This window comes from Citrobacter sp. Cm046 (genome assembly GCF_030333065.1).
GTDB classification, from domain to species: Bacteria; Pseudomonadota; Gammaproteobacteria; order Enterobacterales; family Enterobacteriaceae; genus Citrobacter; species Citrobacter murliniae.
In genome coordinates, this window is the sequence record NZ_JAOWGP010000027.1 from 1 (window position 1) to 57,671 (window position 57,671).

51 protein-coding genes, 5 tRNA genes and 1 pseudogene (1 of these 57 running past the window's edge) are annotated in these 57,671 nt (G+C 52.2%); 27 read left to right on the plus strand and 30 right to left on the minus strand.

Going from position 1 to position 57,671, the window contains the following annotated elements:
* Nucleotide 1: 1 nt before the first annotated feature.
* The 10 genes from OGX98_RS01070 to nagB all read right to left on the minus strand — a co-directional run bounded on the left by OGX98_RS01070 (nucleotide 2) and on the right by nagB (nucleotide 6,669).
* A tRNA-Met gene (locus OGX98_RS01070) sits at nucleotides 2-78 on the minus strand.
* Nucleotides 79-99: 21 nt separating this feature from the next.
* A tRNA-Gln gene (locus OGX98_RS01075) sits at nucleotides 100-174 on the minus strand.
* A 37-nt stretch (nucleotides 175-211) separates the two neighbouring features.
* A tRNA-Gln gene (locus tag OGX98_RS01080) sits at nucleotides 212-286 on the minus strand.
* Between the two features lie 23 nt (nucleotides 287-309).
* Nucleotides 310-394 (minus strand) — tRNA-Leu (locus OGX98_RS01085).
* 8 nt (nucleotides 395-402) lie between these two features.
* A tRNA-Met gene (locus OGX98_RS01090) sits at nucleotides 403-479 on the minus strand.
* A gap of 223 nt (nucleotides 480-702) precedes the next feature.
* Entirely contained in the window at nucleotides 703-2,367 is a 1,665-nt protein-coding gene (gene asnB / locus OGX98_RS01095; RefSeq protein ID WP_045441057.1) for an asparagine synthase B, read from the minus strand.
* Between the two features lie 253 nt (nucleotides 2,368-2,620).
* A complete protein-coding gene (nagD, locus tag OGX98_RS01100; protein ID WP_038638796.1) occupies nucleotides 2,621-3,373 on the minus strand; it encodes a ribonucleotide monophosphatase NagD in 753 nt (250 codons plus the stop codon).
* A gap of 57 nt (nucleotides 3,374-3,430) precedes the next feature.
* Nucleotides 3,431-4,651 carry a DNA-binding transcriptional regulator NagC gene (nagC, locus tag OGX98_RS01105; RefSeq protein ID WP_048221855.1) on the minus strand — a complete coding sequence of 407 codons (1,221 nt, stop codon included), beginning with the start codon at nucleotides 4,649-4,651 and terminating at the stop codon, nucleotides 3,431-3,433.
* Nucleotides 4,652-4,659: 8 nt separating this feature from the next.
* Nucleotides 4,660-5,808 carry an N-acetylglucosamine-6-phosphate deacetylase gene (nagA, locus tag OGX98_RS01110; RefSeq protein WP_286594713.1) on the minus strand — a complete coding sequence of 383 codons (1,149 nt, stop codon included), beginning with the start codon at nucleotides 5,806-5,808 and terminating at the stop codon, nucleotides 4,660-4,662.
* A 60-nt stretch (nucleotides 5,809-5,868) separates the two neighbouring features.
* Nucleotides 5,869-6,669 (minus strand): glucosamine-6-phosphate deaminase, encoded by an 801-nt coding sequence (gene nagB / locus OGX98_RS01115; RefSeq protein ID WP_003022803.1) that lies wholly within the window; start codon nucleotides 6,667-6,669, stop codon nucleotides 5,869-5,871.
* A 344-nt stretch (nucleotides 6,670-7,013) separates the two neighbouring features.
* Here nagB and nagE point away from each other — a divergent pair, with 344 nt between their 5' ends.
* The 4 genes from nagE to OGX98_RS01135 all read left to right on the plus strand — a co-directional run bounded on the left by nagE (nucleotide 7,014) and on the right by OGX98_RS01135 (nucleotide 13,069).
* Nucleotides 7,014-8,963, plus strand: a complete 1,950-nt coding sequence (nagE, locus tag OGX98_RS01120; protein WP_045441060.1) for a PTS N-acetyl glucosamine transporter subunit IIABC — start codon at nucleotides 7,014-7,016, stop codon at nucleotides 8,961-8,963.
* A gap of 213 nt (nucleotides 8,964-9,176) precedes the next feature.
* Complete coding sequence (gene glnS, locus OGX98_RS01125; protein WP_045441061.1) at nucleotides 9,177-10,844, plus strand: glutamine--tRNA ligase; 1,668 nt, start codon at nucleotides 9,177-9,179, stop codon at nucleotides 10,842-10,844.
* A 436-nt stretch (nucleotides 10,845-11,280) separates the two neighbouring features.
* Nucleotides 11,281-12,687 (plus strand): chitoporin ChiP, encoded by a 1,407-nt coding sequence (gene chiP / locus OGX98_RS01130; protein WP_286594714.1) that lies wholly within the window; start codon nucleotides 11,281-11,283, stop codon nucleotides 12,685-12,687.
* Between the two features lie 49 nt (nucleotides 12,688-12,736).
* A complete protein-coding gene (locus tag OGX98_RS01135) occupies nucleotides 12,737-13,069 on the plus strand; it encodes a ChiQ/YbfN family lipoprotein (protein WP_045441063.1) in 333 nt (110 codons plus the stop codon).
* A gap of 50 nt (nucleotides 13,070-13,119) precedes the next feature.
* Here OGX98_RS01135 and OGX98_RS01140 read toward each other — a convergent pair whose 3' ends face one another.
* The 9 genes from OGX98_RS01140 to ybfF form a co-directional block, all read right to left on the minus strand.
* Nucleotides 13,120-14,415, minus strand: a complete 1,296-nt coding sequence (locus tag OGX98_RS01140; protein ID WP_045441064.1) for an MFS transporter — start codon at nucleotides 14,413-14,415, stop codon at nucleotides 13,120-13,122.
* A 55-nt stretch (nucleotides 14,416-14,470) separates the two neighbouring features.
* Nucleotides 14,471-15,610 carry a tricarballylate utilization 4Fe-4S protein TcuB gene (gene tcuB, locus OGX98_RS01145; protein ID WP_286493548.1) on the minus strand — a complete coding sequence of 380 codons (1,140 nt, stop codon included), beginning with the start codon at nucleotides 15,608-15,610 and terminating at the stop codon, nucleotides 14,471-14,473.
* Nucleotides 15,597-17,000: an FAD-dependent tricarballylate dehydrogenase TcuA gene (tcuA, locus tag OGX98_RS01150; RefSeq protein WP_286594715.1), complete on the minus strand. Its 1,404-nt coding sequence runs from the start codon at nucleotides 16,998-17,000 to the stop codon at nucleotides 15,597-15,599. The genes tcuB and tcuA overlap by 14 nt, the downstream gene beginning before the upstream one ends.
* Before the next feature lie 97 nt (nucleotides 17,001-17,097).
* Entirely contained in the window at nucleotides 17,098-18,024 is a 927-nt protein-coding gene (tcuR, locus tag OGX98_RS01155) for a tricarballylate utilization LysR family transcriptional regulator TcuR (protein WP_048221850.1), read from the minus strand.
* A 129-nt stretch (nucleotides 18,025-18,153) separates the two neighbouring features.
* Nucleotides 18,154-18,600: a ferric iron uptake transcriptional regulator gene (gene fur / locus OGX98_RS01160; RefSeq protein ID WP_045441068.1), complete on the minus strand. Its 447-nt coding sequence runs from the start codon at nucleotides 18,598-18,600 to the stop codon at nucleotides 18,154-18,156.
* Nucleotides 18,593-18,679, minus strand: coding sequence for a ryhB-regulated fur leader peptide (locus OGX98_RS01165; RefSeq protein ID WP_100247215.1), 87 nt, complete (start codon nucleotides 18,677-18,679; stop codon nucleotides 18,593-18,595). The genes fur and OGX98_RS01165 overlap by 8 nt, the downstream gene beginning before the upstream one ends.
* Before the next feature lie 210 nt (nucleotides 18,680-18,889).
* Nucleotides 18,890-19,420, minus strand: a complete 531-nt coding sequence (fldA, locus tag OGX98_RS01170; protein WP_045441069.1) for a flavodoxin FldA — start codon at nucleotides 19,418-19,420, stop codon at nucleotides 18,890-18,892.
* A 155-nt stretch (nucleotides 19,421-19,575) separates the two neighbouring features.
* Complete coding sequence (gene ybfE / locus OGX98_RS01175) at nucleotides 19,576-19,863, minus strand: LexA regulated protein (protein ID WP_045441070.1); 288 nt, start codon at nucleotides 19,861-19,863, stop codon at nucleotides 19,576-19,578.
* A gap of 128 nt (nucleotides 19,864-19,991) precedes the next feature.
* The gene (gene ybfF / locus OGX98_RS01180; protein ID WP_045441071.1) at nucleotides 19,992-20,765 is read right to left on the minus strand and encodes an esterase; all 774 of its coding nucleotides are present in this window, start codon (nucleotides 20,763-20,765) and stop codon (nucleotides 19,992-19,994) included.
* Nucleotides 20,766-20,960: 195 nt separating this feature from the next.
* Between ybfF and seqA the strand changes: the two genes are divergently transcribed.
* Complete coding sequence (gene seqA, locus OGX98_RS01185; RefSeq protein WP_045441072.1) at nucleotides 20,961-21,503, plus strand: replication initiation negative regulator SeqA; 543 nt, start codon at nucleotides 20,961-20,963, stop codon at nucleotides 21,501-21,503.
* Nucleotides 21,504-21,527: 24 nt separating this feature from the next.
* Complete coding sequence (gene pgm / locus OGX98_RS01190; RefSeq protein ID WP_045441073.1) at nucleotides 21,528-23,168, plus strand: phosphoglucomutase (alpha-D-glucose-1,6-bisphosphate-dependent); 1,641 nt, start codon at nucleotides 21,528-21,530, stop codon at nucleotides 23,166-23,168.
* A gap of 52 nt (nucleotides 23,169-23,220) precedes the next feature.
* On the opposite strand, the gene kdpE is transcribed toward pgm, so the two are convergent.
* The 6 genes from kdpE to kdpF are packed head-to-tail and all read right to left on the minus strand — an operon-like array spanning nucleotide 23,221 to nucleotide 31,002.
* Nucleotides 23,221-23,898, minus strand: coding sequence for a two-component system response regulator KdpE (gene kdpE / locus OGX98_RS01195; protein ID WP_045441074.1), 678 nt, complete (start codon nucleotides 23,896-23,898; stop codon nucleotides 23,221-23,223).
* The gene (kdpD, locus tag OGX98_RS01200; RefSeq protein ID WP_286594716.1) at nucleotides 23,895-26,579 is read right to left on the minus strand and encodes a two-component system sensor histidine kinase KdpD; all 2,685 of its coding nucleotides are present in this window, start codon (nucleotides 26,577-26,579) and stop codon (nucleotides 23,895-23,897) included. The genes kdpE and kdpD overlap by 4 nt, the downstream gene beginning before the upstream one ends.
* Before the next feature lie 10 nt (nucleotides 26,580-26,589).
* Complete coding sequence (gene kdpC / locus OGX98_RS01205) at nucleotides 26,590-27,156, minus strand: potassium-transporting ATPase subunit KdpC (RefSeq protein WP_045441076.1); 567 nt, start codon at nucleotides 27,154-27,156, stop codon at nucleotides 26,590-26,592.
* An 8-nt stretch (nucleotides 27,157-27,164) separates the two neighbouring features.
* Entirely contained in the window at nucleotides 27,165-29,213 is a 2,049-nt protein-coding gene (kdpB, locus tag OGX98_RS01210) for a potassium-transporting ATPase subunit KdpB (protein WP_200010586.1), read from the minus strand.
* Nucleotides 29,214-29,233: 20 nt separating this feature from the next.
* Nucleotides 29,234-30,913, minus strand: a complete 1,680-nt coding sequence (gene kdpA / locus OGX98_RS01215; protein ID WP_286594717.1) for a potassium-transporting ATPase subunit KdpA — start codon at nucleotides 30,911-30,913, stop codon at nucleotides 29,234-29,236.
* Nucleotides 30,913-31,002 carry a K(+)-transporting ATPase subunit F gene (kdpF, locus tag OGX98_RS01220; protein ID WP_042392117.1) on the minus strand — a complete coding sequence of 30 codons (90 nt, stop codon included), beginning with the start codon at nucleotides 31,000-31,002 and terminating at the stop codon, nucleotides 30,913-30,915. The genes kdpA and kdpF overlap by 1 nt, the downstream gene beginning before the upstream one ends.
* A gap of 308 nt (nucleotides 31,003-31,310) precedes the next feature.
* Here kdpF and OGX98_RS01225 point away from each other — a divergent pair, with 308 nt between their 5' ends.
* The 4 genes from OGX98_RS01225 (at nucleotide 31,311) to OGX98_RS01240 (ending at nucleotide 35,079) form a co-directional block, all read left to right on the plus strand.
* The gene (locus OGX98_RS01225) at nucleotides 31,311-31,517 is read left to right on the plus strand and encodes a YbfA family protein (RefSeq protein ID WP_045441079.1); all 207 of its coding nucleotides are present in this window, start codon (nucleotides 31,311-31,313) and stop codon (nucleotides 31,515-31,517) included.
* 98 nt (nucleotides 31,518-31,615) lie between these two features.
* Entirely contained in the window at nucleotides 31,616-32,572 is a 957-nt protein-coding gene (locus OGX98_RS01230) for a YbgA family protein (RefSeq protein ID WP_284096565.1), read from the plus strand.
* Nucleotides 32,573-32,596: 24 nt separating this feature from the next.
* Entirely contained in the window at nucleotides 32,597-34,015 is a 1,419-nt protein-coding gene (gene phrB / locus OGX98_RS01235) for a deoxyribodipyrimidine photo-lyase (protein ID WP_286594718.1), read from the plus strand.
* Between the two features lie 161 nt (nucleotides 34,016-34,176).
* Complete coding sequence (locus OGX98_RS01240; RefSeq protein WP_286594719.1) at nucleotides 34,177-35,079, plus strand: Rpn family recombination-promoting nuclease/putative transposase; 903 nt, start codon at nucleotides 34,177-34,179, stop codon at nucleotides 35,077-35,079.
* Nucleotides 35,080-35,131: 52 nt separating this feature from the next.
* Here the strand turns inward: OGX98_RS01240 and OGX98_RS01245 are convergent, their stop codons facing one another.
* On the minus strand, nucleotides 35,132-36,613 hold the full coding sequence (locus tag OGX98_RS01245; RefSeq protein WP_286493554.1) for an MFS transporter: 1,482 nt from the start codon (nucleotides 36,611-36,613) through the stop codon (nucleotides 35,132-35,134).
* 289 nt (nucleotides 36,614-36,902) lie between these two features.
* Here OGX98_RS01245 and ybgI point away from each other — a divergent pair, with 289 nt between their 5' ends.
* Genes ybgI through nei form a run of 8 tightly spaced genes read left to right on the plus strand, consistent with a single transcriptional unit; the run spans nucleotide 36,903 to nucleotide 43,199 of the window.
* On the plus strand, nucleotides 36,903-37,646 hold the full coding sequence (gene ybgI, locus OGX98_RS01250) for a radiation resistance protein YbgI (protein WP_045449503.1): 744 nt from the start codon (nucleotides 36,903-36,905) through the stop codon (nucleotides 37,644-37,646).
* 16 nt (nucleotides 37,647-37,662) lie between these two features.
* On the plus strand, nucleotides 37,663-38,319 hold the full coding sequence (pxpB, locus tag OGX98_RS01255) for a 5-oxoprolinase subunit PxpB (RefSeq protein ID WP_286594720.1): 657 nt from the start codon (nucleotides 37,663-37,665) through the stop codon (nucleotides 38,317-38,319).
* Complete coding sequence (pxpC, locus tag OGX98_RS01260; RefSeq protein ID WP_045441085.1) at nucleotides 38,313-39,245, plus strand: 5-oxoprolinase subunit PxpC; 933 nt, start codon at nucleotides 38,313-38,315, stop codon at nucleotides 39,243-39,245. The genes pxpB and pxpC overlap by 7 nt, the downstream gene beginning before the upstream one ends.
* On the plus strand, nucleotides 39,235-39,969 hold the full coding sequence (gene pxpA / locus OGX98_RS01265) for a 5-oxoprolinase subunit PxpA (protein WP_048221842.1): 735 nt from the start codon (nucleotides 39,235-39,237) through the stop codon (nucleotides 39,967-39,969). The genes pxpC and pxpA overlap by 11 nt, the downstream gene beginning before the upstream one ends.
* Nucleotides 39,970-40,024: 55 nt before the next feature.
* Complete coding sequence (locus OGX98_RS01270) at nucleotides 40,025-40,747, plus strand: DUF969 domain-containing protein (RefSeq protein WP_045441087.1); 723 nt, start codon at nucleotides 40,025-40,027, stop codon at nucleotides 40,745-40,747.
* Nucleotides 40,744-41,739 (plus strand): DUF979 domain-containing protein, encoded by a 996-nt coding sequence (locus OGX98_RS01275; RefSeq protein WP_200010599.1) that lies wholly within the window; start codon nucleotides 40,744-40,746, stop codon nucleotides 41,737-41,739. The genes OGX98_RS01270 and OGX98_RS01275 overlap by 4 nt, the downstream gene beginning before the upstream one ends.
* Nucleotides 41,740-41,748: 9 nt before the next feature.
* The gene (gene pcp / locus OGX98_RS01280) at nucleotides 41,749-42,393 is read left to right on the plus strand and encodes a pyroglutamyl-peptidase I (RefSeq protein ID WP_048221840.1); all 645 of its coding nucleotides are present in this window, start codon (nucleotides 41,749-41,751) and stop codon (nucleotides 42,391-42,393) included.
* Nucleotides 42,394-42,407: 14 nt separating this feature from the next.
* Entirely contained in the window at nucleotides 42,408-43,199 is a 792-nt protein-coding gene (gene nei / locus OGX98_RS01285) for an endonuclease VIII (protein WP_045441090.1), read from the plus strand.
* Here the strand turns inward: nei and OGX98_RS01290 are convergent.
* From OGX98_RS01290 to OGX98_RS01300, 3 genes and pseudogenes are all read right to left on the minus strand, one after another.
* On the minus strand, nucleotides 43,196-44,242 hold the full coding sequence (locus OGX98_RS01290) for an AbrB family transcriptional regulator (protein ID WP_048221839.1): 1,047 nt from the start codon (nucleotides 44,240-44,242) through the stop codon (nucleotides 43,196-43,198). The genes nei and OGX98_RS01290 overlap by 4 nt on opposite strands.
* A 129-nt stretch (nucleotides 44,243-44,371) precedes the next feature.
* Nucleotides 44,372-45,655: a citrate synthase gene (locus OGX98_RS01295; protein WP_045441092.1), complete on the minus strand. Its 1,284-nt coding sequence runs from the start codon at nucleotides 45,653-45,655 to the stop codon at nucleotides 44,372-44,374.
* Nucleotides 45,656-45,861: 206 nt separating this feature from the next.
* Nucleotides 45,862-45,969, minus strand: a pseudogene (locus OGX98_RS01300) (hypothetical protein).
* A gap of 383 nt (nucleotides 45,970-46,352) precedes the next feature.
* Here OGX98_RS01300 and sdhC point away from each other — a divergent pair.
* The 9 genes from sdhC (at nucleotide 46,353) to OGX98_RS01345 (ending at nucleotide 57,376) form a co-directional block, all read left to right on the plus strand.
* Nucleotides 46,353-46,757 (plus strand): succinate dehydrogenase cytochrome b556 subunit, encoded by a 405-nt coding sequence (gene sdhC / locus OGX98_RS01305; RefSeq protein ID WP_045441093.1) that lies wholly within the window; start codon nucleotides 46,353-46,355, stop codon nucleotides 46,755-46,757.
* Complete coding sequence (sdhD, locus tag OGX98_RS01310; protein ID WP_045441094.1) at nucleotides 46,751-47,098, plus strand: succinate dehydrogenase membrane anchor subunit; 348 nt, start codon at nucleotides 46,751-46,753, stop codon at nucleotides 47,096-47,098. The genes sdhC and sdhD overlap by 7 nt, the downstream gene beginning before the upstream one ends.
* A complete protein-coding gene (gene sdhA / locus OGX98_RS01315) occupies nucleotides 47,098-48,864 on the plus strand; it encodes a succinate dehydrogenase flavoprotein subunit (protein ID WP_045441095.1) in 1,767 nt (588 codons plus the stop codon). Before sdhD ends, sdhA begins: the two co-directional genes overlap by 1 nt.
* Before the next feature lie 15 nt (nucleotides 48,865-48,879).
* Nucleotides 48,880-49,596 carry a succinate dehydrogenase iron-sulfur subunit SdhB gene (gene sdhB / locus OGX98_RS01320; RefSeq protein ID WP_045441096.1) on the plus strand — a complete coding sequence of 239 codons (717 nt, stop codon included), beginning with the start codon at nucleotides 48,880-48,882 and terminating at the stop codon, nucleotides 49,594-49,596.
* Between the two features lie 315 nt (nucleotides 49,597-49,911).
* Entirely contained in the window at nucleotides 49,912-52,713 is a 2,802-nt protein-coding gene (gene sucA / locus OGX98_RS01325) for a 2-oxoglutarate dehydrogenase E1 component (RefSeq protein ID WP_286594721.1), read from the plus strand.
* Nucleotides 52,714-52,727: 14 nt separating this feature from the next.
* On the plus strand, nucleotides 52,728-53,951 hold the full coding sequence (odhB, locus tag OGX98_RS01330; protein WP_225760662.1) for a 2-oxoglutarate dehydrogenase complex dihydrolipoyllysine-residue succinyltransferase: 1,224 nt from the start codon (nucleotides 52,728-52,730) through the stop codon (nucleotides 53,949-53,951).
* A 114-nt stretch (nucleotides 53,952-54,065) separates the two neighbouring features.
* Nucleotides 54,066-55,232 carry an ADP-forming succinate--CoA ligase subunit beta gene (gene sucC / locus OGX98_RS01335; RefSeq protein WP_045441099.1) on the plus strand — a complete coding sequence of 389 codons (1,167 nt, stop codon included), beginning with the start codon at nucleotides 54,066-54,068 and terminating at the stop codon, nucleotides 55,230-55,232.
* Nucleotides 55,232-56,101 (plus strand): succinate--CoA ligase subunit alpha, encoded by an 870-nt coding sequence (gene sucD, locus OGX98_RS01340; protein WP_045441100.1) that lies wholly within the window; start codon nucleotides 55,232-55,234, stop codon nucleotides 56,099-56,101. Before sucC ends, sucD begins: the two co-directional genes overlap by 1 nt.
* A 381-nt stretch (nucleotides 56,102-56,482) precedes the next feature.
* Nucleotides 56,483-57,376: a PocR ligand-binding domain-containing protein gene (locus OGX98_RS01345; protein ID WP_353622272.1), complete on the plus strand. Its 894-nt coding sequence runs from the start codon at nucleotides 56,483-56,485 to the stop codon at nucleotides 57,374-57,376.
* Here the strand turns inward: OGX98_RS01345 and cobA are convergent.
* Nucleotides 57,355-57,671 carry the 3' portion of a uroporphyrinogen-III C-methyltransferase gene (gene cobA, locus OGX98_RS01350; RefSeq protein WP_048221835.1) on the minus strand. Its footprint extends 472 nt past the window's final position, so 317 of the gene's 789 nt are visible here — the last part of the coding sequence; the start codon falls outside the window, past its right edge; it ends in the stop codon at nucleotides 57,355-57,357. The two genes, OGX98_RS01345 and cobA, sit on opposite strands and share 22 nt — an antisense overlap.

Genomic DNA, 57,671 nt, shown 5'->3' on the forward strand with positions numbered 1-57,671 from the left:
ATGGTGGCTACGACGGGATTCGAACCTGTGACCCCATCATTATGAGTGATGTGCTCTAACCAGCTGAGCTACGTAGCCATATATTATCATATTCTTCGATGGCTGGGGTACCTGGATTCGAACCAGGGAATGCCGGTATCAAAAACCGGTGCCTTACCGCTTGGCGATACCCCAATGACCGTCGCGGTGAACCGCTATATCGAAGAAAAAATGGCTGGGGTACCTGGATTCGAACCAGGGAATGCCGGTATCAAAAACCGGTGCCTTACCGCTTGGCGATACCCCATCCGTGCAACGCTTACGGGTGAATGGTGCGGGAGGCGAGACTTGAACTCGCACACCTTGCGGCGCCAGAACCTAAATCTGGTGCGTCTACCAATTTCGCCACTCCCGCAAAAAAGATGGTGGCTACGACGGGATTCGAACCTGTGACCCCATCATTATGAGTGATGTGCTCTAACCAGCTGAGCTACGTAGCCATCTTTTTTTCGCGTTACCTTATCGGCGTTGCGGGGCGCATTATGCGTATTGAGCTTTGAAGCGTCAACCCCTTTTTCATGGAAAATAGCTGGAATGTGACTGTTTGGTTAGGTTGCGAACAGCATGACGCAATATTCGGCAATTATTAGTTATTAATTGTTTTTCCGCACGTTAAATCGACATAAAAAAAGAGCCCCGCAGGGCTCTTTTCTGATGATTTGCTTACTTATAAGCTGACTGATGCACACCAACTGCACGGCCTGATGGATCGTTCATGGTTTTGAACGCTTCATCCCATTCAATTGCTTTTGCTGAAGAACAGGCGACAGACGGGCCGCCAGGCACGCATTCAGCAGCGCTTGCTACCGGGAACAGTTCTTCGAAAATCTCACGGTACAAGTACGCCTCTTTCGATGATGGCGTGTTATACGGGAAGCGGAAGCTGGCGGTTTCCAGTTGCTGGTCGGAAACTTGCTCTGCTGCCACTTCTTTCAGCGTGTCAATCCAGCTGTAACCGACGCCGTCAGAGAACTGCTCTTTCTGACGCCACGCCACGCTGGCTGGCAGGTAAGATTCAAAGCATTCGCGCAGGACATGTTTTTCCATTTTCCCGTTGCCACACATTTTATCCTGCGGGTTGATGCGCATCGCCACATCGAGGAATTTTTTATCCAGGAAGGGAACGCGGGCTTCGACACCCCAGGCAGACATCGCTTTGTTGGCACGAGCACAGTCAAACATATGCAGCGCTTGTAGTTTACGCACGGTTTCTTCATGTAGCTCTTTCGCGTCTGGCGCTTTATGGAAGTAGAGATAGCCGCCAAAGACTTCGTCTGAACCTTCACCCGACAGCACCATTTTAATGCCCATCGCTTTAATTTTACGAGACATCAGGTACATCGGCGTTGAGGCGCGAATTGTTGTTACATCGTAGGTTTCGATGTGATAGATGACGTCGCGGATCGCATCCAAACCTTCCTGCACGGTGAAGTGGATCTCGTGATGCACGGTGCCTAAATGGTTCGCCACTTCTTGCGCGGCTTTCAAATCTGGTGCGCCTTCCAGACCCACAGCGAAGGAGTGCAACTGAGGCCACCAGGCTTCGCTGCGTTCCTGATCTTCAACACGACGCGCCGCGTATTTTTTGGTGATGGCAGAAATAACGGAGGAGTCCAGGCCGCCGGACAGCAGTACACCGTAAGGGACATCTGACATCAGATGGCTTTTGACGGCGTCTTCCAGCGCCTGACGCAGTTCGTTTTTATCCGTCACATTGTCTTTTACCGCATCGTATTCAAACCAGTCGCGCTGGTAGTATTGACGAATTTCGCCATCTTTGCTCCACAGATAGCTACCGGCTGGGAATTCTTTAATCGTGCGGCACACCGGAACCAGCGCTTTCATTTCTGAGGCGACATAGAAGTTACCGTGTTCGTCATAGCCCATATACAACGGGATGATCCCGAGATGATCGCGGCCAATCAGGTAGGCGTCTTGTTCGCTGTCGTACAGCGCAAAGGCAAACATACCCTGCAGGGAGTCGAGGAATTCTGGCCCTTTTTCCTGATACAGCGCGAGGATAACTTCACAGTCAGAACCGGTCTGGAACTGGTAGCGGTCGCCGTATTCAGCGCGTAACGCCTGGTGGTTATAGATTTCACCGTTCACCGCCAGAATATGTGTTTTTTTCATGTTGTACAGCGGCTGAGCACCTGCGTTGACGTCGACAATCGACAAACGCTCATGTGCCAGAATGGCGTTATCACTGGCGTAAATACCCGACCAGTCCGGGCCACGATGACGCATCAGACGGGACAATTCCAGGGCTTTTTTACGCAGCTCAACTGCGTCTGTTTTAATATCGAATACGCCAAAAATAGAACACATAACCTTCTCCGTTAACCTGTTGCGTGATGCTTTTTGTGTTTGCTTGATTAAGAAAATGCCGCAAAGGCGGTGGAGGCGCAAGGAGTTTGGCGTGCTGAAAGTAAAAAACTCAATGATGATTATTGAATGGTGAAAAAAGATTACGTAATAAGCGTATTTATTGATGAATTATCAGTAAATCGGCAGTTTTATTGAATGGAGTGATTTTGTGTGCCGGATGGCGCGTTCACGCTGATCTCCGGCACAGAAGTGCTTAGATAACATCTATCTCGGCAACGGAAGGGTAGATCCAGCTTGGTCGGAACGGCATGCTGTCGATATCGTCAAGCGTGGATACGCCAGACAACACCAGGATGGTTTCAAGGCCAGCCTGGAAGCCTGCCAGAATATCTGTACGCAGGTTGTCACCGACAATAACGGTCTCTTCGGAGTGCGCCTGCATTTTGTTGAGTGCCGCGCGAATAATCCATGGGCTGGGTTTGCCGACATAAAATGGTTTACGCCCGGAGATCTTTTCGATACCGGCGCAGAGCGCACCACAGGCGGGATAAAAACCGCGGCCATGGGTATCCGGGTTGGTTGCGATAAAGCGTGCGCCATTGGCAACAAAATATGCTGCTTTATGCATCATGTCCCAGTTGTAGGAGCGCGTCTCGCCGACAATCACGAAGTCGGGGTTAACATCGGTAATGGTAAAGCCGGCTTTATACAGTTCGTGGATCAGTGCACCTTCACCCACGACGTAGGCTTTTTTCCCTTCCTGGCGACGCAGAAAATCGGCAGTGGCCATGGCGGAAGTATAAAAGACGCTATCGGGGACATTCACACCCGCCGTGGCGAAGCGGTTCGCCAGATCCTGCCCGGTCTGAGAAGGGTAGTTAGTCAGCAGGACTAACGGCAAACCTTTTTCTAGGATGCCGGTCAGAAACTCTGCCGCACCCGGTACGGCAACATTGTCGTGCATCAGCACGCCGTCGATATCACAAATTACATTCTTGATGGTCATGAACTACCCAGGGAATTTGTCAGGAGTCTGATAGTAACCCAATATTCTATGAGAGCATTAATTTTCCAGCAAACGTTGCAGCAACGAACCGTTGAGCATAGCGCGTTTCACCAGCGCAAATGCGCCAATGGCTGAGCGGTGGTCCAGCGTGGAGCGAACCACGGGCAGATTGTGGCGAAACGCCTTCAACGCCTGGGTATTAATGCAGCTTTCTATTGCCGGGAGCAGCACTTTATCTGCCTCAGTAATCTCACCGGCAATGACGATTTTTTGCGGGTTAAACAGGTTAATGGCGATAGCGATGGTTTTGCCAAGATGGCGACCAACGTGCTCAATGACTTCCGACGCCAGGTTATCGCCTTTATTCGCAGCCTTACAGATGGTTTTAATGTTGCAATCATCCAGCGTCAGTCGACTCGGATAGCCTTGCTTGAGTAAGTTTTGTACGCGATGCTCAATGGATGCGTTAGCTGCAATAGTTTCCAGACAGCCAAAATTCCCGCAGTGGCAGCGTTCACCCAGCGGCTCAACCTGAATATGACCAATTTCACCGACGTTGCCGTTGCGACCAATGAAAATTCGGCCATTTGAGATGATCCCAGCCCCGGTCCCGCGATGGACGCGCACCAGAATGGAGTCTTCGCAATCCTGACTTGCCCCAAAATAGTGCTCGGCAAGTGCCAGACTGCGGATGTCGTGGCCGACAAAGCAGGTTACCTGAAAACGTTTCTCCAGCGCTTCGACCAACCCCCAGTTTTCAACCTGAATATGCGGCATGTAGCGGATAACGCCGCTTTCGGGATCAACCAGCCCTGGCAGAATGACAGAGATAGCAATCAGTTCACGGATTTTCCGCTGGCAGCTATCAATAAAGGTGGAAATCGTATTGAGCAGCGCATACTCCAGCGTTTCCTGTGTGCGCTCGGGAAGAGGATAATGCTCTTCTGCGACCACTTTGCTGCTCATATCATAGAGTGTGAGCGTGGTGTCGTGGCGGCCCAGGCGTACGCCGATAGCGTGGAAATTGCGGGTTTCGGTGACGATAGAAATAGCGCGGCGGCCTCCAGTGGAGGCCTGCTGATCAACCTCTTTGATCAGCCCGCGTTCAATCAGTTGACGCGTAATTTTTGTTACGCTGGCGGGGGCAAGTTGGCTCTGCTCGGCAATCTGAATTCGCGAGATTGGCCCATGCTGGTCAATCAGGCGATAAACTGCCGCGCTGTTAAGCTGTTTTACGAGATCAACATTACCTATTTGAGCTTGTCCGCCTGGTGTCATTCTTTCTCTTACTCAGTAACGACCTCGTTGCCATTAACGATGGTCTTGATAATTTTAAAGTCGTGCGTGAACGCGGTCAGGTTGGCTACTTTGCCTGGCGCGATGCTGCCGAGTTGTTTGTCGACGCCGATTGCGCGAGCAGGGTAGAGAGTCGCCATGCGCAGGACTTCATCCAGTGCAATACCGCAATGTTCAACCAGATTACGTACGCCTTCGATCATGGTTAACGAAGAGCCGCTCAGCGTGCCGTTCTCATCCACACACAGTCCATTGCGGTAGTATATTGTTTTACCAGCGAAAATGAACTGTTCAATATTTGCACCTGCCGGGGCGGTTGCGTCGGTCACCAGGCACAGTTTGTCACCTTTCAGGCGCTTGGCGTTACGAATATTAACGTAGTCAACATGCAGACCGTCGGCGATGATACCGCAATAAATATCGGCCTCATCAAGTATTGCGCCTGCCAGACCTGGTTCGCGGCCAGTAATATAAGGCATCGCGTTGAACAGGTGCGTTGCAAAGGTGATACCCGCACGGAATCCAATTTTGGCTTCTTTTACCGTTGCGTTAGAGTGGCCTGCTGAAACGACAATACCTGCATTTACCAGCTTTGTTATCACTTCGGTTGGGACCATTTCTGGTGCCAGCGTCACTTTGGTGATGACGTCCGCATTATCGCACAGGAAATCGACCAGCGCAGCGTCAGGCTGACGGACAAAACCCGGATTATGGGTACCTTTTTTCACCAGGTTCAGCCACGGACCTTCAAGGTGAAGTCCTAATGCCTGGTTGGGCTGTTTCGCCAGGTATTCGCGCATTACGCGAACGCCTTGTTTCATCAGGTCATCGCTGGTGGTAATTAGCGTGGGCAGGTAGTTAGTGCAGCCTGATTTTTCATTGGCTTTCTGCATGATTTCCAGCGTCTCAACGGTGACGGCTTCTGCCGTATCGTTAAACTGTACGCCGCCGCAGCCGTTTAACTGCACATCAATAAAACCGGGGGAAATAATGGCCCCATTCAGTGAGCGTTGTTCAATCCCGGACGGTAATTCCGCCAGTGGGCAGACGCTGGCTATCAGGCCATCAGCGACAACAATCGCATGGTCATCAAGAATTTCGTGACCGGTAAAAATCCGGCCCTGGGTTAAAGCATACATTCCGACCCCCGATTTCAAAAAATGCCGCCCTGCAACTTTTTCGGCAGGGCGGAGATACCATTACAGACCTTTAATATTTTCCGCTTCTAACTCGTTGAAGTATTTCAGCGTTTTCACTTTCAGTTCCATTGTTGAAGGCTCATCGCAGACAACGACGGCTTTCGGATGCAACTGCAGGCAACTGATGGTCCACATATGGTTGACGTTACCTTCAACGGCTGCTTGCAGCGCCTGTGCTTTTTGATGGCCCAGCACCAGGATCATCACTTCTTCAGCATCCAACAGGGTGCCAACACCTACGGTCAGCGCATATTTAGGCACCTGGCTTACGTCGCCATCAAAGAAGCGTGAGTTAGCTACGCGAGTGTCATGAGTCAGCGTTTTGATACGTGTGCGGGAAGCCAAAGAAGAGGCAGGTTCGTTGAACGCGATATGTCCGTCGTTGCCTACGCCACCCATAAACAGATGGATTTTACCGTAAGAACGGATTTTTTCTTCATACTGACGGCATTCTGCATCAATATCCGGCGCGTTACCATTGAGGAGGTTAATATTTTCTGCTGGAATATCAACATGATCAAAGAAGTTACGGTGCATGAAGCTGTGGTAGCTTTCCGGATGCTCTTTCGGCAAACCTACATATTCGTCCATGTTGAAAGTGACAACATGTTTGAAGCTCACCTGGCCCGCTTTGTGCATTTCGACTAATGCTTTATAGGCTGTCAGCGGTGTACCACCAGTTGGCAGGCCCAGAACAAACGGACGATCTGCCGTTGGTTTAAACGCGTTAATACGGTTAACGATATGGCGAGCAGCCCATTTGCCGACTTGTTCAGCGGTATTCAGGGGGATCAGTCTCATTCTTCACCTCAAAAGTAAATGTAAGCAATTGGCGGATTGAGTCGCTGTGCTGTATTAAGCGTAACCTGGTTTTGCATCGGTAAGGATCAATCCGTTTCGATTTTTTGAATGATAAAATAAGTTTTCGTAGTTAGCCAGTGAAAGGGAGGGTTTATAACGATATTTGGTGACTGGAATCACAAAAAACATGCTTTTAATTTGCGATACGAATTAATTTTTCACACACTCTGAATGTAGATGAATGGTTAATATCGTTGTTCCAGAAAATCTTGTTGTTGGTAATGGTCGCACAATAAAAATATGGCTTCAAAGGAGCCTAATCGGGGTCTCGTAGGGGGAATAAAATGAATATTTTAGGTTTTTTCCAGCGGCTGGGTAGGGCGTTACAGCTCCCCATCGCTGTGCTGCCTGTCGCGGCACTGTTGCTGCGATTTGGCCAACCAGATTTGCTTAACGTACCCTTCATCGCGCAAGCGGGTGGGGCCATCTTTGATAACCTCGCATTAATATTTGCCATCGGTGTGGCATCCAGCTGGTCTAAAGACAGCGCAGGTGCTGCAGCGTTGGCAGGTGCGGTCGGTTATTTCATATTGACCAAAGCAATGGTTACCATCAACCCGGCGATCAACATGGGCGTGCTGGCAGGTATTATTACCGGTCTGGTCGGTGGTGCGGTGTATAACCGCTGGTCTGGTATCAAACTGCCTGACTTCCTGAGCTTCTTCGGCGGTAAACGCTTTGTGCCAATCGCCACCGGTTTCTTTTGCCTGGTGCTGGCTGCTATCTTCGGCTACGTGTGGCCGCCGGTGCAGAACGCTATCCATGCAGGTGGTGAGTGGATCGTGGGCGCTGGCGCGCTGGGTTCCGGTATCTTTGGTTTCATCAACCGTCTGCTGATCCCAACCGGTCTGCATCAGGTTCTGAACACCATTGCCTGGTTCCAGATTGGTGAATTCACCAATGCGGCAGGCGCAGTATTCCACGGTGACATCAACCGCTTCTATGCGGGCGACGGCACTGCGGGTATGTTCATGTCAGGCTTCTTCCCGATCATGATGTTTGGTCTGCCGGGTGCGGCGCTGGCGATGTACTTTGCAGCACCGAAAGCACGTCGTCCGATGGTTGGCGGTATGCTGCTGTCTGTGGCGATCACTGCGTTCCTGACCGGTGTTACCGAGCCGCTGGAATTCCTGTTCATGTTCCTGGCACCATTGCTGTACCTCCTGCACGCACTGTTAACGGGTATCAGCCTGTTCGTCGCAACGCTGCTGGGGATCCACGCGGGCTTCTCCTTCTCCGCAGGTGCTATCGACTACGTGTTGATGTACAACTTGCCGGCAGCAAGCCAGAACGTCTGGATGCTGGTAGCGATGGGGCTGGTGTTCTTCGTCATCTACTTTGTGTTGTTCAGCGCGGTTATTCGCATGTTTAACCTGAAAACGCCGGGCCGCGAAGATAAAGAAGACGAAATTGTTACTGACGAAGCAAACAGCAATACCGAAGAAGGTTTAGCGCAACTGGCCACCAACTACATTGCTGCGGTTGGCGGTACGGATAACCTGAAAGCGATTGACGCCTGTATCACTCGTCTGCGTCTGACCGTTGTCGACTCTGGTCGCGTCAACGATGCGATGTGTAAACGTTTAGGCGCATCCGGTGTGGTGAAACTGAACAAGCAAACTATCCAGGTCATCGTGGGTGCGAAAGCAGAATCCATCGGCGACGAGATGAAGAAAGTTGTGGCCCGTGGTCCGGTTGCAGCAGCGTCTGGTGAAAGTGCACCAGCAGCAGCGGCTCCGGTTGTCAAACCGCAGGCGGTCGCGAATGCGGTAACTGTCGAAGCACTGGTTTCTCCGATTACCGGTGATGTGGTTGCCCTGGAGCAAGTTCCTGATGAAGCTTTCGCCAGCAAAGCGGTAGGTGACGGCGTGGCAGTGAAACCGACGGATAAAATCGTTGTTTCCCCGGCAGCAGGCACCATCGTGAAGATCTTTAACACCAACCATGCGTTCTGTCTGGAAACAGAAAAAGGCGCGGAAATCGTTGTCCATATGGGTATCGATACCGTCGCGCTGGAAGGCAAGGGCTTTAAACGTCTGGTTGAAGAAGGTGCGGAAGTTACTGCAGGTCAACCTATTCTGGAAATGGATCTGGAGTATCTGAACGCCAATGCACGTTCAATGATTAGCCCGGTTGTTTGCAGCAACAGCGATGATTTCGGTGGTCTGGTGATCAAAGCCGAAGGTCATGTGGTTGCAGGTCAAACGCCACTGTACGAAATTAAAAGTAAATAATCGCTGTAGCCGGATAAGGCGCAAAGCGCCGCGATCCGACAACTAACACGCGATATTTAAGCGGCGGGGGATTATCCTCCGCCGCTTTTTTTTGCAGCAATTGCCCTCATAATGCCTGTCTGATACGTATTTTGCGTAACTAAGGGTTGTCAGTCTGTCCGGGTTATAAGATCATACGCCGTTATACGTTGTTTACGCTTTGAGGAATCCACGATGAGTGAGGCTGAAGCCCGCCCGAGTAACTTTATTCGTCAGATCATCGATGAAGATCTGGCCAGTGGTAAGCACACCACTATCCATACCCGTTTTCCGCCGGAGCCAAATGGCTATCTGCACATTGGCCACGCGAAATCCATCTGTCTGAACTTTGGTATTGCGCAAGACTACCAGGGCCAGTGCAACCTGCGTTTTGATGATACGAACCCGGTTAAAGAAGACATCGAGTACGTTGAATCGATTAAAAATGACGTTGAATGGTTAGGTTTTCACTGGACTGGCGATATTCGCTACTCTTCGGATTACTTCGATCAACTGCACGCTTATGCGGTAGAGCTTATCAACAAAGGTTTGGCGTACGTCGACGAACTGTCTGCTGACGAAATCCGTGAATACCGCGGTACGCTGACCCAGCCGGGCAAAAACAGTCCGTTCCGCGATCGTAGCGTCGAAGAGAACCTTGAACTGTTCGAAAAAATGCGTACCGGTGGCTTTGAAGAAGGTAAAGCCTGCCTGCGTGCGAAAATCGACATGGCCTCACCGTTTATCGTTATGCGCGATCCGGTGCTGTACCGCATTAAGTTTGCCGAGCATCATCAGACCGGTAACAAGTGGTGCATCTATCCGATGTACGACTTTACCCACTGCATCAGCGATGCGCTGGAAGGTATCACGCATTCACTGTGTACGCTGGAATTCCAGGACAACCGTCGTCTGTATGACTGGGTGCTGGATAACATCACTATTCCGGTTCATCCGCGCCAGTACGAATTCTCGCGCCTGAATCTGGAATACACCGTGATGTCCAAGCGTAAGCTGAACCTGCTGGTTACCGACAAGCATGTTGAAGGCTGGGACGATCCGCGTATGCCGACTATCTCTGGTTTGCGTCGTCGTGGTTACACGGCCGCTGCTATCCGTGAGTTCTGCAAACGCATCGGCGTGACCAAGCAGGACAACACCATTGAGATAGCCTCTCTGGAATCCTGTATTCGTGAAGATCTGAACGAAAACGCTCCGCGCGCGATGGCAGTTATTGATCCAGTGAAACTGGTTATCGAAAACTATCCGCAGGGTGAAAGCGAACTGGTTACCATGCCGAACCATCCGAATAAACCGGAAATGGGCAGCCGTGAAGTGCCGTTCAGCGGTGAAATCTGGATCGATCGTGCTGACTTCCGCGAAGAAGCTAACAAGCAGTACAAGCGTCTGGTAATGGGCAAAGAAGTCCGTCTGCGTAATGCTTATGTTGTTAAAGCCGAGCGTGTAGAGAAAGATGCAGAAGGTAATATCACCACTATTTTCTGCACCTATGATGCTGATACGCTGAGCAAAGATCCGGCTGATGGGCGTAAAGTAAAAGGCGTTATTCATTGGGTTAGCGCTGCACATGCGCTGCCGATTGAAATCCGCCTGTATGACCGTTTGTTTAGCGTACCAAACCCAGGCGCCGCGGACGACTTCCTGTCCGTCATTAATCCTGAGTCACTGGTTATCAAACAGGGTTACGGCGAGCCGTCGCTGAAGTCTGCAGTTGCGAGCAAAGCGTTCCAGTTTGAACGTGAAGGTTACTTCTGCCTCGACAGCCGCTACGCAACAGCGGACAAGCTGGTATTTAACCGTACCGTTGGTCTGCGTGATACGTGGGCGAAAGCGGGCGAATAAACCGCAGCAATACATCCTTTCAAACGCCGCATTCTGCGGCGTTTTTTTTGCCAGAAAACACGTAACAACTCTGTTTGCGGAGCAAAATAATTATTATTCAGGAATGAGTTTTTCCATTTCTTATTTTTGAATCAAAACCTTGAGTGAAGAGCTTCTCTGGACTGAAACCGATTTCATCTTCATGGAAAACAAGCATTTTTTCATTTTTTCAACGCTTTTTTATTTCTCGATGAAAATGTAACAGAAAGCAATGAAATATGTGCGGTTGCTCATGTTCTTACATAATGGTTACAAAAAGAGATTGATAATTCGCGTCGCGAAAAATAGTCTATCCATTGTAGTCAATGAGGTTTTCTCAGCGCTACTTTTTTAATTTTTGTTTTTTCGCTGTTCGCTTTTAGTCGGCAGCATTTTATACGTCAAAGAGGATTAACATATGCGTACGTTTAGTGGCAAACGTAGTACGCTGGCGCTGGTTATCGCCGGTATTACAGCAATGTCGGGTTTGGTTGTCGTTCCCCAGGCGCAAGCCGAAGGTTTTTTTGATGATTCAACACTGACTGGCGGCATCTATTACTGGCAGCGTGAGCGTGACCGTAAAGATGTTACCGATGACGACAAATACAAAACCAACCTTTCTCACGCCACCTGGAACGCTAACCTCGATTTCCAGTCCGGTTATGTGGCCGATATGTTCGGCCTTGATGTGGCTGCTTTTACCGCAATTGAAATGGCGGAAAATGGCGACAGCGGGCATCCAAACGAAATTGCATTCTCGAAAAAAAATAAAGGCTATGACGAAGATTATTCCGGCGATAAGAGCGGAATAAGTCTGTATAAAGCGGCGGCGAAATTTAAGTTTGGCCCGACCTGGGCGCGCGCCGGTTATATTCAACCTACCGGGCAGACTCTGCTGGCTCCGCACTGGAGCTTTATGCCAGGGACCTATCAGGGTGCTGAAGCTGGTGCCAACTTTGACTACGGCGATGCTGGCGCGTTGAGCTTCTCCTATATGTGGGCAAACGAGTATAAAGCTCCGTGGCACACCGAAGTCGATAAATTCTATCAGGCCGATAAAAAGACTAAAGTTGATTACCTCCATTCCATCGGCGCTAAATATGATTTCAAAAATAACCTGTTGCTTGAAGCGGCATTTGGTCAGTCCGAAGGCTATGTTGATCAATACTTCGCGAAAGCCAGTTACAAATTTGATTTAGGCGGCAATCCGTTTACTACCAGCTATCAGTTCTATGGTGCGCGTGACAAGGTTGATGACCGCACCGCTAGCAACATTTATGACGGTACAGCCTGGCTGCAGGCGCTGACCTTCGGCTACAAAGTGGCGGAAGTGGTTGATCTGCGACTGGAAGGAACCTGGGTTAAAGCAGACGGGCAGCAAGGTTACTTCCTGCAGCGTATGACCCCGACGTATGCGTCTTCAAACGGTCGTCTGGATATCTGGTGGGATAACCGTTCTGACTTCAACGCCAACGGTGAAAAGGCCGTCTTCTTCGGTGCGATGTACGACCTGAAGAACTGGAACCTGCCTGGCTGGGCTGTGGGTGCATCATACGTTTACGCATGGGATGCCAAGCCATCTACCTGGCAGATCAACCCGGATGCGTACTACGACAAAAATCGTACCATCGAAGAATCATCTTACAGCCTGGATGCGGTCTACACCCTGCAGGACGGTCGTGCGAAGGGCACTATGTTTAAACTGCACTTCACCGAGTACGACAACCATTCAAACATTCCGAGCTGGGGTGGTGGTTACGGCAACATCTTCCAGGATGAGCGTGACGTGAAGTTCATCGTTATTGCTCCGTTCACCATCTTCTAATGCCAACAGCGGCGGGCCTGGTGCCTGCCGCATTGTTGAGGAGTGTGCTATGAAAAAATTGATACTCATCACCGTTATGGCATCGGGGCTGGTGGCCTGTGCACAATCACCGGCACCGAAAGAAGATAGCCGTCTTAAAGAAGCCTACAGCGCATGCATTAATACCGCGCAGGGCTCACCGGAGAAAATAGAGGCCTGCCAAAGCGTGTTAAACGTGCTGAAGAAAGAAAAGCAGCACCAGCAGTTTGCCAATGAAGAAAGTGTTCGCGTGCTGGATTACCAGCAGTGTATTCAGGCTACGCGCACGGGCAACGATCAGGCTGTCTCTGCCGATTGTGACAAGGTCTGGCAGGAAATTCGCAGCAAGAACTCGGCAAAATAAAACGCGGTTCGAACAAAACGGGCGGAGATATTTCTCCGCCCGTCTGCATTTCAGAGTTTATTGTCTGCCGGTTGATAATTTCGGCTTAAACGGACAAACAGCATTGCCGTGGCGGAGAGCCCGCAAAGTGCTGCACACATCAGCCACCATCCAGGTGAACTTTTATCTCCTGTTAACTGAACCAACGCCGTTGATATTACTGGCGTCAGACCGCCAAAAATAGCAGTGGCAAGACTGAAAGCCAGTGAAAAACCCACTGTACGTACATAAACAGGCATCACCTCAGTGAGCGCTGCAACCATTGCCCCGTTGTACATGCCAAAAAAGAACGAGAACCAAAGCAGTACCAACGTCATACGGGTGAAATCTGGCGCGGCAGTCAGCCAGTGCATTACAGGCCAGGTGGTGATCAATGCGAGCACGGTAATACCCATCAGCACCGGACGACGGCCAATTCGGTCTGAAATTGCACCTCCAATTGGCAGCCAGATAAAGTTAGAAATACCGACCAGCATGGTGACAATAAGGCTGTCGCGGGCGCTGAGGTGTAGCACGGCTCTGCCGTAGGTCGGGGTATAAACGGTGATAAAGTAAAATGTGGTAGTGGTCATTGCCACCAGCAGCGTACCCGCTGTGATGAGACGCCAATTTTTGATGATAGTGGTGAAAATTTCCCTGGTGTCGGGACGGTGCGTGCGTTGTAAAAATGCGTCAGTCTCCTGAAGCGAGCGGCGGAGAACGAAAATCAAAGGAATAATCATGCAACCAATAAAAAATGGAATGCGCCATCCCCATTCAGAGATCTCATCGTGCGCCAGCGTGGCGTTCAGACCGTAACCAATCAGAGCCGCCACCACAATGGCAACCTGTTGACTGGCAGACTGCCAACTGGTGTAGAAGCCTTTATTCCCCGGTGTGGCAATTTCAGAAAGATAAACAGAGACGCCTCCTAACTCCACACCAGCAGAGAATCCCTGTAATAATCGTCCCAGTAATACCAGCGCAGGGGCCAACAGACCGATACTTTGATAGCCGGGAACCAGGGCAATTAGCAGGGTACCGCAACCCATAATCGCGAGCGTCACCATCAGCCCTTTACGGCGACCAATTCTGTCTATGTAAGCTCCCAGTACAATTGCACCAACAGGTCGCATTAAGAAGCCTGAACCGAAAACGGCAAAGGTCAGCATCAGGCCAGCAAATTCACTCTCTGCGGGAAAGAACGTTTTTGCAATATAGGTGGCGTAAAAACCGAACAGAAAAAAGTCGAACTGTTCGAGGAAATTACCGCTGGTTACCCGCAGTATTGCGCCGAAAGTACCAGCGCGCGATGGTTGTTGTGTCATTGGGTTTGCTCTCCATTGTCTTTATCTTGTTTTTATAGAGGTAAGAGTGTGTGGGTTAGTCGCCTGCGACTCCCGCCTGTTTTCCGCGCTGTCTTTCTATTGCCCACTTGAGTAAGGAAGCGCAGCGGTAAAATCCGTGGGCAAATTTTCCGTAAGGAATGGTCAGAAAGAGTGCCATGACCACGCCGAGATGAATGGCCAGCAGAATAGCCATCCAGGAGGTGTCTCTACCTGCCAGCAACGCTAAACCAGTCAGGCTGGTCAGTAGCAGCAGCAAAATAAAACCGCGATCCATTGGTTTTTGCCGCGCGTCACCATGTAGCGGTGAGCGCTTAAGATTCAGCCATAACAAGCCAGCAGGGCCTACAACTAAACCAATACCGCCCAAGGTGCCAAGGATCACTGGAAGACTAAAGAACGGGTAGGGTGCTTCTATACCTGCGAAGTAGTGATAGCCCGTCGCTACGATGGTGGCGGCAAAGCAGAGCATAAAACCGTAGAAGGTGAAGTGATGGAAACGGCGACGCATCAGAGTGAAGGCATCATCCGCTTCGTTACAACCTTTGCCGTGCCCACCGTCGAGATATTTCAACGTCAGCGCATTGTGTGAGGCTTCAGCAATTTCCGCGGAACGCGGCATACCCGGGGAGATCTCTCGCCAGAAGCGGATCACGCCTGCCATAAGCAAACCTATTGCCAGGATAAAAACAGAGCCAAACATCCATGCCAGCAGGTTATGCGGAAAAATTTGATAGAAATCCCCGGCCAGTGGAGGATGGAATAATGAACCCTTTAAACCCATGGCGAGGAGCAGAAACACGATAAGGCCGAAAACCAGCGACAGCGTCGTGGTTACGCCTGCCCGATGATAAAGCGCGCCAAAGGCCGCGGGTTGGGCGTAGTGCTGATAGGTTTCCAGCCGTACTTCCGCCATCGCTTTCGGTACATTGAGAGCAAATTCATGGGGCGGAGCATATTGGCAGGAGTGCAGACAAGCACCACAGTTATGGCACAAGTTTGCCAGATAGTTTATATCCGCTTTACCAAATTCCAGGCGCTGAGTCATCGCCGGAAAAACTGCGCAAAAACCTTCGCAATAGCGGCAGGCATTACAGACCTGCATCACACGTTCAACCTCTGCTTCCGGCTCGGTGAGAATTTGCGCTTCAATGATCAATTTCTCAAGCTGCTTCATGATGAGCCTCCTTTTGTGCAGCCAGGGCGGCCTCTTTTCCGGCAATACAGCCAAAAGTTGTGCCGATAGACATTCCTACACCAGCGGTATAGCCTTTACCCAGCACGTTGCCCGCCATCATCTCTCCGGCAACGAACAGGTTGCGGCTTGGCTGTCCGGCAAAGTGTACTGCGGCATGTTCGTCCACTTTCAGCCCCAGATAGGTGAAGGTGATCCCCGGGCGTAAGGCATAGCCATAGTAAGGTGGCGTATCTAATGGTCGTGCCCAGTGTGTTTTCGCCGGTGTCAGACCTTGTGTTGCGCAGTTATCCAGCGTGGTGTGATCGAATTGCCCAGGCAGGCAGGCGCTGTTGTACTGCATGATGGTGTGGGTAAAGCGTTCGACATCCAGTCCCAACTGGCGAGCAAGCTCTGTCAGCGTATTGGCCTGTGCGCCAGGAAAGACCGGAGGCATGAAGTGGCCGATCGCTTTACTGTCGATAATGGAGTAGCCAATTTGTCCGGGCTGATGGGCAACCAGCCGTCCCCAGATAGCGTAACGTTTTGGCCAGAAATCTTCGCCTTCATCATAAAAACGTTCAGCATCACGATTTACCACTATGCCCAGCGAGACACAGTCCACACGGGTGCAAATTCCGCCATCGTATAATGGTGCTCTGGCGTCAATCGCCACGCAGTGTGACTGGGAGGGATCGCCGACAATGTCCGCCCCGGCATCGATCATAAATTTAAGCAGTACGCCCTGGTTAAAGCGTGTGCCGCGAATAAGAAAGTTATCCGCAGGCCACTCGCCGCGGGCATTCTTGCCCCACGCCTCCCGCAGCCATTCGCGGTTAGATTCAAACCCCCCGGCGGCAAGCACGCAGGACTTAGCCACAATGCGCTCTTTGCCTGCCAGTGCCGCTACGAACTCGCCATTATGCAGTTCTAGCGCCTGGACCGGTGTGTTATAGCGAATTTGCACGCCCAGCTTTTCTGCGCTGCGATAATAGGCATTCACGAGAGCTTTTCCGCCGCCCATAAAGAAGGCGTTAGTGCGCGCCACATGCAAAGCACCGGAAAGAGGGGGTTGAAAATTAACGCCGTGCTGGCGCATCCAGTCGCGACATTGCGAAGAGGTACGTATCACCAACCGCGCCAGTGCTTCGTTGGTATTTCCTTCAGTTACACGCCAGAGATCCTGCCAGAACTCCTCTTCTGGATAGCTCTCTACCAGGACATCCTGTGGGGCATCATGCATACAGCGTAAATTACGCGTGTGTTGGGAATTCCCTCCGCGCCATTCTCGGGGGGCTGCTTCGAGCAGTAATACAGAAGCCCCTTGCTCCCGGGCGGTTAAGGCAGCACATAATGCGGCATTGCCGCCGCCAATCACCAGAACATCAACCATCGTATACTCCATTACCATTTAACTAATTGTTAAATTTGTAATTAAAATGTATACGTGTAAGTTGTGTGGGCGCTACGCTGTGATGCTAAATAGCCCTTTAGTTATTGTAAAGAATTGCGCCTGGCCAGCTTCCTGCTTCCACCAGTTGACACATCACTTTGGTCAGTATCACGCGGGCAGCGAGACCTGCGGGGGTAAGTTCATCATCAGAAAGGCTGACAAGAAAATTAGGGCGGCTAAGTATTGGATTATGGACGCCGATCACTCTTAGCGTCTCTTTATCGAGATGCGAAATCGCCGCGCCGGGTTGTAATGTGGCACCGATTCCACTGCGAACGGCGCTCATCAACAGCGTCAGACCATCAATTTCTGTAGTGATCTCAATGTTCAGAGCATGTTCCTGGCAGATAGCATCCAGTCTGCCGCGCAGGCCGTGACCCGGGCTTGGCATTATCAATGGAATATTAACCAGCTGGGCAGGGGCGATATTGTCATCCGTAATATCATCCAGTAAAGCATGGGTGCCAATCAAAAATAGCCGTTCTTCGAGAATCGGTCTGGCGCTCCAGCGCAGGATTTTTTCCTTTTGAAACACCACTGCTAAATCAATTTGGCGGGTATTAATCATCCGCTCCAGGTTACCGGAGAGGCTTTCCACCACATGCAGGCGGACATCTGCATAGTTTTCCCGCATTGCATTAATGAAAGGCACACCGAGCACGGATGCGGTACTGGGAGCCATTCCGACGCTGACGTGACCGGAAAGCCGGGCCTCTCGAGCCGCGAGGATCGCATCGTCTGCGTGACGTAATGCCAGTTGTGCCTGGGAGTAAAAAGCCAGTCCGGCGCTGGTGGGCGTCACGCCACGAGAGGTTCGTTGCAGCAGGCGAATAGCGAGTTCGTTTTCCAGCCGGGTCATTTGCTGGCTGAGAGCCGAAACACCAATATTGAGATCGAGCGCCGCGCTGCCCATACTGCCGGTTTCTACAATACGAACATAATAGCGTAGCTGGCGAAGCTCCATTTCGGCTCTCCGATGAGGTAGGGTGAATTTTACATTAAAGCTGCATTGACTCGAAAGGAAGAGGCCCCCGGCCAGGTTTAGCTTATAAAAAAAGCCAACCGCAGGGTTGGCTTTTCAGAAAACATCATATTATTTGGCGTCGTGCGCATGCTCATCTTCGCGGCAATCGCCTTCAGCGCAGTGACCGTACAGATAGAGGCTATGGTTGGTTAAGCGAATACCATGTTTAGCCGCAATCTCACGCTGACGCGCTTCGATGGAATCATCGCTAAATTCGACCACTTTGCCACAGTCGAGGCAAATCAGGTGATCGTGATGATGCTGTTGGGTTAATTCGAAGACGGATTTGCCACCTTCAAAATTATGGCGGGTTACGATACCGGCATCATCAAATTGGTTCAGCACGCGATACACGGTCGCCAGACCAATCTCTTCACCCATGTCTATCAGGCGTTTGTATAAGTCTTCCGCACTGACGTGATGGTTATCCGGTTCCTGAAGAACTTCCAGAATTTTTAAACGAGGAAGCGTTACTTTCAGGCCAGCCTTCTTTAATGCGGTATTATTGTCAGTCATGCGGAATCTGTCCTGTAGCTAAGCGGTTCACTTCATTAACAGAAGTGACAGAAATTGCACTTGAGATAATGCGTATCATTATAGAACTGCCATGTCTAAATGAAAACAGCAAGTCTCTGGCAAATATTGTTAATCAAAACGTGGTATCGCCGACAAACACTCTGTGCAATACCCGATTGGCATCCAGCCATTGTACAGGGTCAGGCGAGAAAGTTACAAATTTGTAGCAATTATTTTGATTGGTTTTATCTATTGATGCGGCGTAGATACGTTTCTACGCCGCATGAAATCAGGCGTTAATGATTTCGTCGAGATGCAGTTCTTCAGAAATCTGTTTAACCCATTTTTCTACGCGTTCAGCGGTCAGCTCAGGCTGGCGATCTTCATCAATAGCCAGACCGACAAAGTGGTCATCATCAGCCAGGCCTTTAGACGCTTCAAAGTGATAACCCGCCGTTGGCCAGTGACCGACGATGGTTGCGCCGCGTGGTTCGATGATGTCGCGGATGGTACCTAACGCATCACAGAAATATTCTGCGTAGTCTTCCTGGTCGCCGCAGCCAAACAGCGCAACCAGTTTACCGTTAAAATCAATGTCTTCGAGAGTAGGGAAGAAGTCGTCCCAGTCACACTGCGCTTCACCGTAATACCAGGTTGGGATACCGAGCAGAAGAATGTCATACCCTTCCAGGTCTTCTTTGCTGCTTTTTGCAATGTCATGTACATCGGCAATGTCTTTACCAAGCTGTTTTTGAATCATTTTTGCGATGTTTTCGGTGTTACCGGTGTCGCTGCCGAAAAAGATGCCAGTGATTGCCATGAGTAAAATAACCTCTTGAAACTTATTGAAATGGTGGTGGCGCAATGCCCACGGATAAGGGCAATCATAGCAGAACAGTCAGGCATGCGGAAACAGCAAACACGCGGGACTGCACTCTGTGCTACACGATTTATGATTTAGAGCAGAAATTCAGACTATGCCTGACCACGCAACGTGGTGAGTTGGTTCATCAGCATCTCTTCGATGAGTTCACTGCGACTCATGTTACGTGCGTCCGCCAGCTCGTTCAGAGCGTCAACGGCGTCGGCATTCAGTTTCAGTTCGACACGCTTAAGCCCGCGAACTTTGTCGCGTTTAAGCTGATTACGTTTATTAATACGTAACTGTTCATCACGCGAAAGCGGATTGGTTTTGGGTCGTCCCGGGCGACGCTCCTGCGCGAACAGATCTAATGTCGTACGGTCCGTTTGTTCTTTGGCCATGATCTTGGTGACTTCGGGGAAACAATCAGCCAGGCGTCTGCCCGGATGGATAGCGCGCCATCATACATCAGCAGGGGGGGCGCGCCAACGCCCACGCACGTAATCGCGCGCGGACGCTGAGTTTTTAATCAGTTGGCCTTGTCCGTCAGATAACGACGGATGGCGCGTAGGACCGCATCTGGTTTTTCTGCGTGTACCCAGTGACCTGCACCTGCAATAACATGCGCCCTTGCCTGAGGGAATTGCGCCAGTAATTGGTCACGGTACGCTTCGGTAACATACGGCGAGTTTCCACCAGGGATGAACAGCGCCGGATGATCCCATGCAGGTATGGTTTCCCAGCCCACAATATGAGGATACTGGTCCCACAATGCGGGGACATTGAAACGCCACTCGCCGTCAACAAAGGATTTCAGCAGAAACTGGATTACGCCTTCTTCTTTCAGGTACTGGCGCATCACGCTTGCCGCCTGCTGGCGTGATGCGGCTTGTGCATCCGTCACGGCATTAATCGCCGCAAAGATCTCATCGTGACGACGGACATGGTAGTCAACCGGTGCAATATCGATAGCCACCAGTTGATCGATACGTTCAGGTGCCAGCGCGGTTAGCGCCATCACCGCTTTGCCCCCCATTGAGTGACCAATAAAAGTCGCTTTTTCTATTTGTTGGGCGTCCAGTGTATCCAACAGGTCTTGCGCCATGGCCGGGTAATTCATCTCTGGCGAACGAGGGGAGAGCCCGTGATTTCGCATATCAACCTGAATGATGTCGTGATCGACTACCAGGTCACGTGCCAGTATGCCCAGGTTATCCAGGCTGCCAAACAGACCGTGAACCAGGACGATGGGGGAATTATTGTGCAGGTTTTGTGCAGATTGCGCTCGGATATTCAATTTCATGGCAAAGTTCTTTTTTTCACACTAGCGGGTTAGGGTATCATGTTGACCATTCTGCCACAGGGCTGCAACAACTACGGTTACTCCGAGTTTTTCTGGCCATCAGGCTTGACGCTATCCGCTGTTGGGATTTGCCTTTACACTAGGTGTAATAATCCCAACAACTTGTATTCAGCTAAGACACCGCACTGGATTAAGATGAAAACGATTGAAGTTGATGATGAACTCTATAGCTATATTGCCAGCCACACCAAGCATATCGGCGAGAGCGCATCCGACATTTTACGGCGTATGTTGAAGTTTTCTGCCGCATCACAGCCTGCCACTCCGGTGGTAAAAGAAGTCCGCGCCGTGCAACCTGTCGTGGAAGCCAAGCCGGTCGACCCCGTTAAAGATAAAGTGCGCGCCATGCGTGAACTGCTGCTTTCCGATGAATATGCGGAACAGAAAAAAGCAGTGAATCGCTTTATGCTGGTGCTGTCTACACTCTATTCACTGGATCAGCACGCGTTTGCTGAAGCAACGGAGTCGTTACACGGTCGCACACGCGTCTATTTTGCAGCGGATGAACAGACGCTGCTGAAAAATGGTAATCAAACCAAGCCGAAACATGTGCCTGGCACACCGTACTGGGTGATCACCAACACGAATACCGGCCGCAAATGCAGCATGGTTGAACACATCATGCAGTCAATGCAATTCCCTGCGGAATTGATTGAAAAGGTTTGCGGAACAATTTAATCCTTGCATTAGAGGGACCAGGCAATGGCAATCCACAAGCGTGCAGGTCAGCCTGCACAACAGAGTGATTTGATTAACGTCGCCCAACTGACGGCACAGTACTATGTACTGAAACCAACAGCCGGGAATGCTGAGCACGCCGTTAAGTTCGGGACATCCGGGCATCGTGGTAGTGCAGGTCGTCACAGTTTTAACGAGCCGCATATTTTGGCAATCGCCCAGGCCATTGCCGAAGAACGTGCGAAAAACGGGATTACCGGGCCTTGTTATGTGGGCAAAGACACCCATGCGCTGTCTGAACCGGCATTTATCTCTGTACTGGAAGTGTTGGCGGCAAACGGTGTTGATGTCATCGTGCAGGAAAATAACGGCTTTACGCCAACGCCTGCCGTGTCAAATGCAATCCTGGTCCACAACAAAAAAGGCGGCCCGCTGGCTGATGGCATTGTCATCACGCCGTCGCACAACCCGCCGGAAGATGGTGGCATTAAATACAACCCGCCAAACGGTGGTCCGGCAGATACTAACGTCACTAAAGTGGTGGAAGATCGTGCCAACGCGCTGCTGGCTGATGGACTTAACGGTGTTAAGCGAATTTCACTGGATGCGGCGCTGGCGTCGGGTCATGTGAAAGAGCAGGATCTCGTTCAGCCGTTTGTTGAAGGACTGGCTGACATTGTTGATATGGCCGCGATCCAGAAAGCGGGACTGACGCTGGGTGTCGATCCGCTGGGTGGCTCCGGTATCGAATACTGGAAGCGTATTGCCGAGCACTACAAACTGAATCTGACCATTGTTAACGATCAGGTTGATCAGACCTTCCGCTTTATGCATCTCGACAAAGACGGTGCTATCCGTATGGACTGCTCTTCCGAGTGTGCGATGGCGGGTCTGCTGGCGCTACGTGATAAGTTCGATCTGGCATTTGCTAACGATCCAGATTATGACCGTCACGGCATCGTCACTCCGGCCGGGTTGATGAACCCGAACCACTATCTGGCAGTCGCGATCAACTATCTGTTCCAGCATCGCCCGCAGTGGGGCGAAGACGTTGCCGTTGGCAAAACGCTGGTGTCTTCGGCGATGATTGACCGTGTGGTGAATGATTTAGGACGTAAACTGGTTGAAGTACCGGTTGGCTTTAAATGGTTTGTTGATGGCCTGTTCGACGGTAGCTTCGGCTTCGGCGGCGAGGAGAGCGCGGGGGCTTCTTTCCTGCGTTTCGACGGTACACCGTGGTCGACCGACAAAGACGGGATCATTATGTGTCTGCTGGCGGCCGAAATTACTGCCGTGACCGGTAAGAACCCGCAAGAGCATTACAACGAGCTGGCCGCGCGTTTTGGTGCGCCGAGCTATAACCGTTTGCAGGCAAGCGCGACCTCCGCGCAGAAAGCAGCGCTGTCTAAACTCTCTCCGGAGATGGTCAGTGCCAGCACGCTGGCGGGTGATCCGATCACCGCGCGTCTGACGGCGGCGCCAGGCAATGGTGCTTCTATCGGCGGTCTGAAAGTGATGACTGACAATGGCTGGTTTGCCGCACGTCCGTCAGGTACTGAAGACGCCTATAAAATCTACTGCGAGAGCTTCCTGGGTGAAGAACACCGCAAGCAGATTGAAAAAGAAGCGGTTGAGATTGTCAGCGAAGTGCTGAAAAACGCGTAACCAGAAAAGGAGCCGAAAGGCTCCTTTTTTACATCTGGTACCCGGTGAAATATCACGGCATAAACCGATAGCCAATCCCGGTTTCGGTTATAAAGTGACGAGGGCGCGCCGGGTCTACTTCCAGTTTCTGGCGCAAGTGCCCCATATAAATTCGCAGGTAGTGGCTGTGCTCGACGGCGTTGGGACCCCAAACCTGATTCAACAGCTGACGCTGGGTCAGCACCTTCCCGCTGTTATTGAGAAGTATCGCCAGCAGGCGAAATTCAATTGGCGTCAGGTGAATTTCCTCTTCGCCACGATGTACCAGACGCGCGGCAATATCCACTTTCACATCGGAAAAATGCACGACTGGCTCGGGTGCGGGTCCAATAGCGTGGCGGCGTAATGCCACACGCAAACGCGCCTGCAGTTCGCCAATGCCAAACGGCTTGCTGAGATAATCATCAGCACCGGCATCCAGTGCGGCGATTTTGTCGCTCTCTTCACTGCGAGCTGAAAGCACTATAACGGGAATAGCGCTCCATTGTCGCAGGTCGCGAATAAAATCAGTGCCGTCACCGTCTGGCAGGCCGAGATCGAGAATGATGAGATCGGGTTTACGCGTCGCGGCCTCCAGCAGGCCACGTTGCAACGTTTCTGCTTCATACACGCGCAGACCATCGGCTTCCAGCGCGGTGCGCAGAAAGCGACGAATGGCCTGTTCATCTTCAACAATCAATACGTTTGTCACATATCCTCATGAAAATCTTCAAGTTCAGGGGGTAATTCTTGTGGCAGTGTAACACGGAAGCAAGCGCCACCCTGCGGTCGATTATGGGCGGTAATGGTCCCGCCATGCACGTCGACAATAGCCTGGCAAATTGCCAGCCCCAGCCCAACGCCCGGTACTGATGACTCTTTGTTCCCCCGGGAAAACTTGTCGAAAATACGTTGTTCCTGGCCTGACGGAATGCCAGGCCCGTTATCCCACACGTCCAGTTGCAGGTGTTCGCCCTCAACATGTGCTTCAATTCCTATTTGTGCCTGCGGGCCTGCGTATTTGACGGCGTTTTCCAGCAGATTAATCAGCACTCGTTCAAAGAGTGGCCCATCAACGTGTATCAGCGTCAATGGCTCAGGAAGTGACAGATTAATTGGTGCAGCCAGGCCAGGCTCCAGCATCTGTAAGGCGCTGCCCACCACTTCCTCCAGCGTTAACCACTCTTTCTTAAGATTAAAGCCGCCAGACTGAATTCGCGCCATATCCAGCAGATTATTTACCAGCCGGGTCGTGTTAAGGACATGCTGGCGAATTTCGCTGGCCTGACGGGCGTGCTTCGAGCCTTCCGTTGCCAGATCCAATGTTAAAATCTCCGCCTGACCGAACAGCACCGTTAACGGCGTGCGTAAATCATGAGAAAGGGCGGCGAGCAGGGCGTTGCGGATGCTCTCGCGTTCGCTGGCAAATCGCGCCAGCTCTTCGCTGGCAGTCAGCGCCAGTCGCTCCAGGGCGCTGGCAACCAACAAGGTAAAGGTTTCCAGCAGTCGTTGTTGTTCCGGGATCATCAACTGTCGAAGATTCCCCGGTTCTACTATCAACAGTCCATACGTTTTGTCGGCGCTTTTTAACGGTAAGATCTGATACGGTACGCCCGGTAAGGTATCGGTGCCGGCCCCGGCCGGTTGTCCCTTATCAAAGCTCCAGCGGGCAATGGCATCATCCCAGGGCGTCGTGCCTTGTTGATGCGTCAGCGGAGCCAGTTTACCGTTCTCATCGGGCAATAAAACCTGACTGCGGGCCTGAAAGGTTGAGGTAATAAACTGCTCACTGGTGGCAGCGATATCTTGTTGACTCCGCCCCACGGCCAGGGCTTTGGACATCTCGTACAGATGCCGCGTGCGCTGTTCCCGGTAGCGAGCGACTCGTGCCTGATAGCGCACTCCTGCGGTCAGATTCCCGATGACCAGACCGACCGTCAACATAACGGCGAATGTGAGCAGATACTGGACGTCCGAAACGGCCAGCGTACCGCGCGGGGCAATAAAGAACAGATCGAAGCTGGCGACGTTAATAAAGGTCGCCACCACAGACGGCCAGCGTCCGTAGAACAGGGCGATCACTACCACGCCTAACAGGTAGAGCATTACCAGATTGGCGGCATCAAAGGCAACCAGCCACTGCATGGCTATCAGCGTTGTGAAGGCGCACAGTGCAGCTGCAACCAGACAGCCCTGAATCTGTACCCGCCACTTATCTTTAAAGGTACGCGTGTCAGCAGCCTGAACCGCCGGACGTGGAGGGGGATCGTCCAACGCGACAATCATCAGATCGAGATCCGGTGCGCGATGGGCCAGTTTGTCGGCAAAGGAATCACTGCGCCACCTGCGTCGCGTTGTCGGACGCCCCAGCACGATTTTTCCCAGATTGTGCTCCCGGGCGTAGCGGACGACCGCTTTATCTTCTGCGGGATCGGAGAGGGTGGCTGTTTCTGCTCCTAATTCCTGTGCCAGTCGCAAGGCGCCAAGAATTGCGCGACGTTGCTTTTCGGGTAACTGATGCAATGCGGGTGTTTCGACATACACGGCATGCCAGACACTACCGAGACGTGCAGCCAGACGTGCGGCGGCACGCACCAGCTTTTCGCTGCCGGTGTTGTGTCCGATACACAGCAGGATGGCATCGCGGGTGTGCCAGACTTTTTCCTCTCCAGGGTGACCTCGCCAGGCGCGCATTTGATCGTCTACCCGATCAGCTGTACGTCGCAGGGCCAGTTCGCGCAGCGCGATCAAATTGCCTTTGCGGAAGAAGTGTTCGATAGCCCGTTCTGCCTGACCGGCAATATAGACTTTGCCTTCGTTCAGACGTTGGCGCAGATCGTCAGGGGGGAGATCGACCAGTACCACATCATCAGCCGCATCGAAAAACGGATCGGGGACGGTTTCGCGGACCTGAATACCGGTAACGCCGCTGACGATATCGTTCAGGCTTTCCAGATGCTGAACGTTAACAGTGGTAAAGACATCAATGCCAGCTTCCAGCAGTTCTTCGATGTCCTGCCAACGGCGAGGGTGACGCGAGCCTGGCGCATTACTGTGCGCCAGTTCATCCATTAAAATCAGGGCCGGGCGACGGGCAAGGGCGGCATCGAGATCAAACTCGCTGATGTGCCGCCCACGGTGTGACTGGCGTTTCAGCGGCAGCACGGCGAGTCCGTCCAGCAGTGCGGCGGTCTCTTTACGCCCGTGAGTTTCCACCACGCCGATCAACACATCCAGCCCTTGCGTCCGTAACCGCTGGGCCTCAGCCAGCATAGCCCAGGTTTTCCCGACTCCAGCGCAGGCACCGAAGAAGATTTTCAGTTTTCCCCGGTGCGGGGCGGCGGTCTGTTCCAGTAAGCGATCCGGATTGGGGCGCAAGGGTTCTTCTGTCATGACCTTTTTCTCAGCGTTTATCCAGCGCTAAATTAAGTTCCACCAGGTTCACTACCGGCTGGCCGATAAACCCGACCAGCGGCTTATGCGTGTATTGTGCAACTAACTGCGTTACCTCTTCAACGCTGAGGTTACGGGCTTGCGCCACGCGGGGGATCTGCCAGGCTACCGCGTTCGGTGTCAGATTATTGTCCAGTCCACTGGCAGACGCCGTGACCAGTTCCACCGGAACAACTGGGTTAGCCTGCGGATTTGCAGCACGCAGCGCGGCAATCCTGCTTTGCAATTGTTTATCCAGCTCCGGGTTGCTGGCCGCCAGGTTACTGCCGCCTGAACCCATTGGATTATAGGGCATTTCCGCCGTCGCTGAAGGGCGTCCCTGAAAATAACCGGCGGCGGTAAAGTTCTGGCCGATGAGTTCAGAGCCGCGAACGACCTGACCCTCACGGAGCAGTGACCCGTTAGCCTGATGGGGAAACCACCATTGCCCCAGTGCGGTTGTCAGCAATGGATATGCTCCGCCGGTGATAAGTATCAGGAAAATCAATGTTGATAGTGCAGGACGTAATCCACTCATCTGAAACCTCACACCAGACCCAGCAGGGTCAGCAATAAATCAATCACTTTGATACCAATAAATGGCACAACCAGACCGCCCAGACCGTAGATCCACAAGTTACGGCGCAGCATGGCGGAAGCCGATAACGGTTTATAGCTCACGCCCTTCAGCGCCAGTGGGATCAGAAAGACAATAACCAGCGCATTGAAGATGACCGCGCTCAGGATTGCCGAATCCGGCGAATGCAGGCGCATCACGTTAAGTGCGTTGAGCTGCGGGTAGGTTGCGGCAAACGCAGCCGGGATAATGGCGAAATATTTCGCAACGTCGTTGGCAATACTGAAGGTGGTCAGCGAGCCACGTGTCATCAGCATCTGTTTGCCAATATGCACCACTTCAATCAGTTTAGTGGGGTTAGAATCCAGATCGACCATGTTGCCCGCTTCCTTCGCGGCCTGGGTCCCGGAGTTCATGGCAACCGCCACATCTGCCTGAGCCAGTGCGGGGGCGTCGTTGGTTCCGTCGCCGGTCATCGCCACCAGACGACCTTCCGCCTGGTACTGACGAATAAGTGCCAGCTTGGCTTCCGGTGTGGCTTCCGCTAAAAAGTCATCCACCCCGGCTTCTGCCGCAATCGCGGCGGCGGTTAGCCGGTTGTCGCCTGTGATCATCACCGTTTTGATACCCATTTTGCGCAACTGGGCAAAACGTTCTTTGATCCCGCCTTTAACGATATCTTTCAGCGCAATCACACCCAGTACGTGCGAACCTTCGGCAACGACCAGCGGCGTCGCACCAAGGCGAGCGACGTTTTCGACCTTCTGCTCAACATCGGCAGGGAAGTGCCCTCCGTTGGCTTCGACGTGACGACGAATGGCGTCTACTGAACCTTTGCGGATCATGCGGTTGTCGATATTGATACCGCTCATCCGGCTTTGTGCGGTAAACGGTACAAATGTGGCGTGCAGCGATTGCACGTCGCGTATGCGCAGATTAAAGCGCTGTTTTGCCAGCACCACGATGCTACGACCTTCTGGCGTTTCATCCGCCAGTGACGAAAGCTGTGCGGCGTCGGCCAACGTTTTTTCATCAACGCCCTGGGCGGGAAGAAAATCTGAAGCCTGACGGTTGCCCAGCGTAATGGTGCCGGTTTTATCCAGCAGCAGTACGTCCACGTCACCTGCTGCTTCTACCGCTCGCCCGCTGGTGGCGATGACATTCGCACCCAGCATGCGGCTCATTCCGGCGACGCCAATCGCGGAGAGCAGGCCACCGATAGTGGTGGGGATCAGGCAGACCAGCAATGCAACCAGAACTGTGACGCTGACCGCGCTGCCGCCCCAGGCGGAAAACGGCCACAGCGTAGCGGTTGCCAGCAAAAAGACGATGGTCAGGGCGATCAGCAGGATCGTCAGCGCGATTTCATTTGGCGTTTTCCGCCGTTGGGCGCCTTCGACCATTGCGATCATTCGGTCGAGGAATGTTTCGCCGGGGTTCACGCTGCATTCGATCACCAGCCAGTCGGAGAGGATGCGAGTTCCTCCGGTAACTGATGCGAAGTCACCGCCGGATTCGCGGATAACCGGCGCAGATTCACCGGTAATGGCGCTTTCATCCACTGATGCGCCGCCTTCGATGACTTCGCCGTCGCAGGGGATAATATCGCCTGCTTCAACCAGCACCACATCCCCTTTACGCAGTTCGCTGGCAGGAACATGATCCATTGACGAGCCGTATTTGGGTTCGCGTAATTTACGTGCGAAAGCTGTTTTTTTCACCCCTTTCAGGCTGTTGGCTTGTGCTTTGCTACGTCCTTCCGCCAGCGCCTCGGCAAAGTTGGCGAACAGAACGGTCACCCATAACCAGAGACTTATCGCCCCGGTAAACATTGGGTTCCCGATCATGTGCCCGGTTGCCATCGCTACGGTTATCAGCGTGGTCAGCAGGCTGCCGATCCAGACGATAAACATGACTGGATTGCGCCACTGGGTATGTGGGCTTAATTTTTTGATGGCGTCCATAAGCGCTTGCGCGACCAGAGAGGGTTCGAACAGCGCCAGTTGCTTGCGACTCATAATAATGTGCTCCGCATCGCTCAACGTAAAGAGAGGTATTCTGCGACCGGACCAAGCGCCAGAGCAGGAATAAAGGTAAGAGCGCCAACCAGTAACACCGTACCGATTAACAACCCGACAAACAGCGCACCGTGTGTGGGCAGAGTGCCAGGGCTTGCGGGTTGGCTCTTTTTACCGACCAACGACCCGGCAATTGCCATCACCGGAATAATGACGCCGAAGCGCCCGAAGAACATGCAGAAGGCCAGCAGGCAGTTCCAGAATGGGCTGTTGGCGCTTAACCCGGCAAAGGCGCTACCGTTGTTGTTCGCTGCAGACGATACGGCGTACAGCACCTCACTGAAACCGTGTGGCCCAGGGTTGAGCATCGCGCTGCGCCCGGCGTCGCTCATCATGGCAATCGCTGTACCAAGCAGCACCAGTGCAGGGGTAACCAGAATCGCCAGCGCTGTCATTTTCATTTCGCGCACGTCGATTTTCTTACCCAGATATTCCGGGGTACGGCCAATCATCAGTCCGGCGATAAATACGGCCAGCAGAACAAACAGCAGCATGCCGTATAAACCTGAACCCACGCCGCCAAACACCACTTCGCCAATCTGCATCAACCACATTGGCACCATCCCGCCCAGCGCGGTGAAAGAGTCATGCATAGCGATGACCGCCCCGCAGGATGCTGCCGTCGTGACGACCGCAAACAGACTGCTGACCAGCACGCCAAAGCGGCTCTCTTTACCTTCCATGTTGATATTGCTGTCTGCGCCAAACGCCATCAGATGTGAATTACCCTGAATCTCAGCCCACATCACGACCGCCACGCAGATGACAAAAATCAGCGACATTGCCCACAGCAGAGTACGTCCCTGACGGCGATCGCCCACGACGTCGCCAAAAGCAAAGCACAGGGCGGCGGGAATTAAAAAGATCGCCAGCATCTGCACCATGTTGGTCAGTGCGGTTGGATTTTCAAACGGATGTGATGAGTTAGCGTTAAAGAAGCCGCCACCGTTAGTGCCGAGCATCTTAATGGCTTCTTGCGAGGCGACCGGACCCATCGGCAGCAGTTGTTTAGCGCCTTCAAGCGTGGTGAACGCCTGGTAAGGCAACAGGTTTTGCAGCGTGCCTTGCTGTATAAAAAACAGGGCGATGAGCAGAGCAATGGGCAGCAAGATCCATAACGTAATGCGCACCAGATCCACCCAGGCGTTACCCAGCGTGTTCATACTTTGGCGTGTGAAGGCGCGGATCAGGGCGAAAATCACCGCGATGCCGGTTGCCGCTGACAGGAAATTCTGTACGGTTAGCCCGGCCATTTGGCTGAAGTAGCTTAAGGTGGTTTCGCCGCTGTATGACTGCCAGTTGGTATTGGTGACAAAACTCACGGCGGTATTCAGCGCGAGATGCCATGAGAGTCCCGGCAATTGCTGAGGGTTCAGTGGCAGCAAACCTTGCGCCATCAGCATCGAAAACAGCACCAGCAGACCCAACATATTGAGTGCAAGAATTGCCAGCAGATACTGCTTCCAGTTCATTTCGTGTTGCGAAATGCCCAGCCCACGCCAGAGTACACGTTCAATGCCGGTCACGCCCGGCAATGATGCGTCATTGATAAGCCTTGCCAGCCCTGCGCCCAATGGCCTGGCTACAACCAAAAGAACCAGTAAGAAACTGGCGATGAGTAAAAATCCTTGTGCCGCCATCAGAACGCCTCCGCATTGATCAGGGCATACACCAGATAACCTAATAATAAAAACACCAGCACAACGCCGGTTATCACGCCTGCACTCACGGTGCACCTCCAGTGGCATAAATGTGATAACCAGAGCGTAGTTTTTTGGTTGCAAAGATTTCGCAAAAATCGGCGGGCGGGATGTAAAAAAAGTATAAAAATGGCAAAGGCCATTATTTAACTAATGATTAGTATTAATTTAACTTTTATGTAACTAAATTACGAATTTAAGTTAAACGAAGCATCAATAGATAAAAATAAGTGGTCGGATGAGTAGTAAAATTACACACAAGGCGGTATTATTTTCATCAGTTAACCAAGTTTATTTTTCCGGTGCGATTCACCGAACAGATATAGGGGAGAAAAGTATGGATCTTTACAAAGAATATCCAGCACATGTTGTCTTATTACGCCGTACTTTCGCCGTTGTGGCGGGCGTGCTGGCGCTACCGGTCATGCTGTTCTGGAAAGACCGCGCCCGTTTTTACAGCTACCTGCACCGCGTCTGGTCGAAAACCAGCGATAAGCCGGTGTGGATGGATCAGGCTGAAAAAGCGACCTGCGATTTCTATTAATTTATCGAAATTGCTCAAGAAAACCGCTAACAGTAATGTAGCGGTTTTTTTTATGCTCCGACGTCTACACTTATTCAGATAACGGATAAGGAGTTGTGATGAACGAGAAAATCCCGGTGGGTATCAGTGCCTGCTTGCTAGGTGCTAACGTTCGCTTTGATGGCGGACATAAACGGCTGGCTTTTGCCGTGGAAGACCTGTCTCCGTGGGTGTGCTTTGAGCCAGTGTGTCCGGAAATGGCCATTGGATTGCCAGTGCCTCGTCCTGCGTTACGTCTGGTAAAAAACGATGATGGTGCTATTTCTCTGCGTTTTAGCGATAAGCGGGAAGGGAACCTCACTGATGCCATGACGGTTTTCAGTAACCAACAGATCGGGCAGTTTGAACATCTGTGCGGCTACATCGTCTGCGCAAAATCCCCCACCTGCGGAATGGAACGTGTCCGCGTGTACGATGCTGACGGTAAAAATAACCGCAAAGCGGGACGCGGTATCTACACATCATTATTGATGGACGCATATCCGTGGTTGCCAGTAGAAGAGGATGGGCGGTTGCATGACCCGCAAATCCGCGAAAACTTTGTTGAACGAATGTATGCGCTGAATGAACTAAATGGTATTCGTGAGCAAGGGCTGACACGCGGAGCACTGATTGACTATCACAGTCGCTATAAGCTGCTGCTGTTGACGCATTCTCAGCCAGCATATCGGGAGCTCGGGCGTTTTGTGGCAGCGGTTCACGAATGGGAAAGTCTGGATGCCTTTTTTATCGCTTATCGCCAGCAGTTGATGGCTTTGATGTCGCATCAGGCTACCCGGCGTAACCATACTAATGTTTTGATGCACGTTCAGGGGTATTTTCGTAAGCAGCTCAATGCTCGTCAGCGTCAGGAACTCGCAACGCTGATTGATGATTATCGGCGCGCAACGCAGCCACTGCTTGCTCCCGTGACGCTGCTCAAACACTATATGGCAGAATACCCGGATACCTGGCTTTCCGGACAGCGCTACTTTGATCCCTGGCCCGCAACGTTACGTTTGCGCTATGGAAGCTAATTGTCTTATTGATTTGGGAGCTTTATGACCACCCATTTGGTCTGGTTTCGTTGTGATTTACGTCTGCACGATAATCTCGCCCTCGCCGCCGCGTGCCGTGATCCTTCTGCTCAGGTACTGGCGTTATATATTGCCACTCCCGAACAGTGGACGTTACATAACATGGCTCCACGCCAGGCGGCGTTTATTAGCGCTCAATTAAATATGCTACAAACGGCACTGGCAGAAAAAGGCATTCCCCTTCTGTTTCATGAAGTTACCGATTTTTCCGCCAGCGTGGATACAGTAAAAAACGTCTGTGCGCAGCATGATGTCAGCCGGCTTTTTTATAACTATCAGTATGAAATAAACGAACGACAGCGTGATGTAAGTGTGGAAAAGTCATTGCCACACGTGATCTGTGAGGGTTTTGACGACAGCGTGATCCTGCCTCCGGGGGCGGTGATGACCGGCAATCATGAAATGTATAAAGTCTTTACGCCATTTAAAAATGCCTGGCTGAAACGTCTAAAAGACGGTGTTCCTGAGAGTGTTGCCGCGCCAAAGAGACGAGACAGCAGCACTATTTCCGCACCGTTAACCGCAATTACGCTGAGTTATCCGCAGCAGGATTTTGATGTGCGACATTTCCAACCGGAAGAAAAATTGGCTATCGCGCAATTACGTCAGTTTTGCCAGCAGGCTGTCGCGGAATATGAACAACAGCGTGACTTTCCGGCAATTGATGGCACCAGCCGGTTATCCGCAAGTCTTGCAACCGGTGGATTATCGCCGCGTCAATGCCTGAACCGGTTGTTAGCAGAACAGCCGCAGGCACTTGAGGGCGGGAGCGGAAGCGTCTGGTTGAATGAGCTTATCTGGCGCGAGTTTTACCGCCATTTAATGACATACCACCCGGCACTGTGTCGTCATCGTCCCTTTATTCGCTGGACCGATCGTGTTCAGTGGCAGGATAACTCTGCACATTTTCAGGCGTGGCAGACGGGGCAAACGGGATATCCCATTGTGGATGCCGCCATGCGCCAGCTTAACACCACAGGATGGATGCATAACCGTTTACGCATGATTACCGCCAGCTTTCTGGTGAAAGATCTGCTGATTGACTGGCGTAAAGGAGAGCAGTATTTCATGTCGCAACTGATCGACGGCGATCTGGCAGCCAATAACGGTGGCTGGCAGTGGGCGGCGTCAACCGGAACTGATGCCGCGCCGTATTTTCGTATTTTTAATCCAACGACTCAGGGGGAAAAATTCGATCGTGACGGTGAGTTTATCCGCCAGTGGGTGCCGGAATTACGCGAGGTGCCAGGAAAAGCAATCCACGAGCCGTGGAACTGGGCGGAAAAAGCGCAGGTGACTCTCCATTACCCTCGCCCCATTGTCGACCATAAGCAGGCGAGATTAGCCACGCTCGCGGCCTATGAGGCGGCGCGAAAAGGGTGAGTGCGTGGTGGATTTCTGCGTAATGCATTCCAGCAGAATGCACATGTTGCTAGCGGGCGCATTTAGCGCTGAATCGTGTGCGTAAGACCGTTACTGCCTGAATGCACCAGTTACGCCTGGGCAGTAAAGTCCCGTCATCTTCTTTCAGGTGACGGAACACGATGACAACGGCAACGACTTCCACTCCGCATGATGCGGTATTCAAAACGTTTTTACACCATCCCGAAACTGCGCGGGATTTCCTCGAGATTCACCTTCCGGCTTGTCTGCAAAAGCTTTGCGATTTTAATACGTTGAAGCTGGAGTCAGAGAGCTTTATTGAAGCGGATTTACGTTCTTGCTACTCCGATGTGCTCTGGTCGCTGCACACACGCGACGGTGACGGGTATGTCTATGTTGTTATAGAGCATCAGAGTTCAGCCGATCCGCATATGGCTTTTCGTTTGCTGCGTTATGCGATGACGGCCATGCAGCGCCATCTGGACGCCGGACACAAGGAACTGCCGCTGGTAATACCGATGTTGTTTTATCACGGTAACCGCAGCCCGTACCCGTATTCACTGTGTTGGCTGGATGCGTTTGCAGATCCTGTGGCGGCAAGGCAACTCTATGCCAGTGCATTTCCACTGGTGGATATAACGGTAGTACCCGATGATGAAATCCTGACGCACAGGCGAATGGCGTTGCTGGAACTCATGCAAAAATATATCCGTCAGCGGGATTTGATGGGACTGGTAGAACAACTGGCTACGCTGTTACTTACAGGATGCGCTAATGACACGCAACTACAGGCGATGTTTAATTACATTCTGCAATCCGGCGATGCATCTCGCTTCAATGAATTTATGCAAGAGATGGCGCAACGGATCCCCCAACACAAGGAGAGGCTGATGACTATTGCGGAGCGATTACGGTTAGAGGGATTACAGGAAGGGGTACAGCAAGGTAAACGCGAGGCTGCATTACGTATAGCGCAAACAATGCTGGCGCATGGAATAGCTCGTGAAATGGTGTTACTGGTTACAGGTCTGTCGGAAGAGGATTTGGCAGTTAATAATTCGTAATCTCTTGATAAAAAACAGGCCCGAGTCGTAGTACATCATCGGGCCTGTAAACTCAGGACTCTACCGCCAGTGGACGGTTTCTAAACTTAAGTGACTGATACAACCAAATTAGCAGTACCAGCGCGACACAGGCCAGGGCTCCCCAGGTAATCTCGCTAAAGACATCAATATAGGCATTGATGGAATAGTTGATGGCCCCGGAGGCATCAAATGTGCCCTGGGATGTCTGGTCGGCAATCACTCCCGCCAGGTAGTTGGCAATGGCACCCGAAAGCAGCATATAAATACCGGTTAATACGCCGGTAACGCCCGGGATCTCAATGCGCGTAATTTGCGACATCGCGACCGGATCGATAAACAATTCGGCAAATCCCATCACCGCCAGCCCAAGGATCATCAGTGGCATAGAAGAATGCCCGTAAGCTGCTGACCAGCGGGCGCTTAAGGTCAGAATACAAAAACCTGCGCTCATTAATCCCAGACCGAGGGCAAATTTACCCCAGATACGCACAGTGCGGTTGCCACCCACGCTTTCTTTAACCACCCATGCCAGCACGATGCCGCACAGCATCACGGCGAAGGCGTTGACCGACTGGAACATCGCGGTAGGAACGGAATATCCCAGAATGTCGCGATTAACAAAGCGGTCGATATAGAGGCTAATAGAACTGCCGCCCTGTTGAGCAAAGGCCCAGAACAACAGGCTGAAGAAGGTCAGAGTAACGATAAGCCCCAGTTCTTTACGCTGCTTCTGTGTTTGTGCCTGACGGTAGATTTTTGCCAGAACAGCCAGACCAATGACGGTGGCAACGATCAGTGCATACACGGACCACTCTTTCCAGAACAGGACGGTAATCAGCAGCGGAGCTGCCACCAGTAATACCAACAACCAGGCCCAGTTTGGCAGAATAAACGTTCTGGCGCACAGGACAGCTTTGTTGACACCAGTGGTGTGGGCGAAATGGCGGTTTCCGCATAAGAAAATCACCAGTCCTGCCAGCATGCCGATTGCGGCCAGCGCGAAGCCCATGGCCCAGCTGTACTCTTCCTGCACATAGCCACAGGCGATAGGGGCGATAATCGAACCGATGTTACCTGCGGCATAAAGCAGAGAGAAACCGCCGTCGCGACGCGGATCTTCCGGTTGATACAGTTCGCCCAGCAGGCAACTGATGTTGGATTTAAACAGACCGTAACCGCAGACGATAATTGCCAGAGACAAATAGAGAAACGCCGGCGCCATTTCACTGGCACCCAGCACCAGATGCCCCACTGCCATTAAAAATGCGCCAATCATGACTGCCATACGGTTGCCGAGCACTTTATCCGCCAGGTATCCCCCCAGAATTGGGGTGACATACACTAGCGAGCAGTAGGCACTGAAGAGTTCATATGCATGATTATCGTTGTACTTAAGCTGGTTAGTGAGATACAGGATCAGCAGTGCACGCATGCCGTAAAAACTGAAGTATTCCCAAATTTGCAGTGCGACGACGTAATAGATAGCGCGCGGCTGAGATGCTTGTTTATTCATTCTATTCTCGAAGTGAATGCCTCACGACAGGATGAACGTACTGTGTGAGCGTGTTTCCTTGAAATGGTAACTTTGATACAGATCTGATTATTTTTGCAATATGCTGTCTGATTGCATAAATATACATGAATAAAATCTCCTGGTGGTAAGCAATTTACCTTCAAAGTCCATGTGATTGTTTCTTGATGTGTCAGTGAAATGGCTATCGACGAACGGAGGCGGGGACGCTATTTTAGCTTAAGCTGTGTTGCTGATTGGGCATGCAGAATTTTTGACAACGAGGGCGATGATGAAAAACACCGAACTGGAACAACTGATCAACGACAAACTGAACAGCGCGGCCATTAGCGACTACGCGCCGAATGGTTTGCAGGTTGAGGGCAAAGAGACGGTGCATAAAATCGTGACCGGCGTGACCGCAAGCCAGGCATTATTGGACGAGGCAGTGCGTCTGCGGGCTGATGCGGTCATCGTTCATCACGGTTACTTCTGGAAAGGCGAATCCCCGGTTATTCGCGGTATGAAGCGCCATCGTCTGAAAACACTGCTGGAAAATGATATTAACCTGTATGGCTGGCACCTGCCGCTGGATGCGCACCCGGAACTGGGGAATAACGCGCAGTTAGCTGCGCTGCTAGGCATTACCGTGATGGGGGAAATTGAGCCTCTGGTGCCGTGGGGCGAACTCGCTATGCCGGTTCCGGGGTTAGAGCTGGCATCCTGGATAGAGGCGCGCCTGGGACGTAAACCGTTATGGTGTGGTGATACAGGGCCGGAAAAAGTTCAGCGCGTCGCCTGGTGTACCGGTGGCGGCCAAAGTTTCATTGATAGCGCGGCCCGTTTTGGCGTCGATGCTTTTATTACCGGTGAAGTCTCCGAACAAACCATTCACTCAGCCCGTGAGCAGGGGCTGCATTTTTATGCAGCTGGACATCATGCCACCGAACGTGGCGGTATTCGCGCGTTAAGTGAATGGCTGAATGAAAATACTGATTTGGATGTTTCTTTCATTGATATACCCAATCCGGCGTAATTAAAGAGGGGCGAAAGTGCAGCGAGCGCGTTGTTATCTGTTAGGTGAAACTGCGGTGGTTCTGGAACTGGAACCACCGATTACGCTGGCGAGTCAGAAACGTATTTGGGGCCTGGCCCAGCGTCTGGTAGATGCTCCGAATGTGCTGGAAGTCATTCCTGGAATGAACAACATCACGGTGACTCTGCGCAACCCACAAACGCTGGCGCTGGATGCAATTGAACGCCTGCAGCGCTGGTGGGAAGAGAGTGAAGCGCTGGAATCGGATTCGCGCTTTATTGAAATACCTGTTACCTATGGCGGTACGTGCGGACCGGATCTGGCAGAAGTTGCGCAGCATAGTGGATTAAGCCAGAAGCAGGTTGTCGAACTGCATGCGTCAGTTGACTATGTAGTCTGGTTTATCGGCTTTCAGCCGGGATTCCCCTATCTCGGGAGCTTACCGGAGCAACTGCATACACCAAGACGTGCTGAACCGCGCCTGCTTGTTCCGGCAGGTTCAGTTGGCATCGGTGGCTCACAAACCGGTATCTACCCACTATCAACACCAGGAGGATGGCAACTGATAGGGCATACCTCGGTTAAGTTGTTCGATCCGCAGCGGGATGAGCCGATCCTGTTACGGCCAGGGGATACCGTGCGATTTGTCCCGCAGAAGGAGGGGGTATGTTAAAAATCATTCGTGCGGGCATGTATACCTCCGTGCAGGACGGTGGCCGCTACGGTTTTCGGCAATCAGGAATTAGCCACTGTGGGGCGCTGGACAAACCGGCGCTGAACGTAGCCAACCTGCTGGTGGGTAATGACGCAAATGCCGCAGCACTTGAAGTGACGCTCGGTCAGTTGGTGGTGGAATTTGAGGCGGATGGCTGGTTTGCATTAACCGGCGCGGGGTGTGAAGCGCATTTAGACCGTACCCCTGTGTGGAGCGGATGGCGACTGCCGGTTAAAGCCGGGCAACGCCTGATGCTAAAACGCCCGCATCGCGGGATGCGCAGTTATCTGGCGGTGGCGGGTGGCATTGATGTTCCCGAGGTGATGGGCTCATGCAGTACCGATCTGAAAGTAGGTATCGGTGGGCTGGAAGGGCGTCTGTTACGCGATGGCGATCGGCTGGCGATTGGTGTTTCAACGCGACAGTTCAGCGGGCCGCAGGGGGTCAAACAGCTTTTGTGGGGCAACCGTATTCGCGCGTTACCCGGACCTGAATATCACGAATTTGATGACGCATCACAGGCATCATTCTGGCGATCTCCGTGGCAGCTCAGCCCACAGAGTAACCGGATGGGGTATCGATTGCAGGGTCAGCCACTTACACGTACCACCGATCGTGAGCTGTTGTCGCACGGTCTGCTCCCCGGCGTGGTTCAGGTACCGCACAATGGTCAGCCGATTGTGTTGATGAACGATGCTCAGACGACGGGTGGCTATCCACGAATTGCCTGTATCATCGAGGCGGATATGTACCATCTGGCGCAAATCCCTCTCGGCCAGCCGATTCATTTTGTTCAGTGTTCGCTGGAGGAGGCGCTGAAGGCGCGTGCCGATCAGCAACGTTATCTGGAACAGTTAACATGGCGACTTAACGATGAAAATTGATCTGAATGCAGACCTCGGCGAAGGCTGCGCAAATGACGCCGCGCTGTTGCAACTGGTGTCATCAGCCAACATTGCCTGTGGATTTCATGCCGGGGACGCGCAAACCATGCTTTTAAGCGTGCGTGAAGCGCTAAAAAATGGGGTGGCGGTGGGGGCTCATCCAGGTTTCCTGGATCGGGAAAACTTTGGCCGTAGTGCCATGACTTTGCCCACTGAAACGGTATATGCGCAGACGCTGTATCAAATCGGCGCGCTGGCTGCCATCACTCGGGCTGAAGGCGGCGTCATGCGCCACGTCAAACCACACGGGATGCTCTATAACCAGGCGGCGAAAGACCCACAACTGGCTGATGCGATTGCCAGAGCGGTTCATGCCTGCGATCCATCACTTGTGCTGGTGGGACTTGCGGGGAGCGAGCTGATTCGGGCCGGGGAACATTATGGCCTGGTGACACGCCAGGAGGTTTTTGCCGATCGAGGCTATCAGGCAGATGGCAGTCTGGTTCCTCGTAGCCAGCCGGGCGCGCTGATTGAAAATGAAGAACAGGCACTGGCTCAAACCCTGGAAATGGTGCAGTCCGGCAGAGTGAAAAGCCAGACGGGAGAATGGGCGAGCGTGACTGCGCAGACGGTATGTATTCATGGTGATGGTGAGCACGCACTCGCTTTTGCCCGCCGCTTACGTACCGCGTTCGAAGCAGAGAAGATTCAAATTAGCGCATAATTTTTTACATACAAAACAATAACATATTACACAACAACATAGACGGGAATATATTATGGGAGAGGTCATTTCTCTCTGGCCATTGACGGGGATTGCTGTCATTGTGGTCGGATTTCTTTTACGTTTTAACCCGGTATTGGTGGTTATCATTGCCGGGATCGTCACGGGGCTGGCGGCGCATATGCCGATCGCCACGATCCTCGAAAAGTTGGGAGAAGGTTTTCTCAACACCCGCAACCTGCCGTTTATCCTGCTGATCCCTCTGGCGGTTATCGGTCTGCTGGAGCGCCACGGTCTGAAAGAACGTGCTCAGGCATGGATCGCGAAAATCCGCAGCGCCACCAGCGGTCGTCTGTTAATTGTCTATCTCTTTATTCGTGAAGCGACCGCGGCGCTGGGGCTGACAAGTCTGGGTGGCCATCCGCAAATGGTTCGCCCGCTGCTGGCACCTATGGCTGAAGGGGCCGCTGAGAAAAACCATGGTGAATTGCCCGGGTCAGTGCGCTATCGGTTGCGTGCAATGTCGGCGGCGACCGATAACGTCGGGCTGTTTTTTGGTGAAGATATCTTTGTTGCCTTTGGCGCGATCATTTTCATGCACAACTTTATGCTGGAGTCAGGCGGGATCCAGACGGAGCCGTTGCATATTGCCCTGTGGGGGATCCCAACGGCGATTTGTGCGTTCCTGATCCACGGCGCACGCTTGTGGCGCCTTGATAACTACCTGCAACGCGAAGTAGCGAAAGCGAATGCCGCAGCTAAAGGAGAAGCGAAATGAATTTTCAGCAAAGCTATCTCTACTGGCTGGCGGGTGCGGTATTACTGATTGTGGCCGTCATGTCCTGGCAGGACAAAGCGAACCCCCGGCGTTTAACCACCGGTCTGTTCTGGGGCGTGTACGGTCTGCTGTTTCTGCTGGGTGACTGGACGTATTCACTTTTTGGCGATAAACGCACTGTGCATATTGCTGTCGGTGTCGCGGTCGTGTTGCTGGCCCTAATCGCCGGTTTCGGCGGCGTCAAACTGGGAAGCTACCATCAACGTACGCAACAACAGCGCGAAGAAAGCGCCACCCGGTTGGGCAATCGTCTGTTTTTCCCGGCGCTGGCCATTCCGGTGGTTACCGTGATTGGTGTGTTGATGTTTAATCATATTCCGGGCTTACAGGATGCGTTGTTTGGGCCGGGTAACCACGCCACGCTGGTGACGCTCTTTTCGATGACCGCTGGCTCGTTGATCGGCCTGGCAATGGCGATAAAAATGACCCATGAACGGGTACATCAGCCAATTCAGGAAGCTCGTCGTCTGCTGGACTCTATTGGTTGGGCGTTCATCCTGCCACAGATTCTGGCCACGCTGGGGTTGTTGTTTACGGCGGCAGGCGTCGGCAGTGGTATCTCTTATCTAACTCAGGAATACCTCGCGGTGGATAGCCGCTTTATCGCGGTGGCGGTGTACACCATCGGTATGGCACTGCTGACGATGGTTATGGGTAATGCGTTTGCGGCCTTCCCGATTGTGACCGCCGGGATTGGTATTCCGATACTCGTGTTGCAGCATGGCGGTAACCCTGCGGTGATGGCGGCAATCGGCATGTTCTCCGGGTATTGCGGTACGCTGATGACGCCGATGGCGGCGAACTTTAACATTGTGCCGGCGGCATTGCTGGAACTGCCGGATAAGAACGCAGTGATTAAAGCACAGGTGCCAACCGGCGTGCTGTTGCTATTGGTCAACGTATTCCTGATGTATTTCCTGATGTTCCTGTAAGGAGGAAGGATGAAAACGGTACTTATCACCGGATTTGAACCTTTTGGCGGCGAATCAGTTAACCCTTCCTGGGAAGTGGTCTCGGGTCTCGACAATGCTATTATCGGTGAATGTCGCGTTGTGGCACGCCAGCTTCCGTGCGTATTTGGTGAGTCTCTTGCCGTACTCAATGCTGCGATTGACGCGCTGTCGCCGTCGCTGGTACTGGCGGTAGGTCAGGCTGGAGGCCGTACAGATATCACCGTTGAGCGCGTGGCGATCAATGTTGACGATGCACGTATTGCGGATAACCACGGGCAGCAGCCCGTTGATGAACCGATCGTAGCGGATGGCCCGGCGGCATGGTTTAGCACGTTGCCGATTAAAGCGATGGTTGCTGCCATGCGCAGCGCAGGTATTCCTGCATCGGTTTCTCAGACTGCGGGTACCTTCGTCTGCAACCACGTGATGTATGGGCTGCTGCATAAGTTACGTAACACGCCGACAGTGAAGGGGGGATTTATTCATATTCCCTATCTGCCGGAACAAGCGGCGGCGCATCCAGGTGCGCCGAGTATGGCGGCAGAAACGGTGCGTCATGCACTGGAGATTGCGATTGTTACCGCCTTGCAGGTGGATCGTGATATCGCAGTGACGGGCGGAGCAACTCATTAACAAAGGACAGTATTATGCCTGAAGGCCCGGAGATCCGCCGTGCGGCGGATAACCTGGAGGCGGCAGTCAAAGGCAAACCTCTGACGGATGTCTGGTTTGCCTTTGAGCAGTTAAAACCGTATCAATCTCGACTGACTGGACAGAGGGTTACCCATATTGAAACCCGGGGTAAGGCATTGCTGACCCACTTTTCGAATGGTCTGACGTTATATAGCCATAATCAGCTTTATGGCGTATGGCGAGTGATTGAGACGGGGAAAATCCCGGAAACCAACCGGGTATTACGCGTCAGGCTGCAAACGCTCGATAAAACTATTCTGCTCTACAGCGCCTCTGACATTGAAATCCTTACGCCTGAACAGCTAACCAACCATCCGTTCCTGCAACGGGTTGGACCTGATGTGCTGGATCTGCGCTTAACGCCTGATGATGTGAAAGCGCGTCTGCTTTCACCTCGTTTTCGCAATCGGCAGTTTTCCGGTCTGTTCCTGGATCAGGCGTTTCTCGCGGGGTTGGGTAACTATTTACGGGTAGAAATTCTCTGGCAGGTGGAACTGACAGGGCAACATAAAGCCTCGCAACTCAGCGATGAACAGCTCGACAGGCTGGCGCATGCACTGCTCGATATTCCGCGTTTATCTTACAATACGCGCGGTCTGGTTGATGAGAATAAACATCACGGCGCGCTGTTTCGCTTTAAGGTTTTCCATCGGGACGGTGAAGCATGCGAACGTTGTGGCGGTATTATCGAGAAAACGATGCTCTCTTCACGACCTTTTTACTGGTGTCCGGGATGTCAGCATTAAGCTGGCTGCCTGGGGGCATGCTGTGAAATAAACCGCGCCACCGCCGGACCAGTCAATAAAATACTGAACAGCCGCAGGGTCTGCATCGCCATGATCAGCGCCATATCGGCGTGACTTCCTGCGGCAATCACCGCGACACTGTCCACCCCTCCCGGGCTGGTAGCCAGATAAGCGGTGAGGAAGTCGATCCGCATGTAATGCGCCAGTCCCCAGGCCATAGCCGCGCAAATCGCCATCAGTGAAAAAATAGACAACAGGATCTGTGGCAAGGGACGCAGTGCCATAAAAAAGATTTGCTTGTCAAAACCCAGACCAATTTGCCAGCCGATGGCCATGTACGCTATGGCCAGTAGCCATTCCGGCAGTTCAATCACCATTACACCGCCAGCGTTCAGCAATGCACCCACCAGCATTGGCAGCAGCATGACGCCAGAGGGGATGCGCAGTACGCGCCCGGCAATTCCGGCAACGGCGGCCAGTGCCAGGGTACTGAACAGGTTAACACTCAGTGGTGGAAACCAGATGATTTGCTCGCTGACCGTTTGCGCCAGGTCACCCATCACCAGTCGGGTGACCAGCGCCGCCGCGCCTACCACAAGTAAAACCCGCAGATACTGCATGAACGCCACCAGACGAATGTCAGCGCCATAATCCTGCGCCATGGCAACCATCGCCGCCGCTCCGCCTGGAGATGAGCCCCACGCGCCCGTATTACCGGGAAGTTTACTGTAACGTACCAACAACCAGCCTATTGCTGCACTGCTGATAAGGGTTGCCAGCAGAATGACAATCACCACCGGCCAATGCGCTGCCAGCGTCGTAAAAATGGAGCCAGTGAGGTTTTGCGCAATCATACAGCCGAGGATGGCTTGCGCACCAAGAAACGTGCAGCGAGGGGGATGCAGCGAAATACCGCGCATACTGAAAATAATACCGACGATCATCGACCCGAGCAGTAATGGCCCCGGAAGATGGATAAACAGAAAGAGCAGGGAAAGAAGAAGTGACAGTAAAAACAGTGCACTCCACTGCAAAACAGGCATCCCATACTCCTGAGTAGAATTAAGCAAGTCTCAGTAAATCATAGAGAAAGGATGAGAGGATTAACACAATGCATGTCAAGAAAAAGGGAATATGCCGGATGGTGACGCATCGCCATCCGGCAACAGGAATTAACGCTTAATGTCAGACTTAAAATCGCGTTTGTCGTAGCCGGTGTACAGCTGACGAGGACGGGCGATCTTCATGCCATCAGTATGCATTTCGTTCCAGTGAGCAATCCAGCCAACGGTACGCGCCATGGCGAAAATCACGGTGAACATGGAGGACGGAATACCCATCGCTTTCAGAATGATACCGGAGTAGAAGTCTACGTTCGGGTAGAGTTTCTTCTCGATGAAGTACGGGTCATTCAGTGCGATGTGCTCAAGCTCCATGGCCACTTCCAGCAGGTCATCTTTGGTGCCCAGCTCTTTCAGAACTTCATGACAGGTTTCACGCATAACGGTTGCGCGTGGGTCATAGTTTTTATAGACACGGTGACCAAAGCCCATCAGACGGAAAGAATCATTCTTGTCTTTCGCGCGGCGAACAAATTCCGGAATGTGTTTAACCGAGCTGATTTCTTCCAGCATCTTCAGTGCGGCTTCGTTTGCACCGCCGTGTGCCGGTCCCCACAGGGAAGCAATACCTGCTGCGATACAGGCAAACGGGTTAGCGCCAGAAGAACCCGCCGTACGTACGGTAGACGTAGAAGCGTTCTGCTCGTGGTCGGCGTGCAGGATCAGGATACGGTCCATTGCGCGTTCCAGGATTGGATTCACTTCGTATTTTTCGCACGGCGTGGAGAACATCATGTGCAGGAAGTTACCGGCGTAGGAGAGGTCGTTACGCGGATAAACAAACGGTTGGCCGATGGAGTATTTGTAGCACATCGCTGCCATGGTAGGCATTTTGGACAGCAGACGGAAAGCAGCGATTTCACGGTGACGCGCATTATTCACATCCAGCGAGTCGTGGTAGAACGCGGCCAGTGCGCCGGTAACACCGCACATGACGGCCATCGGGTGAGAGTCGCGGCGGAAACCGTGGAACAGACGGGTAATCTGCTCATGGATCATGGTATGGCGAGTGACCGTGGTTTTGAACTCGTCGTACTCTTCCTGCGTCGGTTTTTCGCCGTACAGCAGGATATAACACACTTCCAGATAGTTGGACTCGGTCGCCAACTGGTCAATCGGGAAGCCGCGATGCAGCAAAATACCTTCGTCACCGTCGATGAAAGTAATTTTGGATTCGCAGGATGCAGTAGAGGTGAAACCTGGGTCAAAAGTAAACATCCCTTTTGAGCCAAGGCTACGAATATCAATAACATCTTGACCGAGCGTACCTTTCAGCACATCCAGTTCAATAGCAGAGTCACCATTTAGAGTGATTTTTGCTTTAGTATCAGCCATTTACGGTCTCCTTAGCGCCTTATTGCTTAAGACTGCCGGAACTTACATTTGCCTTCGTACATTGGTGAACCGTTACCAGTTTGTTATTTGGCTCGCCGCTCTGTGGAAGAGGGGACAACCTGGGTACAGAGCTATGGGCGCTTGCAGGTAAAACGGTCTGTTCATGGCGAATAAACAGCAAATCAAGAACTTAGCAATCCGAATTATTAAACCTGTCTATCACTAATAACTGTCCTGAAGGTATTGGTCAATACTTCCACACTGTTGCATAACTAAATCTCCGGTGAAAGAGTGACCCCATAACTTTTACGCATTATATGCCTTTTCTGGTGTTGTTTGTAACAACTTTGTTTAATGTTTGTCAAATCAGATGATTAAAAATTAAAATAATGTTGTTATCGTGACCTATGTCACTGTTCGGGATAAAACCCGACAAACTATATGTAGGTTAATTGTAATGATTTTGTGAACGTCCTATACTGCCGCCAGGTCTCCGGAATACCCTGCAATCCCGAGCCAACCAGCGTTGTAACGTGTCGTTTTAGCAACTGGAAGCAGTGTTTTATATGACGCGTAGTTATAGTAAGGACGCTGTCTGACCCGCACGCAGACCGGAGGAAGGAAATCCCGTCGTCTTTCAGGCTACAGGTGTCTTCATCTTCTGTACCCGAAGTCCAAAGGGAATAATAAGAACAGCATGTGGGCGTTATTCATGATAAGAAATGTGAAAAAACAAAGACCTGTCAATCTGGATCTGCAAACGATCCGGTTCCCAATCACGGCGATAGCGTCCATTCTCCATCGCGTATCTGGAGTGATCACCTTCGTGGCGGTCGGGATACTGTTGTGGTTATTGGGTACCAGCCTTTCCTCCCCTGAAGGTTTCCTCGCGGCGTCATCCATTATGAATAACTTCTTTGTGGAGTTAATTATGTGGGGAATTCTGGTCGCGCTGGCATATCACGCTGTAATGGGCATTCGCCATCTGTTAATGGATTTTGGCTACCTTGAAGAAACCCTCGAAGCAGGGACGCGTTCCGCCAAAATTTCTTTTGTTATCATTGTCGTGCTTTCACTTCTCGCAGGAGTCCTCGTATGGTAAGCAACGCCTCCGCATTAGGACGCAACGGCGTACATGACTTCATTCTGGTCCGTGCTACCGCTATCGTTCTGACGTTATACATCATCTATATGGTCGGCTTCTTCGCCACCAGCGGCGAGCTGACCTGGGAAGTCTGGACCGGTTTTTTCTCATCGGCATTCACCAAAGTCTTCACCCTGCTGGCACTTTTCTCCATCTTGATTCATGCCTGGATCGGCATGTGGCAGGTGTTGACCGACTACGTTAAACCTCTGGCCGTGCGCCTGATTCTGCAACTGGCAATTGTCGTTGCGCTGGTGGTTTACGTCATTTATGGATTTGTTGTGGTGTGGGGTGTGTAATGAAACTGCCAGTCAGAGAATTTGATGCTGTTGTGATTGGTGCCGGCGGCGCAGGTATGCGCGCGGCGCTGCAAATTTCCCAAAGCGGCCAGACTTGTGCGCTGCTTTCCAAAGTGTTCCCAACCCGTTCCCATACCGTTTCTGCGCAGGGTGGCATCACCGTTGCGCTCGGTAATACCCATGAAGATAACTGGGAATGGCATATGTACGACACCGTAAAAGGGTCGGATTACATTGGTGACCAGGACGCTATTGAATATATGTGCAAGACCGGTCCGGAAGCGATTCTGGAGCTGGATCATATGGGGCTGCCGTTTTCACGCCTCGACGATGGCACTATCTATCAACGCCCGTTTGGCGGTCAGTCGAAAAACTTCGGCGGCGAGCAGGCGGCACGTACCGCAGCGGCGGCGGACCGTACCGGTCATGCGCTGTTGCACACCTTGTATCAGCAGAACCTGAAAAACCACACCACCATTTTCTCGGAGTGGTATGCGTTGGATCTGGTGAAAAACGCCGATGGCGCAGTGGTGGGTTGTACCGCACTGTGTATCGAAACCGGTGAAGTCGTCTACTTCAAAGCCCGCGCTACCGTGCTGGCAACCGGCGGGGCAGGTCGTATTTATCAGTCCACCACCAACGCCCACATCAATACCGGTGATGGTGTTGGTATGGCTATCCGTGCCGGTGTACCGGTGCAGGATATGGAAATGTGGCAGTTTCACCCAACCGGTATCGCCGGTGCAGGTGTACTGGTAACAGAAGGTTGCCGCGGTGAAGGCGGTTATCTGTTAAATAAACATGGCGAACGCTTTATGGAGCGTTATGCCCCGAATGCGAAAGACCTTGCGGGTCGTGACGTGGTGGCGCGTTCCATCATGATCGAAATTCGTGAAGGTCGTGGCTGTGACGGTCCGTGGGGTCCACACGCCAAGCTGAAACTCGACCATCTGGGTAAAGAAGTGCTGGAATCCCGTCTGCCGGGCATTCTGGAACTGTCCCGCACCTTTGCCCACGTTGATCCGGTGAAAGAGCCGATTCCGGTAATCCCTACCTGCCACTACATGATGGGCGGTATTCCGACCAAAGTGACCGGCCAGGCGCTGACTGTGAATGAGCAGGGTGAAGATGTGGTGATTCCTGGGCTGTTTGCGGTTGGCGAAATCGCCTGCGTATCGGTCCACGGTGCTAACCGTCTGGGCGGCAACTCGCTGCTGGACCTGGTGGTATTCGGTCGTGCGGTTGGCCTGCATCTGCAGGAATCTATCACTGAGCAGGGTGACCTGCTGGATGCGACCGAAGAAGAGATCGATGCTTCTCTGGCCCGTCTGAACCGCTGGAACGGTAACCGCGACGGCGAAGATCCGGTAGTTATTCGCAAAGCGCTGCAAGAATGTATGCAGCATAACTTCTCGGTCTTCCGCGAAGGTGATGCGATGGCGAAGGGGCTTGAAGAGTTGAAAGCAATTCGCGAGCGTCTGAAAAACGCCCGTCTGGATGATACGTCCAGCGAGTTCAACACCCAGCGCGTTGAGTGTCTGGAGCTGGATAACCTGATGGAAACCGCGTACGCCACGGCGGTGTCCGCCAACTTCCGTACCGAAAGCCGCGGCGCGCATAGCCGCTTCGACTATCCGGAACGTGATGATGAAAACTGGCTGTGCCATTCCCTGTACCTGCCGGAATCGGAATCCATGACTCGACGTCAGGTCAATATGGAACCGAAACTGCGCCCGGCATTCCCGCCGAAGATTCGTACTTATTAATGCGGAGACAGGACAATGAAACTCGAGTTTTCGATTTATCGCTATAACCCGGATATCGATGATGCTCCGCGTATGCAGGATTACACCCTGGAAGCGGAAGAAGGGCGCGACATGATGCTGCTGGATGCATTGATGCAGCTGAAAGAAAAAGATCCGTCGCTGTCGTTCCGTCGCTCCTGCCGTGAAGGGGTGTGCGGTTCTGATGGTCTGAATATGAACGGCAAAAATGGGCTGGCGTGTATCACTCCTATTTCTGCGCTGAATCAGCCGGGCAAGAAAATTGTCATTCGCCCGCTGCCAGGTTTACCGGTCGTACGCGATTTGGTGGTAGACATGGGACAATTCTACGCACAGTATGAGAAGATTAAGCCTTACTTGTTGAATAATGGGAAAAATCCTCCTGCTCGTGAGCATTTACAAATGCCAGAGCAGCGTGAGAAGCTCGATGGGCTGTATGAATGTATTTTGTGTGCATGCTGCTCAACGTCCTGCCCGTCATTCTGGTGGAATCCGGACAAGTTTATTGGCCCGGCAGGACTGCTGGCCGCGTATCGCTTCCTGATTGACAGTCGCGATACCGAAACCGACAGCCGCCTCGAAGGTTTAAGTGACGCTTTCAGCGTATTCCGCTGCCATAGCATCATGAACTGCGTCAGCGTATGTCCTAAGGGGCTGAACCCGACGCGCGCCATCGGCCATATTAAGTCGATGCTGTTGAAACGTAGTGCGTAAGTAACAGATGCCGGATGGCGGCATAAATGCCTTATCCGGCCTACAGGTGAGTCACTGTAGGCCGGATAAGCACAGCGTCATCAGGCATGATATATGCAGGAAACCTCTAAAAACTGCCATGAATTAGAGAGCAATAATCGAGGCGTTCGGCGCGATACAAGGCGCGGTCTGAACGACGAAGATTATTAGACAGTTTTTAAAGGTTCCTTCGCGAGCCAGATTAAACAAGAGCTCGCAAGTGAACCCCGGCACGCACAGCGGTGTGCGTGGTAGTATCCACGGCGAAATAAGCATATAGATGCTTAAGGGATCACGATGCAGAACAGCGCTTTGAAAGCCTGGTTGGACTCTTCTTACCTCTCTGGTTCAAACCAGAGCTGGATAGAACAGCTCTATGAAGACTTCTTAACCGACCCTGACTCGGTAGATGCTAACTGGCGTTCGACGTTCCAGCAGTTACCTGGTACCGGAGTCAAACCGGATCAACTCCACTCAAAAACACGTGATTATTTCCGTCGACAGGCGTTGGTTACCCCACGTTATTCTTCTTCTATCTCCGACCCTGATGCCAATGTGAAGCAGGTTAAAGTCCTGCAGCTCATCAACGCATATCGTTTCCGTGGTCATCAGCATGCGAATCTCGATCCGCTGGGACTGTGGCAGCAAGAGAATGTGGCCGATCTGGACCCAACTTTCCACGATCTGACCGATGCTGATTTCCAGGAAAGCTTTAACGTAGGTTCTTTTGCCGGCGGCAAAGACACCATGAAGCTGAGCGACCTGGTTGAGGCGCTGAAACAAACCTACTGCGGCCCTATTGGCGCCGAGTATATGCACATCACCAGTACCGAAGAAAAACGCTGGCTTCAGCAGCGTATCGAATCTGGTCGTGCCGCATTCAGCAGCGAAGAGAAGAAACGTTTTCTCAGCGAACTGACCGCAGCAGAAGGCCTGGAACGCTATCTGGGCGCGAAGTTCCCGGGTGCAAAACGCTTCTCGCTGGAAGGCGGCGATGCGTTAATTCCGATGCTTAAAGAGATGATTCGCCATGCCGGTAACAGCGGCACGCGCGAAGTGGTTCTGGGCATGGCGCACCGTGGCCGTCTGAACGTGCTGGTCAACGTGCTGGGTAAAAAACCACAGGATCTGTTCGACGAATTTGCAGGCAAACATAAAGAACACCTCGGTACGGGTGATGTGAAGTACCACATGGGCTTCTCATCTGATATCGAAACCGAAGGCGGTCTGGTTCACCTGGCGCTGGCGTTTAACCCGTCGCATCTGGAAATCGTCAGCCCGGTGGTTATCGGTTCCGTTCGCGCGCGTCTGGACAGACTGGACGAGCCGAGCAGCAATAAAGTTCTGCCGATCACCATTCACGGTGACGCCGCAGTGACCGGACAGGGCGTAGTTCAGGAAACCCTGAACATGTCGAAAGCGCGTGGTTACGAAGTGGGCGGTACCGTTCGCATCGTTATCAATAACCAGGTCGGCTTTACAACGTCTAACCCACTGGATGCACGCTCTACGCCGTATTGCACTGATATCGGTAAGATGGTCCAGGCGCCTATTTTCCACGTCAATGCGGATGATCCGGAAGCCGTCGCTTTCGTGACCCGTCTGGCACTGGATTTCCGTAATACCTTTAAACGTGATGTCTTCATCGATCTGGTGTGCTACCGCCGTCATGGCCATAACGAAGCCGACGAGCCGAGTGCGACCCAGCCGCTGATGTATCAGAAAATCAAAAAGCATCCGACTCCGCGCAAAATCTACGCTGATAAGCTGGAAGCCGATAAAGTCGCAACGCTGGAAGATGCCACCGAAATGGTCAACCTCTATCGTGACGCGCTGGATGCCGGCGAATGCGTAGTGAAAGAGTGGCGTCCAATGAATATGCACTCCTTCACCTGGTCGCCGTACCTCAACCATGAATGGGATGAAAACTACCCGAGCAAGGTTGAAATGAAGCGTTTGCAGGAACTGGCAAAACGCATCAGTACTGTACCAGAAGCGGTTGAAATGCAGTCGCGCGTTGCCAAGATTTACGGCGACCGTCAGGCGATGGCAGCAGGCGAGAAGCTGTTCGACTGGGGTGGTGCTGAGAACCTGGCTTACGCAACGTTGGTTGACGAGGGCATTCCGGTACGACTGTCTGGTGAAGACTCAGGTCGCGGTACCTTCTTCCACCGCCATGCAGTTATTCACAACCAGGCAAACGGTTCTACCTACACGCCACTGCAGCATGTGCATAACGGTCAGGGCACATTCCGCGTTTGGGACTCCGTGCTGTCTGAAGAAGCGGTACTGGCATTCGAATATGGTTATGCCACAGCAGAGCCGCGCACGCTGACTATCTGGGAAGCGCAGTTTGGTGACTTTGCCAACGGTGCGCAGGTTGTTATCGACCAGTTCATCTCCTCTGGTGAGCAGAAATGGGGTCGTATGTGTGGCCTGGTGATGCTGCTGCCACACGGCTACGAAGGGCAGGGACCAGAGCACTCTTCCGCACGTCTTGAGCGTTATCTGCAACTTTGTGCTGAGCAAAACATGCAGGTGTGCGTTCCGTCTACCCCAGCACAGGTTTACCACATGCTGCGTCGTCAGGCGCTGCGCGGTATGCGTCGTCCGCTGCTGGTGATGTCGCCGAAGTCATTGCTGCGTCATCCGCTGGCAGTGTCTACGCTCGACGAACTGGCTAATGGTACGTTCCTGCCAGCCATCGGCGAGATAGATGAACTTGATCCGCAAGCCGTGAAGCGCGTCGTGATGTGTTCTGGTAAGGTTTATTACGACCTGCTGGAGCAGCGCCGCAAGAACAACCAGAAAGATGTCGCCATTGTGCGTATCGAACAGCTCTATCCGTTCCCGCATAAAGCGGTACAGGAAGCGCTGAAACCTTTTGCTCATGTGCATGATTTTGTCTGGTGCCAGGAAGAGCCGCTCAACCAGGGCGCATGGTACTGCAGCCAGCATCATTTCCGTGAAGTGATTCCATTTGGGTCTGCTCTGCGTTATGCAGGTCGCCCGGCCTCTGCCTCTCCGGCAGTAGGATATATGTCCGTTCACCAGAAACAGCAACAAGATCTGGTCAATGACGCGCTGAACGTCGATTAAATAAAGGATAAATAATGAGTAGCGTAGATATTCTTGTTCCCGACCTGCCTGAATCCGTAGCAGATGCAACGGTTGCAACCTGGCACAAAAAACCGGGCGATGCAGTACGTCGTGACGAAGTACTGGTAGAAATCGAAACTGACAAAGTGGTACTGGAAGTACCGGCATCAGCGGACGGTATTCTTGATGCAGTTCTGGAAGATGAAGGGACCACTGTCACTTCTCGCCAGATCCTTGGTCGCCTGCGTGAAGGCAATAGCAGTGGTAAAGAGACCAGTGCTAAATCTGAAGAGAAAGATTCTACCCCGGCACAGCGTCAACAGGCGTCTCTTGCCGAGCAGAATAACGATGCCCTGAGCCCGGCGATCCGTCGCCTGCTGGGTGAGCATAATCTCGAAGCCAGTGCCATCAATGGTACCGGTGTCGGTGGTCGTATCACGCGTGAAGATGTTGAAAAACATCTGGCTAAAGCTCCGGCAGCAAAAGCGGAAGCGAAAGCCCCGGCAGCGGCGCCTGCAGCACAGCCTGCACTGGGTGCTCGCGGTGAAAAACGCGTACCGATGACCCGTCTGCGTAAGCGCGTAGCTGAGCGTCTGCTGGAAGCGAAAAATTCGACAGCAATGCTGACGACGTTCAACGAAGTCAACATGAAGCCGATTATGGATCTGCGTAAGCAGTACGGCGACGCGTTCGAAAAACGTCACGGTATCCGTCTGGGCTTTATGTCCTTCTACGTTAAAGCGGTTGTTGAAGCGCTGAAACGCTATCCGGAAGTGAACGCTTCTATCGATGGCGATGACGTGGTGTACCACAACTACTTTGATGTGAGCATGGCGGTATCTACGCCGCGCGGCCTGGTAACTCCGGTTCTGCGAGATGTGGATCTGCTGGGTATGGCTGACATCGAGAAAAATATTAAAGAGCTGGCAGTAAAAGGTCGCGACGGCAAGTTGACGGTTGAAGATCTGACGGGTGGTAACTTCACCATCACTAACGGTGGTGTGTTCGGTTCCCTGATGTCTACGCCAATCATTAACCCGCCGCAGAGCGCCATCCTGGGTATGCATGCCATCAAAGATCGTCCGATGGCTGTAGACGGCAAGGTTGAAATCCTGCCGATGATGTATCTGGCGCTGTCTTATGACCACCGTTTGATCGATGGTCGTGAGTCAGTAGGCTTCCTGGTGACCATTAAAGAGTTGCTGGAAGATCCAACGCGTCTGCTGCTGGACGTGTAGTACCTGAGAGTATCACCTGCCCTGTAGGCCGATAAGCGTTGCGCCATCCGGCATGAAAAACGCAACGGCCTACAGGTTTAAAGATAACGATTACCTGAAGGATGGACAGAACACATGAACTTACATGAATATCAGGCAAAACAACTTTTTGCCCGCTATGGCTTACCGGCACCGGTGGGTTATGCCTGTACTACTCCGCGTGAAGCCGAAGAAGCCGCATCAAAAATCGGCGCAGGCCCGTGGGTAGTGAAATGTCAGGTTCACGCTGGTGGCCGTGGTAAAGCGGGCGGTGTGAAGGTTGTTAACAGCAAAGAAGACATTCGCGCTTTTGCTGAACACTGGCTGGGCAAACGTCTGGTGACCTACCAGACAGATGCCAACGGTCAACCGGTAAATCAGATTCTGGTTGAAGCTGCGACCGACATTGGTAAAGAACTTTACCTCGGTGCAGTAGTTGATCGCAGCTCCCGTCGTGTGGTCTTTATGGCCTCTACCGAAGGCGGCGTGGAAATCGAAAAAGTAGCGGAAGAAACCCCGCACCTGATCCATAAAGTGGCGCTCGATCCGCTGACGGGTCCAATGCCGTATCAGGGCCGTGACCTGGCGTTCAAACTGGGTCTGGAAGGTAAGCAGGTTCAGCAATTCACCAAGATCTTCATGGGTCTGGCGACCATTTTCCTTGAGCGCGACCTGGCGCTGATCGAAATCAACCCGCTGGTGGTGACCAAACAAGGCGACTTGATCTGCCTCGATGGCAAACTGGGCGCTGACGGCAACGCACTATTCCGCCAGCCGGATCTGCGTGAAATGCGCGACCAGTCTCAGGAAGATCCGCGTGAAGCTCAGGCTGCACAGTGGGAACTGAACTACGTCGCGCTGGACGGTAACATTGGTTGTATGGTTAACGGCGCTGGCCTTGCAATGGGCACCATGGACATCGTTAAACTGCACGGTGGCGAACCGGCTAACTTCCTTGACGTGGGCGGCGGCGCAACCAAAGAGCGCGTGACCGAAGCGTTCAAAATTATCCTCTCTGATGACAACGTGAAAGCCGTTCTGGTTAACATCTTCGGCGGTATCGTTCGTTGCGACCTGATCGCTGACGGTATCATCGGCGCGGTAGCGGAAGTTGGTGTTAACGTTCCGGTGGTTGTGCGTCTGGAAGGTAACAACGCCGAACTCGGCGCGAAAAAACTGGCTGACAGCGGCCTGAATATTATTGCAGCGAAAAGTCTGACGGATGCAGCTCAGCAGGTTGTTGCCGCAGTGGAGGGGAAATAATGTCAGTTTTAATTAATAAAGATACCAAGGTTATCTGCCAGGGCTTCACCGGTAGCCAGGGGACATTCCACTCTGAACAAGCGATTGCTTACGGTACGCAAATGGTTGGTGGTGTAACGCCGGGTAAAGGCGGTACAACTCACCTGGGCCTGCCAGTGTTTAACACCGTGCGTGAAGCGGTTGAAGCCACCGGCGCGACTGCGTCTGTTATTTATGTACCGGCTCCGTTCTGCAAAGACTCCATTCTGGAAGCCATCAACGCAGGTATTAAACTGATTATCACCATCACTGAAGGCATCCCGACGCTGGATATGCTGACCGTGAAAGTGGCGCTTGATGAAGCGGGCGTGCGCATGATTGGGCCGAACTGTCCTGGCGTTATCACCCCAGGCGAATGCAAAATCGGCATCATGCCGGGTCACATTCACAAGCCGGGTAAAGTGGGTATCGTTTCTCGTTCTGGTACGTTGACCTATGAAGCGGTTAAGCAGACGACTGACTATGGTTTCGGCCAGTCTACCTGCGTAGGTATCGGTGGTGACCCGATCCCTGGCTCAAACTTTATCGACATCCTGAAACTGTTCCAGGAAGATCCACAGACTGAAGCGATCGTGATGATCGGTGAGATCGGCGGTAGCGCGGAAGAAGAAGCGGCGGCGTACATTAAAGATCATGTGACCAAGCCAGTTGTTGGCTACATCGCGGGCGTGACCGCGCCGAAAGGCAAACGTATGGGGCACGCGGGTGCGATTATCTCTGGTGGCAAAGGTACGGCTGATGAGAAATTCGCCGCACTGGAAGCAGCGGGGGTGAAAACCGTGCGCAGCCTGGCCGATATCGGTGAAGCGCTGAAAACTGTGCTTAAGTAATTCTCAAAAAGTAGTAATAAAGCCCGACCCCTTCGTGCAACCGGCTGTATGCGTTGTGCGAAGGACGCAGGGCTGGTCCGTTTTCGACATGGTTGGCCATCTGATGATGGCCTTTTTTATGTCTTTTTCGTTTTTTGTTCCTGCCGAATATCTGTAACCCGCACCCGTTCTCTGAAGGCAAAATATAATAAATTAAAAGATGGCCCAGTGACGCAGTCGTACTCACCGCGCTATTGTGGTTAAGACGACACATTATTCATCTTGCAATTTGATCATAATCATCTTCATAAATAAGATTATTTTTTGCGGTAAGCATCATTCTTTCTTTAGGCTAAATTCTGCATATTACCGGCTTAAATATCATGAATGTCGGAGGAAGGCGTGCCGCTGAAAATTCAGGATGACTACTTGCAGAGTTTTTTCTCTATAGCTGAGATCTTCTCTGGTGCGACCGGATTAGCAACGGTAGTCGTTGATGTTACAGGTAAGGCAATATCTGATTGTCATGGCTTCAATTCATTTTGTTCATTAATGCGTACCAATGAACTGTATCGCCCGAGTTGTCAAAAGTGTGATAAGTATTGTGCTTTTGAGGGGTTAAAGCAGGTTAAACCCAGAATACTCTGCTGTTATGCAGGATTAAGCCTCTTCTCAATGCCGTTAATCCATGAGGGCAATCTGTACGGCTTTATTATTTGTGGTCAGGTACGGGCAAAACATCAGGAATATAAAACAATTGTGATTGATGACAAACCACAATGGATGAATGAACCTCGGATAAAAGCTGAGTGGGAACGGGTTACTGTAGTGGATAATAACACACTGGTGGCATCGGCAAATTTACTGCGGTTTATTGTTGATAACTTTGAACATCAGGAACAACAGGTTGATGCTTCCTTCGGATCGAAAATTAATACTATTCGCCCATATTATACGGAGCTTTCTCGTCACGAGAGAAAACTATCAGCGGCACTTCGCTATATTGATGATAATTTATATGGTGAATTATCTCTGGAGACTGTGGCAGCGCACGTTTGTTTAAGTGCGAATTATTTCAGTCGTTTTTTTAAGAAACGTCAGGGTGTTAATTTTAAAACCTGGGTGAATCAGAAAAAAATGCAAAAGGCGGGGGAGTTATTGCACGACCCTGTTCATTCGATAGACAGCATTGCCCGGAAACTTCACTACGCACAAACCAGTTATTTTTGCCGCGTATTCCGGGCAGCCCATCAAACGTCACCTCAGTCTTTTCGTCACGCCAGACTCTCGCAGTAAAGGTTTTCCGGCAGCGTGATGGCTTCGGGAATAAAAGAGAGTCGATCGCTGAGGGTGACGACATCACCAATGACGATAAGCGCAGGTGGCACAACGTTTGCTTCCTGTGCTTTATTCAATAATGCACCGAGCGTACAGGTCAGGCGGCGCTGATTTTCCCGCGTGGCAGACATGATAACGGCGGCGGGCGTGTCTGCCGATTTTCCGCCCATCAACAGTTCTTCGCAGATAAATGCCAGGTTGGCGATACCCATCACGATAACCAGCGTACCGTTGAGTCTGGCTAACTGACGCC

Coding starts and splice junctions, on each gene's coding strand:
- nagA (WP_286594713.1), bottom strand. CDS start 5,808: ATGTATGCTTTAACCCAGGGCCGGATTTTTACCGGTCACGAAATTCTT.
- tcuB (WP_286493548.1), bottom strand. CDS start 15,610: ATGAAGCAGCTTGAGAAATTGATCATTGAAGCGCAAATTCTCACCGAG.
- kdpA (WP_286594717.1), bottom strand. CDS start 30,913: ATGGCGGCACAAGGATTTTTACTCATCGCCAGTTTCTTACTGGTTCTT.
- tcuR (WP_048221850.1), bottom strand. CDS start 18,024: ATGGAGCTTCGCCAGCTACGCTATTATGTTCGTATTGTAGAAACCGGC.
- pgm (WP_045441073.1), top strand. CDS start 21,528: ATGGCAATCCACAAGCGTGCAGGTCAGCCTGCACAACAGAGTGATTTG.
- nagB (WP_003022803.1), bottom strand. CDS start 6,669: ATGAGACTGATCCCCCTGAATACCGCTGAACAAGTCGGCAAATGGGCT.
- OGX98_RS01270 (WP_045441087.1), top strand. CDS start 40,025: ATGGGAGAGGTCATTTCTCTCTGGCCATTGACGGGGATTGCTGTCATT.
- OGX98_RS01165 (WP_100247215.1), bottom strand. CDS start 18,679: ATGATACGCATTATCTCAAGTGCAATTTCTGTCACTTCTGTTAATGAA.
- sdhC (WP_045441093.1), top strand. CDS start 46,353: ATGTGGGCGTTATTCATGATAAGAAATGTGAAAAAACAAAGACCTGTC.
- tcuA (WP_286594715.1), bottom strand. CDS start 17,000: ATGGTTGATGTTCTGGTGATTGGCGGCGGCAATGCCGCATTATGTGCT.
- nagC (WP_048221855.1), bottom strand. CDS start 4,651: ATGACACCAGGCGGACAAGCTCAAATAGGTAATGTTGATCTCGTAAAA.
- OGX98_RS01135 (WP_045441063.1), top strand. CDS start 12,737: ATGAAAAAATTGATACTCATCACCGTTATGGCATCGGGGCTGGTGGCC.
- sucA (WP_286594721.1), top strand. CDS start 49,912: ATGCAGAACAGCGCTTTGAAAGCCTGGTTGGACTCTTCTTACCTCTCT.
- pxpC (WP_045441085.1), top strand. CDS start 38,313: ATGTTAAAAATCATTCGTGCGGGCATGTATACCTCCGTGCAGGACGGT.
- asnB (WP_045441057.1), bottom strand. CDS start 2,367: ATGTGTTCTATTTTTGGCGTATTCGATATTAAAACAGACGCAGTTGAG.
- sdhA (WP_045441095.1), top strand. CDS start 47,098: ATGAAACTGCCAGTCAGAGAATTTGATGCTGTTGTGATTGGTGCCGGC.
- ybgI (WP_045449503.1), top strand. CDS start 36,903: ATGAAAAACACCGAACTGGAACAACTGATCAACGACAAACTGAACAGC.
- kdpD (WP_286594716.1), bottom strand. CDS start 26,579: ATGACAGAAGAACCCTTGCGCCCCAATCCGGATCGCTTACTGGAACAG.
- ybfF (WP_045441071.1), bottom strand. CDS start 20,765: ATGAAATTGAATATCCGAGCGCAATCTGCACAAAACCTGCACAATAAT.
- pxpA (WP_048221842.1), top strand. CDS start 39,235: ATGAAAATTGATCTGAATGCAGACCTCGGCGAAGGCTGCGCAAATGAC.
- OGX98_RS01295 (WP_045441092.1), bottom strand. CDS start 45,655: ATGGCTGATACTAAAGCAAAAATCACTCTAAATGGTGACTCTGCTATT.
- sucD (WP_045441100.1), top strand. CDS start 55,232: ATGTCAGTTTTAATTAATAAAGATACCAAGGTTATCTGCCAGGGCTTC.
- chiP (WP_286594714.1), top strand. CDS start 11,281: ATGCGTACGTTTAGTGGCAAACGTAGTACGCTGGCGCTGGTTATCGCC.
- OGX98_RS01230 (WP_284096565.1), top strand. CDS start 31,616: ATGAACGAGAAAATCCCGGTGGGTATCAGTGCCTGCTTGCTAGGTGCT.
- fldA (WP_045441069.1), bottom strand. CDS start 19,420: ATGGCAATCACTGGCATCTTTTTCGGCAGCGACACCGGTAACACCGAA.
- OGX98_RS01240 (WP_286594719.1), top strand. CDS start 34,177: ATGACAACGGCAACGACTTCCACTCCGCATGATGCGGTATTCAAAACG.
- ybfE (WP_045441070.1), bottom strand. CDS start 19,863: ATGGCCAAAGAACAAACGGACCGTACGACATTAGATCTGTTCGCGCAG.
- sdhD (WP_045441094.1), top strand. CDS start 46,751: ATGGTAAGCAACGCCTCCGCATTAGGACGCAACGGCGTACATGACTTC.
- fur (WP_045441068.1), bottom strand. CDS start 18,600: ATGACTGACAATAATACCGCATTAAAGAAGGCTGGCCTGAAAGTAACG.
- sdhB (WP_045441096.1), top strand. CDS start 48,880: ATGAAACTCGAGTTTTCGATTTATCGCTATAACCCGGATATCGATGAT.
- nagD (WP_038638796.1), bottom strand. CDS start 3,373: ATGACCATCAAGAATGTAATTTGTGATATCGACGGCGTGCTGATGCAC.
- kdpC (WP_045441076.1), bottom strand. CDS start 27,156: ATGAGTGGATTACGTCCTGCACTATCAACATTGATTTTCCTGATACTT.
- OGX98_RS01245 (WP_286493554.1), bottom strand. CDS start 36,613: ATGAATAAACAAGCATCTCAGCCGCGCGCTATCTATTACGTCGTCGCA.
- OGX98_RS01290 (WP_048221839.1), bottom strand. CDS start 44,242: ATGCCTGTTTTGCAGTGGAGTGCACTGTTTTTACTGTCACTTCTTCTT.
- nei (WP_045441090.1), top strand. CDS start 42,408: ATGCCTGAAGGCCCGGAGATCCGCCGTGCGGCGGATAACCTGGAGGCG.
- sucC (WP_045441099.1), top strand. CDS start 54,066: ATGAACTTACATGAATATCAGGCAAAACAACTTTTTGCCCGCTATGGC.
- OGX98_RS01140 (WP_045441064.1), bottom strand. CDS start 14,415: ATGACACAACAACCATCGCGCGCTGGTACTTTCGGCGCAATACTGCGG.
- glnS (WP_045441061.1), top strand. CDS start 9,177: ATGAGTGAGGCTGAAGCCCGCCCGAGTAACTTTATTCGTCAGATCATC.
- seqA (WP_045441072.1), top strand. CDS start 20,961: ATGAAAACGATTGAAGTTGATGATGAACTCTATAGCTATATTGCCAGC.
- odhB (WP_225760662.1), top strand. CDS start 52,728: ATGAGTAGCGTAGATATTCTTGTTCCCGACCTGCCTGAATCCGTAGCA.
- pcp (WP_048221840.1), top strand. CDS start 41,749: ATGAAAACGGTACTTATCACCGGATTTGAACCTTTTGGCGGCGAATCA.
- kdpB (WP_200010586.1), bottom strand. CDS start 29,213: ATGAGTCGCAAGCAACTGGCGCTGTTCGAACCCTCTCTGGTCGCGCAA.
- OGX98_RS01275 (WP_200010599.1), top strand. CDS start 40,744: ATGAATTTTCAGCAAAGCTATCTCTACTGGCTGGCGGGTGCGGTATTA.
- phrB (WP_286594718.1), top strand. CDS start 32,597: ATGACCACCCATTTGGTCTGGTTTCGTTGTGATTTACGTCTGCACGAT.
- nagE (WP_045441060.1), top strand. CDS start 7,014: ATGAATATTTTAGGTTTTTTCCAGCGGCTGGGTAGGGCGTTACAGCTC.
- OGX98_RS01225 (WP_045441079.1), top strand. CDS start 31,311: ATGGATCTTTACAAAGAATATCCAGCACATGTTGTCTTATTACGCCGT.